Origin of the sequence: Vibrio sp. 10N.222.52.C12 (assembly GCF_041474215.1) — a bacterium.
GTDB lineage: Bacteria > Pseudomonadota > Gammaproteobacteria > Enterobacterales > Vibrionaceae > Vibrio > Vibrio crassostreae_C.
The window spans coordinates 1-57,671 of sequence record NZ_JBFRTR010000080.1 but is presented as its reverse complement, the minus strand read 5'-3'; the positions used below and the strand labels follow the sequence as shown (position 1 = coordinate 57,671).

Here is a 57,671-nt window from a genome sequence, read left to right as displayed (position 1 = left end):
ATAACCATCATATCCAGCTTCTGCATCGCTTTTTTCATCTCTGGACCACGAGTCTGAGAGTTCACCGCGTGACCCCAGTAGAACATGGCACGGATGTTTTCGCGTTGGCGAATCTTGTCTTTGTCTTCAAGTACGCCATCAACCCAACGAGATACAGGAATACCTGCACTGTTCATTGGTTTTTGACCGCCGTATGCGTTGTCGTCGAAACGGCCTTTCACCCAGTCAAAGTCGATATCCCAAACTTTTGACCAGTGACGCCAAGAACCTTCAGACAAGCCGTAGTAGCCTGGAAGTGTGTCTGACAGTACGCCAAGGTCAGTTGCGCCCTGTACGTTATCGTGACCACGGAAGATGTTTGCACCGCCGCCTGATTTACCGATGTTACCTAGCGCAAGCTCAAGTACACAGTAAGCGCGTGTGTTGTTGTTACCAGTCGTGTGCTGAGTACCACCCATACACCAAACGATACAACCCGGACGGTTTTCAGAAAGTAGTTTCGCGGTGTGGTATACGTCTTTTTCACTAACACCAGTTACGCGTTCAACTTCTGCTGGGTTCCACTTCGCGACTTCTTCACGGATCTCGTCCATGCCGAATACACGTTGTTTAATGAACTCTTTGTCTTCCCATTGGTTTGCAAAGACGTGCCATAACACACCCCAGATAAACGCAACGTCAGAACCTGGACGAAGAGAAACGTAGTGATCTGATTTCGCAGCAGTACGCGTACGACGAGGATCCGCAACAACGATCTTACAGTTGTTCTTCTCTTTCGCGATCAAGATGTGTTGCATCGCTACTGGGTGAGCTTCCGCTGGGTTTGAACCAATGAACAGCATCGATTTACAGTTGTGCATGTCATTGAACGAGTTTGTCATTGCACCGTAACCCCAAGTGTTCGCAACACCGGCTACTGTGGTTGAGTGACAAATACGTGCTTGGTGGTCAACGTTGTTGGTGCCCCAAAGCGAAGCCATCTTACGGAATGCGTAAGCTTGCTCGTTACTGTGTTTCGCACTACCTAGGAAGTAAACCGAATCAGGGCCTGACTCTTTACGAAGTTCTAGCGCTTTGTTGCCGATCTCTTCAATCGCTTGTTCCCAAGAAAGCTTCTTCCACTTACCGCCTTCCAATTTCATTGGGTACTTAAGACGACGTTCACCGTGGCCGTGTTCACGAAGTGCTGCACCTTTCGCACAGTGTCCACCAGCGTTGAATGGGTGATCGAATGCAGGCTCTTGACCTGTCCATACGCCATTTTGAACTTCAGCGTAGATACCACAACCCACAGAACAGTGAGAACAGATAGTACGTTTCACTTCTGTTTTCGCTTCTGGATCGACTGATTTAGCCTGTGCTTTCTTCATCATACCTGGTGCAAATAGACTTGCGCCTACCACTGCGCCACCAGCAGCTAATGAAGTGTTTTTCATGAAGGCACGTCGAGACACACCTAGCTGATTGGTTTCTTTGCTCACACTATCGGAGCGTTTGACAAGTTTCATCCGTTATCTCCTAAAGTGTGTCGTAGTAATCGCGAATGTGTTGCGTCTCACGATACCCTGTCTTCTTCACGTCTTCTTTCGAAATTTCAACAGTTTCTGAAGCGGTTGCCACTTTAGTTGTACCAGCGACAACGGCACCAGCAACGGCTGCAGTCGTCAAGCCTTTGAGTAGATCCCTACGGCTTGTATTTATATCTTTATTATCTTTCATCATTGCTTCCTTACCTTACGGTAGATCTTTTTTTGGAGGCTTAATGCCCCTCTATCGATATAATCGCGTACTGCTCGATTACTCGTAATCAGTGACGTTTTTCACATCAATCTTTAATTTGTGCTTACTGCTTTTTGTATTCACGCTAAAACGCACTTGTTCTAACGTTAAGAATGCTTCACACAGTTGAGCGGCCGATTTGTAGAAGTTCGCGCTTTCTGCCCCTTCAAGCTGACGCGTGAAAGAGTTAAACCAAGGGCCAAGGTGCTTATTGAATACCGCCTGTTGCAGTGCTTCTTCTTCAGCCGTTAGCATCGCCATCACTTCACACAGTGCTGCGATATGATCTTCCGGCTCTTTCACTTGATCGTCACGCTCAATGCCTAAAAGCTCTAAGTCATGACGAATCTCTGCCAATGGTTTTTCCATCATGGCGCCAGTGCGATGCCAAGAACCAAATGGAACGACTTCTCCACGCCCAATACCGATGAACAAATCTTGATATTCGTCTTCAAGAGCTTCACGGTTTGATTCTGTTGCCGCTTGTTGAATGGCAATCCAAGCCTTTTGCATTGCGCTTTCAGACGCTTCAATATCGAGTGTTTTTAGAAAGTCGATCACCTCTTCAGAAGGTGCGCTGCGAAACAGTGCGGATAGAACCAAATAGATCTCAGTTCTTAGTGTCTGTTCTTGTGCCTGATCCAAATTCGTTTCCAAGGCTAACTCCTAGTATTTCAATTGTTTCAATGGGTCTTGAGCCATTGAATCGAACATATCCACCACACGGCAGTCTTCACACATAGCAATACGATTAATCGCTGCTTCATCTGAAAAGTGAGAGTGACCGCGTAACTTGTTCTGTAACATGTCAATCATAGACTGAGGTGCGAATGGTTTATGGCAACGTACACATTCCGCAGCTTTCTCTTCATGAATCACAACTGCTTTTTGACGTTCTTCTTTTACCCAGTTCATACGAGGCGTAAGAGTCAGAACATTTTCAGGACATGCCTTTTCACACAAGCCACATTGAATACAGTCTTGTTCTACAAATTTAAGTGATGGAGAAGCCCCGTCGGTATGAAGTGCACGTGTCGGACACACAGCCACACAGCTCATACATAACGTACAATCTTTGCTATCACACGAAACGTTGCCGTAAGGTGCGTTTGACGGAAGCTCAACAATATTTTCAACAGGAATACGAGCTGAAGACATCGCATCAAGTGCTGTAAATAGACGTTGGCGCTTGTTGCCTTGAAGATCGCCAAGTGCAAGGTCGAATGAATCCACACAAAGTGTTGGAGGACATTCACGTAGAGATTCTAAGTACAGAATATCGATGGTTTCTTTTGGAATACCGATTTGATCTAGTAGTTCTTGAGCAATCCCTACTTCGTTATTCAGAACACGAATGATCGTTTCTGGCATAAAGCGAGATGCGGCAAACAGAACCTGAGTTGCGCCATTAACTAAAGCTGTAAACCAAGTATCGATACCAATAGATGGCAGTTCTTCTACGACAATTGGAATCACGTTATCTGGTAGCGCTTTAAGAGCCATCACGTTGTAAGTCTCATGACGTGAGCTACAGATAAGTACGATTGGATCCAGACCACCCGCTTGCTCGTAGTTAGCTAGCGTACGTTCAATGAATTTTTGAGTATCGTCAGGGTTAGGTAATGCGTAAGAGATAGCTTCTGTCGGACAGCTCGTTGCACACGTACCCACGCCTTGACATAGGTAAGGGTTAATCTCGATCTTATGACCCGTCTTATCTGAGCCTTCACTTGAAAGTGCACCAGCAGGACAAGCATCAACACAACGCTCACAACCTTTAACACCACGAGAACTGTGTGCACATAGGTCTGTGTCCAAACGGAAGAACTTAGGCTTATCAAACGTGCCCATTAACGTAGGAATTTCTTCTAACGCTTCAGCCAGTTTTGGATAACCACGACCTACTGGGTAATAACCAGGAACAGGTACTTCTTCAGTCATGCAGCTATTCAGACATAAGTCCAAAACCACATCAAAACAGTCATGATTGATTGCTACTTTTGCAAGGTTATTGGTTAGGCCTTTGTTTTCGATTAGAACTTCGAACGTACCAAGGAACCCTGAAACCTGAACAGCATTTGCGTAGTAAAGCTCTGACTCAGTATTCGTTGCCTTCACACCATCTGTCGAAAGCAGTGTTAGGCTTGTTAACTGAGGTAATTGAGCCGCAGCACTTTCAATGATCGCAGTTGGACCAATAACAAGTGTATTACCGCCGCTTTCGTAGCTAACAGTAGGTGGAATCAGATTTGTTAACTCAACTGTATTTTCAAATGCATACAGTCTTGCTTTAGCGTTATTTGAATTTGCTTGTTCTAATAATTGTTTAAGCATTGCTCAGTTCCATCTTTGGACATGGATAATCTGTTCAACCTTTATTGTAGTAAGCGAGAGAGAACTTGCTGAGTAATCCGTTAACAACTAACCCTTTAGCCAGTGTGTCGTTCGTCAGACCGTGAACTCGTCTATCTACAAAAAAGTTGATAATGAACGTTATTTTGCAAATGCCATGCCAATTTAATATGCCTTATATTTCAGTGATTTAATCCTATATAACGTTTATTGTGCGTATAAAAAAACCGCTTGGGACATTTTGTCGCAAGCGGTTCATTGAGTGTTTAGTCAAAATGTACCTATTCTTTGTGTGGTATATTTTGTCCCACCTCTTTCAGGTCTGCTTCGTCTGACATTGTAGCGTTATTATCCGATACTGTATTTTTATACAGTTCTTTTTCTTGTTCGGTTATTTCGGCACTTTCTGACGTTTCAAGTTTATTATCAGATACCTCAAGATCGCTTTCAGAATTTTCTAAAACTTCACCTTCGTCTTTATTATCAATGATTTGCTCTTCTTCTGGCGCAGTTTCTTCTTCCGTTTTGTCTTTAACCCAATCACGCAAGGTTTCCGCAACCCCTTCAGAAAGAGACTTCAAATTACTGTAATCGTCATCGTAATCGTCTAAGCCATCACGTACGTTAAACTCTTCTGAGAGAAATAACTTACGTAATGCGGCTTTTTTTACACTTTCTGAAGCTTCTGACACCAATAATTGAGCAACACACAAGTCTTCAGTCGTTTCTGATGCTATCTCCTGAGAGTCAATAGTTTGAGAATCGACAGCGTGTTCTGGAGACTCTTTTTCCAAAGTTCCACGTTCTAGTGACTCCGATGTTTCTGCGTCTATAGATGAAGCAGCAGACGAAGCCTCAGTGGAAGTAAGCTCAGTTTCCTCAAGCGTTTGTTGCGCTTCTAAAGGTTGCTCGGTTGATTCATCAAGCTTTCGTTGAGACCAACGGCTAAAAAAGTTAGTTGCCATTTGATCGACCCGCGCCTTTACGTTTCTTACGTCTTGCTTCTAATAACTCGCCATGACGACCGATGAATGCTTCCATCCAAGCTTGTACAGGCAATGGCATGTCGTAAGACAATACTTGGTTATCTCCGTCCATGTATTGGCCTGCGACTGTTTGTGATGCTGTCAGTAATTGAATAATAGGTTTACCGGAGTCAACATTATCCATAACTAAGAATAGCTTAGGTTGCTGAGAGCTTAGGTTGAAACGATAGTCTGTACGCTCGTCTTTGTGCAACTGAAGCGAACATACGTCTGGGGTTTCATGTTCAGGTGATAATTCAAAACCGATGAGTTCCCATTGAGTTGTTACCCAAATGCCAGTTTTGATCTCTTTCTCTATTCTTTGGACACCTATTGGCCAAGCTGATTCTGTTTTTTCGTAGTGTTCTTGGAATTCTTTTATCTCAGACATACTGCACCCAATTGATTTTCTTTATTCTGATCGTACGTAGGACATTTTGTACTTCGCATAATCATATACCCTCTACAAAGCAATAAACACGCCAATACATTTTAAGTCCTGCTCCGTCTTTAGTGCGTTTGTCGTAAAGTTACCCCTATAACGTTAGTCGATCGCGCTGGTTTGAGATAGTTAGTCTCGGTGAACTCTCATATTTTGCGCTATTTTAATCGAATGCTTCATGTTTTCTCGAATAGCCGCTATTTTGGAATGAGAATTGCTAAATGCTTGAGTTAAAGCTAAGACTGACTAAGTGACAGAGAACGCATGTATTCTAAAGAGTCGTATGATGACTCTTGCCTAACTTCTTATCCCTTATAATCGCTATCTCATTAAGTAGGACGTGACTGTGGTAAAACCAAACATAATAAAAACCAGTGAAAACCCACTTCAGACCATCGAAGTTGAAGTGTTTGATGAATATGGCGAAAAGCTAACGAAACAAATTGCGTGCGAGCGCCCTCTTACCGTTATGTTGAACTGGAAAGAGATCGTAACTCTAATGACATTGGGTTCACGCCCGGAAGCATTAGTCTTGGGTTATTTGAAAAACCAAAGCTTCCTTTCTGATCCAGAAGCCGTTGAATCAATCATCATCGACTGGGAAACCAGCTCAGCAGCGGTTATCACCAAAGAAGATACGAGCCAACTTGAGCAAGCGCTTAAGAAGAAGACAGTTACCTCTGGCTGTGGCCAAGGTACCATGTATGGCAACGTGATGAAGCAATTGGAAGATTACCAAGTGCCTCAAACCAAGATTAAGCAATCTGAAATCTATACGGCTCTAGAAGCGCTGACTCATTATAACGACACCTACAAGAAAGCGGGTGCGGTTCATGGCTGTGCTGTTTGCAAAGACGACAAGGTTCTATCGTTTGTTGAAGATGTTGGCCGACACAATGCCGTTGATACATTGGCTGGTGAGATGTGGCTTAACAAAGAGACAGGTGAAGATAAGATCTTCTACACCACAGGCCGTTTAACGTCTGAGATGGTGATTAAGGTTGCGCAGATGGGAATCCCTGTTCTACTGTCACGCTCTGGCGTTACACAAATGGGCTTAGATTTAGCGCAGAAGTTCGGCATCACTACGATTGCTCGCGCTAAAGGTTTACGCTTCCAAGTGTTCACGGGTGCAGACAAGATTGACTTTGATGTGAAAGGTGAATAATCAGCAGTCGGAAAAAAGCGTAGGTTTGATTGGTGATTCACTAACCGCTTCTAATTGTAAAGTTCTGATGTAAATAGTTAGTGACCCATCAAGGATAAATACATAGAAACTTAACTAGATACAAAAACGCCGTCATGCTTTTTAGTATGACGGCGTTTTTAATTTTCAATTTATAGCTTAATTTCCAACGCATAGAGTTGAAAACTAAGGCTAACTTAAAGCTTAGCCGCGTGCTTTCAAGAACTCAGCGTAAGTACCGCGGAAATCGTTGATCTTGCCATCTTTGATTTCAAGGATACGAGTTGCAAGCGAGTCTACGAATACACGGTCGTGAGATACGAAGAACAATGTGCCTTTGTAGTTCTCAAGAGCCAAGTTAAGCGCTTCGATAGATTCCATATCCATGTGGTTTGTTGGCTCATCCATTAGCAGGATGTTTGGTTTATGCATCATGATCTTACCAAGAAGCATACGACCTTGCTCACCACCAGAGATAACCTTTACAGATTTCTTAATGTCGTCTTGACCAAATAGCATACGACCTAGGAAGCCACGAACAACTTGCTCGTCTTCGCCTTCTTGGCGCCATTGGCTCATCCAATCAAACAAGTTCATGTCTGTCTCGAAATCGTGTGCGTGATCTTGAGCGTAGTAACCGATGTTTGAGTTTTCAGACCACTTGTACTCACCTGTGCGAGGCTCAAGAGCGCCAGCTAGTGTGTTAAGTAGTGTTGTTTTACCCACACCGTTCTCACCGATGATAGCAACACGCTCACCTACTTCGAAAATACCGTCGAACTTGTTGTATAGGTCTTCTTCAAAACCTTGAGATAGGTTTTCAACCACAAGTGCGTTACGGAATAGCTCTTTAGACTGTTCGAAACGGATGAATGGGTTTTGACGGCTAGACGCTTTAACTTCGTCTAGTTGGATCTTATCGATCTGCTTAGCACGTGACGTTGCTTGCTTCGCTTTAGATGCGTTAGCAGAGAAACGAGATACGAACGTTTGAAGTTCAGCAATTTGTGCTTTCTTCTTAGCGTTGTCAGACAGTAGACGCTCACGAGCTTGAGTCGCAGCCGTCATGTACTCATCGTAGTTACCTGGGAATAGACGAAGTTCGCCGTAATCAAGGTCAGCCATGTGTGTACAAACAGAGTTTAGGAAGTGACGGTCGTGCGAAATGATGATCATTGTGCAGTTACGTTGGTTTAGCGTATCTTCCAACCACTTGATGGTGTCCATGTCCAGGTTGTTCGTTGGTTCGTCAAGAAGCATGATATGCGGGTCTGCAAACAGTACTTGAGACAATAGAACACGAAGTTTCCAACCCGGTGCTACTTCGCTCATCAGACCGAAGTGCATTGATTCTTCAATACCTACCGCTAGAAGAAGCTCACCAGCTTTAGCTTCTGCCATGTAGCCGTCCATTTCAGCGAACTGAACTTCAAGGTCAGCCACTTTCATGCCGTCTTCTTCGCTCATTTCTGGCAAAGAGTAAATGCGGTCACGCTCTTGCTTAATAGCCCAAAGCTCTTTGTGACCCATGATAACCGTGTCGATTACCGTGAATTCTTCGTAAGCAAACTGGTCTTGGTTTAGCTTAGCAACGCGCTCGTTTGGATCGTAGCTTACGTTACCAGCACTTGGCTCAAGTTCACCAGATAGGATCTTCATGAACGTCGATTTACCACAGCCATTCGCGCCGATTAAACCGTAGCGGTTGCCTTCGCCGAACTTAACTGAAATATTTTCGAAAAGTGGCTTAGCGCCGAATTGTTGGGTGATATTTGCTGTGGAGATCAATGCCATTACCTTTTTAATGTGAAAAACGCCGCAACGTTACTTGTTCAGGGCTTTAACTGCAAGTATTGATTGCAATTACTGGCCATTAAGTGAGTGATAACCTAGCCAAATCATAGTTTGAACTGACTCACATTTTTGGTTTTCTATTTATCGCCGTAAAACCGTCGATTTTAAGGAAAAACAAAATATCGAACAGCGCACCATAATGGGCGGTATATAACGTCCCAAATCATGCCAACCATTGAATATATCGTATGCTGATTGGTCACAGTAAAAGCCAACCCGATCAACGCAACAGAAGACATAATAAAGATGCTCAAATACTAGCCTAATCCCTGACAATTTCATGACAAAATCGCTCGAAACAGGAATAAAGTACTCGCCCCCGACACGGGGTTGGATTTCACAAAGTCAGATTATCTAACTATAGTAATCCTAACCTCATAATTCTAAGAGACTTTTATGCGTTCACTATCGCGCTTCTTAATCCTCACTTTGGCCATTCTCTCTTGGCCTAGTCATGCCAACTTGGAATATGACTTACAATCTCAGCCGCAGGTATCCGATTCTGCTGTTGATCTCGATGATCGAATTGATTCGTTACCCGACCCCCTCTTTATGGAACCGTCGGACAGACGCCAAGTCAATATATTGCTCGCTGAAGTGCTACAAGTTCAAAAGCAGGAAATCAAAACCTTCGAGCAACAGATAAAAGCCTACAGAGCGAACAACGACGCCGATCAATGGTTTGCCGTTCAAACCAGTTACGTCACTTTGAATAGCTTGAATGTGAGCAAGCAACACCTGTTAGAGCAGACGAATTCCGCTAATAAAGAGCGCCTAACGGGTTTTGGCCCCTACGGCGTAACTCAATTTAAGCAAGAGTGGGAATTAACCAAGCTCAACATTGAGTATCTTGTTTATTTCCAAATTCGTAGCTTTAAAGCGCTTGTTAAAGACATCTTTATTTCGCCAGTGCCAGTGATTGGTGCCTCACTAAAAGTGTTATTCATCTACTTCGGTTTAGTGTGGTGGCTTGCCAACAGCACCCGCTTGATTGAACTGTTTCGAATTAACTTTCTTGAAGCGAAAACGAACCCTCCATTTTTAGTACGTGTGATCTGGTACATCAGCCGCGCTGATCGTGCGATTGCTTGGCTAATTGCCATCACATTGTCATTGAGAGTGCTTTCTAGTATCCCTAGTCTTCAACATTTGATTTTCCTGGAGATCTTCACTTGGTGGATTCTAGGTGGTTCGATTGCCATCAGCTTTATTTTGGAATTTGCCTACCGTTTAGGTCGTACATCAAATCAAGAAGTGATAGCACTACGCCTATCGACTATTCGTCGTTACGTGTGGAGCTTCATCGTTGCGGGTGTGATTCTCCAGATATCAAGTATTACGCTAGGCAAAGGTACGATTTACAGCTGGATTTACAGCGCTCTGTTTTTCTGGTTTGTGCTGGTCACGATCTCAGTTCTCAGACTATGGAGAGCGAAGGTCTTCGATACGTTGCAACACATCTCTGATCGCCCGGTTTGGGTGAATTGGGCAGTAAACCGCAAGGATACCTTCTTACTTAATATATTGGCGACGGCCATTGGCATCGTGTGGTTGAGTGTTTACAACTTTCAACATCGAATTATGGCCCTGCTATCCAATTACACTTTGTTTAGCCAGGCCTTAGCTTATCTATTTAGAATTGAAGTTGCTAAACAGTCTGACCTTGATAAGAATCAGCAAAACTTGGTTCGAATCAAAGGCGATCAAACCTATGAATACATTCTTCCGGGTAATATCGACAGTACGTTGATAGATTACGCGGGAGATGAAATTAAGCAGTTATCACGCTACTTAATGTCAGACAGCCCGGCTATCTGTATTGTGTCTGGCGAACGTGGTGTCGGCGCGACAACGCTGCTATATACCTTACTGCACAAAGTCTCTAACGCTGAGCCTGTATACGTGAGTTGCCCTTATGCGGGTTACCAAGAGCTTTTAGCGCATTTAGCCGTGAGCATTGGCTTGGACGAAGAAGCGACTGAAATTCAAATATTAGCGCATCTTCGTAAGAGCAATACCACTTACCTTATCGCGATTGATAACGCACAACGACTGGTGCAACCAATGGTCGGTGGCCTGTCTGATTTGATTCGTTTGACCAACCTTCTGCGTCGTTCTAAAAAGAACCACCGTGTCGTGATATCGATCGCCAAATCAAGCTGGCGATTTGTGGATAGAGCGCGTGGCGAACGTTTGCTGTTTGACTTGGTGTGTTTCCTTCCGCGTTGGACAGAGAAACAAGTGGGTGAACTTCTAAATAGCCGTATCAATACGGAGCTTGAGAAGCCGTTGTCTTTTGATGGTTTAGTAGTCCCTAAGCAATGGGACCAAGATGATATGAGTGAAGAAGAACGTGCACGCCAAGGTTTCTATCGAATTTTGTGGCACTATTCTGATGGCAACCCTACCGTTGCGCTGCGTTTCTTCCGACTCTCTTTGAACCGAAACAAAGAGACAGATCAAGCAGTGGTGCGTCTGTTCCATGTTCCTGAAGCCCAGGAGCTGGAAAATATGCCGAAACCTATGCTGGCTGTACTTCGTTCTATCGTACAACTGGAAATCGCTTCTCCGGAAGTATTGTCTGAATGTACACAGCTGAGCACGGCAGAGATAACGGGGATTCTGCGTTACTTTGAAAGCCGTGGTTATATTGGTTGGCATGAAGAAAAGGCTCGGATTTCTGAGCACTGGTTCCGCCATATTACGAACGTTCTCGACCGTCAACATCTACTGGTGAAGTAAAATGAAGAAGTTATTTATCCTACTATTTGTTGGCTTGGCAAGTGCTGTCAGTTTCCCGACCTTTGCGACGGAAGAGTTAGCTAACGTAGAAAACATCTCTAAAATAGCGAGCCTTGTGCGATGGAGCGGCGTGTTCTTCTCCATGATCGTTATTGCTGCGATGTGGTTATTGCTTAAGTTCATCAACTCGTTAGTGACCAGCTTTGGTAGTCAGTTCGTGCAATATCGAATGCTACTACAAAAACTGCAGTCGTTTACTCAGTTCTTCATCTATGTGAGCACCGGTCTTATCGTGTTCATGATGAGCTTTAGAATCAACGACCAAATACTGGCTTTGCTTGGTGGTACCCTCGCCGTGTCAGTCGGCTTTGCGCTTAAAGATTTGGCAGCTTCATTCATCGCGGGCATCACGGTAATGATTGATAGACCCTTTCAAGTTGGTGACCGCGTCACGTTCGAAGGCAACTACGGAGATATCATTACCATCGGTTTGCGTTCAGTGCGAATGAGAACGCTGAACGATGACATCATTACCATTCCTAACAACAAGTTCTTAAATGAAGTGACCACCAGTGGTAACTACGGTGCGTTGGACATGCAGGTGGTGATTCCGTTTTACGTCGGTATGGATGAAGACATCACCCTAGCCCGTGACTTAATTCAAGAAGCTGCGTCTTCGAGTCGTTACATCCACTTACCGAAGCCTGTCACGGTTTTGGTTAAACAGACGATTACCGATAACTACCTAGCGATACAGCTAACCTGTAAGGCTTATGTTGTGGATACTGCGTATGAGAAGCTGTTTGAAACCGACATTACCCTGCGTGTGATGAAAGAGTTTAAGAAGCACAACATCAACCCACCGAAGATTTCAGTGGCAGCGCATTAGGCTTGATGCTTTTGACGTTAGTTTCTTATAGCAAATGACTAACCATAAATAAAAACACCTCCGAACTTATCTCAAGTGCGGAGGTGTTTTTTATGGGCTTTTTATCTTCAGCTCAGTTGTATTTAGGCTAAACCTTAAAGTATTTCAATTGCTCAGTAAGGTGCTCTGTGGTGTTCGCCATTTTCTGACTGTCTTCTGCGAGCGATTGTGAGGCCTGCAGCACTTCATTTGCAGCGAGTTGAGATTTGGTTTGCGATAGATTAGTAGTGCGGAATTTTCGTGCTTGGGCTAAAACGTTCGTGTAATAGCCCAAGCGCGTTAGAAATATTATCAGATGATAATATCAGTGAATGAGTTCTTAGAACTTATAGGTTTGATACAAGCAATTGAGGTGTCGCTTTCTGTTGAAGATAGATACTAAAGCAACTTCCCTTACCTACCTCAGATTCAACTCGGATCTCGCCGCCAGTTTGGCTCAAGATACTCTGAGATACTGACAACCCTAAGCCCGTGCCATCTCGTTTGGTGGTATAGAAAGGCGAGAAGATACGTTTCAGTTGTTCTTCCTTAATACCGCAGCCTTCATCTTGAACATGAACGATAGCGCCATGAGACACACCATTTTCAACCCAGTCTTCACTCGAAATGGTTAACGTGCCCTGACCGTCCATTGCATGAATCGCGTTCATTTGTAGGTTAACCAGAATCTGTAGCAATTGGTTTCGATTGACCTCGACTGAGGTTTTAGCGTTCAGCTGCGATACGTACACAATGCCTTTCTTCTTCGCACCTGTTTTTACGAGCGTAATACTTTCATCCACTATTGGGTTGATATGTTGCCACGTAATTTCGTCTTGTACGCCGCCGTGACGGCTGTATTGAAGCAGGCTTCGTGTGATATTTCGAATTCGGTCAATCTGCTCCATGATCGCGTGGACTTCCTCATCTACACGGCTCACTTCATCGCCCAGTTCAAACTTCATCAGTTCAACGTTGCCAAGAATCACGGCGGTTGGGTTATTGATCTCATGAGCAATACCTGCCGTTAATTCACCTAACGCGGCCAGTTTTTCATTGACCACCAGCTTATCTCTGGCTTGATTGAGAAGCTTGATGTGCAGTTCGAGTTCTTCAGTTTTCTCTTTCAAACTCGCGGTACGAGAATGCACTTTGCACTCAAGTTCAGACGCCGCTTGTTGAATCTCTTGATTGCGCTCGTGCAGTAGATCCAACATCTTGTCGAATTGTTTAGCGAGCAGTGTCAGTTCGTGTTGATCATCCAAACCTAGCGTACCAATTCGCTTGTCTTGCCCCATCTGGACTAGCTTGACGACCTTATGAATGCGTTCGATTGGGTTGAAAAGATCACGTGCGCCACGGTGAACGATCAAACCGGATGCCAACAACAGCAACACAATGGTAATGCTAATTTCGCCAAGGTTGGTCAAGTAGGTTTCTATCAACGGCCAAATCAAATAACCGGTGTAAAGCATGCCGATCACATTATTAAACTGGTCATGGATTGGTTGGTAAGCTGTGATGTACCAAGCATCGTAAACATACGCTCGATCTAGCCACTCTTTACCTTCATTCAAGACTTTCGAGTGAACCTCGTGAGAAACACGTGTACCAATGGCGCGCCCTACACTGTCTTCACTGCTCAAAGGCACGTTGGTGCTGACACGAAGATCATCAAGGAAGACCGTGACCGTACCAATATGACGATTAAAACCTTCTCGTTGTGGATAGATAAGGTTACTGATTTGGTCAACAAGTTGAGTACTGTTATTCAGTAAGATCCCACCATCCAGAAAACCAATCACATGATCATGTTCATCTTTGATGGATACAACGGTTCGGCTTACCAATCCGCGAGTCTCGACCTCTTGCCCGTTGAGCATCGGAACTTCCGCTTTTTTAGCGAGGTCACGATCGAGATAATTGAGTTCATTACGGCTTAAGACACTGAAAAATGAAGGCTTGTGAGTTAAGTTTAGATATTCGAGTTTCTTTTCCATGCTCTCGACACTGCGCCAGCGCAGAAAATCGAGCTCATAGCGAGATTTGTTCTCAGACACCCAGCGAGTTAGCTCTTCGTGTGAAAGATCACTCGCGAGTTTGGTTCGAAAGTTATAAGACTCGGCGAACGCACGAACGTTGTATGCTTGCTGATTTTGGATCAGGTGAATACTGTTATCGGCAACATCCAAGCGTTCATCAACATCAATCAGAGCGCCCTGCCACGTGTAACGTATTGACCAATACAGTGTGATAGCCACAAGCGCGCACAAGGTCAGAATGATCGGAGCTGATGTTAGGAATAATAATCGGTAGCGAACCATGGTTTTGAATCGGAACGCCCACTTTGACCACCAACGACGTCTAATCGGCATATTCAGAGCCTTCTGTGTTCCAATCTTTGTACTTACGCTCTAGCGTTTTACGTGCGACGCCAAGATCTCTTGCAGCTGCCGATTTATTGCCATCATGAAAACTAACCAGCTGTTCTATATGAGATTTTTCTACTTCTTTGAGTGTCCAAGTGTTTGGATAACCCTCGGCAGCGTCTGCATTATTCAAGTTTGGCATTTCCGCACCATGTGACACCGTCACTGAAATGCTAGCGGGAACAGGATCACCATTAATCTCGCGCCAATAGTGTGCTGGTGGCTTGTCTAAAAGAATGCATCGTTCGACTAAGTTTTTAAGTTCACGAATATTTCCCGGCCATTCGTATTCGTTCAACGCCAAGATATCTTCATGTGCCCAATTTGGAACTGGCATGCCAAGCTCGCTCGATAAAAGACGAGTAAAGTATGGAACAAGTTCAATCAGGTCTGACGGGCGCTCTCTCAATGGCACCACATCAATCTTAAGTACATTGAGTCGGTAGAACAGATCGCGGCGGAAGTGCCCTTTATCGACCTCTTCTTGAAGATTTCGGTTGGTCGCCGCCACCACTCGTACGTCAACGGAAATTTCCTTTTCGTTACCGACTGGACGAATGGTTCTTTGCTCTAACACGCGTAGCAATGCAGCTTGCATTGGCAGTGGCATTTCACCAATTTCATCAAGGAACAAGGTGCCACCACTTGCGACTCGGAAAAGACCTTCACGGTTTTTCTTCGCACCAGTAAATGCGCCTGATGTATGTCCAAACAGTTCACTTTCTAGAAGCTCTGGAGCAATCGCACCACAGTTGATTGGCACAAATGGACCTGTGCGTTTACTGGCTTCATGTACACCACGAGCAACCAGCTCTTTGCCGGTACCCGACTCACCTTCTATCAAGACGGACGCTCGAGACGGTGCAAATTGACTGATCAGCAATTTAAGTTGTTTGGTCTTGTCTGAATTGCCAATCAGTTCAGTCTTGATATGACGACTCACATCACGCTTCAACGCGTACTGCATTCTTTGGTCGAGTCGCTTATCCATACAACGCAGAACCGCTTGTATCATCTGTTCGAGGTTGAACGGCTTAAGAATAAAATCTGAAGCACCAAGCTTAAGCGCGGATATGGTCATCTCTAGATCGGCATAACCCGTCATGAAAATCACATCGGCGCGTTTGTCGTTGTCGTTAAACGCCTCTTCCCACTCAATGCCAGAGCGGCCTGGTAGGTTGATATCAAGGACAATCAGATCAAAATGTTCGCTCGAACGCAGCGTTTCAGCCTCTTCAACCGATCCTGCGCTCGACACCTTGCCAAAGAACTTACCTAGTGCTTTCTTTAAGATAGCCTGCATACCCAATTCATCATCGACGACCAAAACGGAAAAGGCCTGATACTGAGTCAATGTGTTCGGGTTGAGATTGGATGCAGATGAACTAGGTAAAGACATAATGATTAGCCGGTGAGAAAAGTTGGGACAGAGTGTACCAATTAACCTTTTCTCCAACAGGGACAATGTGCGACATTTTGTCCTAGCTCATGTTTTGATTCATTTTAACGGGGTAAAAGACTCAGTTTTGTCCGAAATAACAGCAATTTAAAGAAATCTGATGCATTATTTGTTGGCATTAAGATTGCTTATAAGGTGTAGATTTCTAATTACAACAATTAGCGTCTTATTCACATGCCCTCTTTGAGCCCTTTAAAATTGAAGGCATGTCATTCATTTATAACAGAATGGACATAATAATAATGAAAGCAATTCCCCTAACTATTGCAGCTCTATCTATCGTCAGTTACACGGCTAGCAGCGCGGAAGACACCACTCATATTAAGTTGGCGACAACCACAAGTACTTATCACTCTGGTCTACTGGACTACTTATTGCCTGAGTTCGAAAAAGATTCTGGTATCAAGGTTGATGTTCTAGCTGCGGGTACCGGTAAATCACTTCGCATGGGCGAAAATGGCGATGTTGATTTGGTAATGACTCACGCACCAAAAGCTGAAGCGAATTTCGTAGAAAAAGGCTACGGCGTTTTACCTCGTAAGCTGATGTACAACGACTTTGTGATTGTGGGCCCTCAAAGTGACCCAGCAAAAATTGAATCTCAAAAAGCTGTAGCTGATGTATTCAAAGCAATCGCAACCAACAACGCGACGTTTGTGTCTCGTGGTGACGATTCAGGCACGCACAAGAAAGAGATGGGCATTTGGGCACAGACCAAAATGGAACCAAACTTTGGTGGCTACCGCAGTGTTGGTCAAGGCATGGGCCCTACTCTGAACATGGCGTCTGAAATGCAAGGCTACACCATGACAGACCGTGGCACATGGTTGGCTTACCAAAACAAACTGGATCTTAAAATCCTTTTCCAAGGTGACAAGAACCTATTCAACCCTTACCAAGTAATCCTTGTTAACCCAGAGCGCTACCCAAGCATTAACTACCAAGCAGCGAAAGTATTCAGTGATTGGTTGGTGAACCCTAAAGGTCAGAAACTGATTAACGACTTTAAACTGCATGGCAAACAGCTGTTTGTAGCGAGCGCAGAGTAGTTTGTTGTAAGTGAACCGTCGTTTTCTGTAAGTAAAAGTAGCGCTAAGGGTTCAACCCGAATCAATTAGCGCTACGCTTAACTAAACAGTTAACGAAGCACCTAAGCAATATCGCTTTAATAACTATCTTGTTTAACAGCAGGTCGCTATAAAGCTGTCTCGCTTTAATAGCGTTCACGCTTAACAACACATTCATGCTTAGAAACACAATCATGCTTAAGAGCAATCGCTGACCAATACACACTCAAATAGTTTGGGTCAGCTATGATTAACATCAGTCATTACCGATAAAGACCTATTATCGATTCACACGAGATACTTCATGACCCTATGGCAAACAACGATTGATGCAATGAACCTACTAGTGAGTTTTGACCACGAATTGTGGAAAATCGTCGCGGTATCTTTCAGCGTATCTTTGTCCGCCATCTCATTAGTGATTGTTCCTGCAATCCTTATGGCTTTCTTATTGGCTTATACCGAGTTCCCCGGGAAGTGGGCATTGTTATCGGTGATCAACACCCTGCAAGCTATCCCAACCGTGGTTATCGGTTTGTTGATGTACATGATGCTCTCTCGCTCTGGCCCGTTAGGTGATTGGGAATTACTGTTCACCCAAAAGGCGATGATTCTAGGTCAGATGCTGATCTGTTTCCCAATCCTAGTTGCGATGATGCATGGCGCTCTGCAGGCCAGTGACCGCCGAGCGGTAGAAACCGCGCGCACGCTTGGCGTATCAACGACTCGTGTGGCGTGTACGTTAATTTGGGAAACGCGCTTCCCTCTTTTAGCTGCAACTATCGCTGCCTTCTCTCGTATCGTCACTGAGGTTGGTTGTTCAATGATGGTCGGTGGCAACATTATGGGGATGACAAGAAACATCCCAACAGCTATCGCTATGGAAAGCCACAAAGGCGCATTCGCTCAAGGCGTCGCCCTCGGTATGGTGTTATTAGCATTGGCATTAGCCCTTAACTTTTTCCTTTCCAGTGTGAGAGGAAAAGGCTATTTAAGAACTTAGGAACGCTGTCATGAGTATAAAAATAACAACGCAGCAAATTTCAATGCGCTACAAAGAGCGTGTTTTGTTCCATATTCCCGAATTGTCGATCGGCCCCAACGATGCCATTTATCTCAAAGGAGATAATGGTGTGGGTAAAACGACCCTACTTAAAATATTGTCTGGATTGATTCAGCCCAGCTCTGGCCGCATTCAGTCTCCGACACAAAGCTGGCAGCAGATCTTATTCCCTAGGCTCAAGTTCAAAGACATTATCTACCTGCATCAAACCCCCTATCTTTTTGATGGTTCGGTGTACCAAAATGTCGCTTATGGCATTCGCTTTAACAAAGAGAGCCAAAAAGATAAGCGAGCTCAAATAATTAATGCATTGAGAATGGTAGGTTTAGAAACCTTGGCAGATGAACACATTTCTGTGTTGTCTGGTGGTGAGCGTCAACGCGTTGCAATGGCACGAGCCTGGATTCTTAAGCCGTCAATCTTGCTTATGGATGAACCAAGTGCCTCTTTAGACAAAGAATCTATTGAAAGATTGGTGATAATGGCCGAAGATCTTCTTCAAAGAGGCGCGAGTTTAGTCATCACTAGTCACCAAACTAACGCGTTAACCGACTTATGTAAGAAGCAATGGTGGATCAAAGACAATACTTTGACCGAATCCCCGCTTTTTCAAGTTATTAAGAAAGATAAAGCACAAGAGAATATTTATGCTGCTTCCAACGCAAACTAGTTGGGTTATTTTGGCTGGCGGGCAGGCCAGCCGTATGGGCGGAAAAGATAAAGGACTCGTTGAGCTCAACGGTTCTCCGCTTATTCAATACGTTATAAACAAGCTGTCACAACAAGATGTCAGCATCACTATCAATGCCAATCGTAACTTAGACAGCTACCAAGCATTTGCTCCGGTTGTTTCCGATTCTTTCCCTGACTACCCAGGTCCGTTGGGTGGCATTCATGCTGGCCTTAAAAACGCGAGCACAGACTGGGTTGGTTTTGTCCCTTGCGACAGCCCACAAATCAGTGACGACCTTGTTGAGCGTTTTTGTTCTGCAGTAAAAGAAGACAGTGACATTCTTGTCGCGCATGATGGCGAATTTAAGCAACCTGTATTCACCCTATTCCACAAACGTGTTCTACCAAAGTTAGAAGCGTTTTTGGAACGTGGTGACCGTAAAATCATCTTGCTATACAAAGAGTGTGTTACCGAATACGTTGATTTCAGCGATTCTCCTAACTGCTTTGTTAATCTCAACACGCCAGAAGAACTCACCCAATTCGGAACGCTTCAATAATGAAAGATTCTAAACAACGCCCTAACCTTCCTTTATTGGGCTTTGCTGCTTATAGCGGTACAGGCAAAACGACCGTACTTGAAGCCCTGCTTCCTCTGTTGACTGATGCGGGTTTAAAAGTTGGCGTGTTAAAACATGCTCACCACGATTTTGATGTCGATAAGCCGGGTAAAGACAGTTACCGCTTGCGTAAAGCGGGCGCAAACCAAATGTTGATCGCTTCTCGTAATCGTCACGTGATGATGACAGAAACACCAGAAGCCGAAGCCGATTTTGATTACCTGCTGACTCGATTTGATACCAACACGCTTGATCTGATTTTGGTTGAAGGCTGTAAGAACATCGCCTTCCCTAAAATTGAACTGCACCGAGATGAAGTGGGCAAACCTTGGTTATATCCAAACGATAACAACATTATTGCTATCGCGGCAGACAGCCAAGTTGAATCAGAACTGCCACAAATGGCGATCAGCGATTTAGAAGCGATTCGTGATTTCATCATCAATTACGCGCAGTCCTTTGACCTTGCCTCTACAACAGGCAAAGCAGTGTCATGCTCATCTTCAAAAGACGCTGCGCCAGCTGTTTGTTGTGATTCGTTCTCTCCTGCAGGTTTAACCGTTACTCAAGGTCAGCAAAAGATTGTTGATAGCATTGACGCACTCGATCTCACAGAGAGTGTTGAATTACTGCAAGGCTACGGCCGTGTGCTGGCTGAAGATGTGATTTCGCCAATCAACGTTCCTCAGAATACCAACTCTGCAATGGACGGTTATGCAATTCGTAGTGAAGATCTAGAATTGGACAGCTACAACATCGTTGCTGAAGTCATGGCGGGTCACAGCTACGAGCAAATCGTTCAACAAGGTGAAGCGGTTAAGATCATGACGGGCGCACCAATGCCAGAAGGCGTTGATGTTGTCGTGATGCGTGAACAAGCCGTCCGAGATGGCGATAAAGTTAGCTTCCCTGATGCTAAAATCTCGGTCGGACAAAATGTCCGTATGGCAGGTGAAGATTTAGAAATCGGCCAACCTGTCTTTACACGTGGCACACGCATTGAAGCGCCAGAAATGGGCATGATGGCGTCGTTAGGTTTTGGTACCTGCCCTGTTCTGCGTAAAGTGAAAGTGGGTGTGTTCTCTACGGGTGATGAAGTTCAAGCGCCGGGGCACGAGCAAAAACCAAACTCTATCTATGACTCAAATCGTTTTACTATTATCGGCATGCTTCAAAAGCTCGGCTGTGACATCGTCGATTACGGCATCATTGAAGATGATGAGCAGAAGATGATGGATGTGCTGCATTCTGCGTCGCTTGAAACCGATATGGTTTTGACTTCTGGTGGTGTGTCTGTTGGTGATGCGGATTACATCAAGCTTGCGTTAGATAAACTGGGTGAAATCAACTTCTGGCGTATCAACATGCGTCCAGGTCGCCCATTGGCTTACGGTAAGATTGAGAACAAGCCGTTCTTTGGTTTACCGGGTAACCCTGTTGCTGTGATGGTGTCGTTCATTAACTTTGTTGAGCCTGCGATCCGTAAGCTTCAAGGTCAAACGAACTGGACACCAGTAAAAGCAAATGCTGTAGCAACTGAACAACTGCGCTCACGCCAAGGCCGTACTGAATTTAGCCGTGGTGTGTTCTCGATGAATGAATCTGGCGTGCTTGAAGTGAAAACAACGGGCAAGCAAGGTTCAGGTATTCTGCGTTCAATGAGTGAAGCGAACTGCTTAATCGAAATCTCTCCAGCAGTTGATACTGTGAAAGTTGGCGAGACAGTGACGATCATTCCTCTGCAAGGTCGTGTTTGATTCAAAGCTCAAACACCTAAATTGACTTAGCTGCTTTTTAATTGACTTAGAAGCTCATTGCTAAGACATAGACGAAGCCCCTTCTATCGAGCTTTCGATGTTAAGGGGCTTTTTGTTCTTTTCGTTTCGTGAAAGACAACCTGTTCGTTGCCTAAAAGACAAATAGCTTAAATTACGCTAAACGTTAGAACGATAATCTTAAGATTTCTTATCATAACCTTGAGCCACGTACTGTTTTTATGTAGAGTGCGCGCAAAGTAATAATTCTATTGGAGAGCATCATGGCTCGTACCATTCTGTACACTTACAAAGACGAAGACAAAGAGTTACTGTTTTCGAAACAAGAACACCGCACGATCCAAGAAGCTGTAGCTGCAGCCGAAGGTATCGACATCACTGAGTACCTAAAAACTGAGCAACAGCTTGAGTTTATTTCTGATACTAAAGCGGTTCGTAACTACCAAGACAACTATTTCCGCAAGCTTGGCTTTACTAAGCTTACGTTGAAGCAAAAAGACAACCTTGGTGTTGGTAAAAAGAAGAAGTAAGCCCTCTGGCTTCTTTTTCTCGTTCTGTAGTTTCTTGCTTTTCGTTTGCACTTGAGAGCTAAGAAGTTAAGAGCTAAAGAAACGGAAACACCGAACAATAAAAAATGCCGCAACCTCTTTTGAGATTGCGGCATTTTTATTTATGCTTTTAACTATCTAACCTTAATTAGCTTAACGGTAAGTAATGATTACTTAATGTTAAGGAATGCTGCGCCACGAACGCCACCTGAATCACCGTGCTTCGCTTTGATGATCTTTGGACATTTCGCTACAGACAATAGGTATTTAGGAACACGCTTTGGCATCTCTTCGTAGATAAGTTCGAAGTTTGAAAGTCCACCACCTAGTGCTACAACATGCGGGTCAAGTGCAGTAAATAGGTTTGCGAAACAGATAGCCAATAGTTCCATGAAACGGTCAACGTGCTCAGCTGCTTTTGCTTCGCCTTCGTTGTACGCTTGGATGATTTCAATCGCTTTCTTTTTCTCACCGAAGTAGTGCTCATAAATCAGTTCAAAGCCGCGACCAGATAGGTAGCTGTCTAAACAACCTTTCTTGCCACAACCACAGCCTAGTAACGGTGCGTTGTCGCCAAGGTGGAACCATGCATCAATAGGAAGACGCATATGGCCGAGCTCGCCAGCAACGTGGTTACGTCCTGAAAATACTTTGCCATCAAAAACCAAACCACCACCAAAACCAGTACCTAGAATTAGGCCAGCTACTGATGGTTCATCTTTCAATTCATCATCCCACGCTTCAGACAGCGCAAAACAGTTCGCATCGTTCTCGATTTTAACACTACGACCAATCAGCGCTTCTAAGTCTTTGCGTAATGGCTTACCTGTTGAAGCCGGTACGTTAACAACAAGCATAGTGCCGTCGTCCGCATCTTCCATGCCTGGAAGACCAAGGCCAATTTTGCCTTCGCAAGAGAATTCGCTATCGTATTTTTTTACCAAACCGGCAATCGTATCAAGTAGCAGTTGATAATCTTCAGTAGGCGTTGGTACGCGTTCGGTTGCTACTCGCTCAAGTTTTTCATTGAACGCACCAAACTCAATTTTTGTGCCGCCAACATCAAAGCCGTAATACATGAAATCTCTCCAATTTTTCCCTAAATTCGGGCAAATAAAATTTTTAAATTAAACAACTAGGAAGCATTATCCATAACACTCCCCCTACAAACCGTGATAGATAACAAACTTATCTCGTGTTCGAATCTGTTTGAACAACAAGTCAGCACAAAGCGGTTAAAGGTTAGAGTGACGTCTCACTTTTAGTATGCTCTATGAAAGCATTCAGGCTTGGTTTGGTTGGATCGGACTTATAACGCGTCTTACTCAACATGTAGCTTTCACGAAATGCTTCAAACCATAGCTGTAAAGTCTTAGCGCCCTGTTCTTCACCGGCTTGTTTCAAAACTAAGCTCGCTACTTCGGCCGTTGATAGATGTTGTTCGTTGTCTGACTTACGCATCATGTATTGAGAAACCGATTCCGGCTCAATCGACAACACCGGTAAATCTTGCAGATACTCTGAGCGACGGAAGATACGTCGTGCTTCGCGCCAACTGCCATCAATGAAAATCAGCAATAGTGTTTTGTTTGGGTCACGCATTTGTGGCAGATCTTGAACTACGCGCGTTTTGTCGTCGGTATAGTCTTCAGGGAATACGATCACAGGTTGGTATTTGTCATCTTTGAGGACATCCAACATCTCTTGATTTGGCTCAGTACGATGCCAAAGGTAGGCGTAACTGTCTTTAACCGTATCAACAATCAAACGGCCGGTATTACTTGGCTTTAAGATTTCGTTGTCTGACAAGATCAACATAGTCGCGACGTTCGTATCAACGTTAGGTTGATGCTCACAGATACAGCTGTCTTGTTTGATTTTGCAGAATTCACATCGCACGACTTTACACCCGCGCGCATTAAACGGTTTGGTAGCAATGGATAAACGATGTTGATATAAACGGTGAAAAGCGTGGATTCTCATGGACAATAACGATAACTCTAGAAAAGTGGCACGATTGTACTTACAGTGTCCTTAGAATGATAGAAGGAATTCCCATGCAAGACCCATCACTGCTTCGCCTTGTTTGTTTTATTGTCGTTTTTGGATTGTGTGCGCTTTGGGAATACCGTTTTCCGCGTAAAACACTGACTCAAAACAAGTGGTTTCGTTGGGGAAACAACTTTGCGCTGGTCGCTTTGAACAGCTTTCTATTAGCCACTCTGATTCCTATTGCAGCATTCCAAGCGGCGGTCATTGCGCAAGAAAACCAATGGGGTCTGTTCAATACCCTGTCACTTCCGAAAGAACTCACCATTCTGGTCTGCGTATTACTGTTAGATTGCGCCATTTACCTGCAGCACTTGGTGTTTCACCGTGTTCCTTGGTTGTGGAAGCTACATCGAGTTCACCATGCGGACCTAGATATTGATGTCACAACCGGAACGCGCTTTCACCCTATTGAGATGATTCTTTCAATGCTCATCAAAGTGAGTTTGGTGATCGCACTTGGTGTGCCTGTCATTGCGGTCGTGATATTTGAAATTGTTCTTAATGCGAGTGCGATGTTTAACCACAGTAATGCACGTCTTCCGCTATGGTTCGATAAACGATTGAGAAAAGTGATTGTGACACCAGACATGCACCGCGTTCATCACTCAGTCATTGTTAAGGAAACGCACTCAAACTTTGGCTTCTTTTTATCAGTGTGGGACATCTGGTTTAAGACTTACCGCGCCCAACCCAAGCTTGGTCATGACAAGGTGCATATTGGTGTTCCCGAGATTCAAGATGGTAAAGAGCAACGGCTAGATTTAATGTTACGTCAGCCATTTGCACGATTCCCGACAACGAAAGATTAAGTTCGAATTCAGTTGAGTCTCAAGCTTATATTGAGACCAACCTTAGCTTAATACCAAAGTTATCTTAATCCGAAAACAAAACGCCCTTAGATTCTTGTGAGAACTTAAGGGCGCTTCTGTATCGATAGTCGTTATAAGCGTAGTTAATGATTAAGTACTGCTAGTGCTTAAACTCTTTCGCACACTAGCTTAACTATCACGCTCGTCTATTTCAGCACGTACTTATGAAGCATGGCTTGTTGGTGCCCTGCTATCTCTCCGACTTGCTCTGAACTCTCGATCATAGATTCAAGTTGCAGCTTAGTATTCTCGCCCTGCTCAGATACTCGAGTGATTGAATGGGTAACATCGACAGTTGCACGAGCTTGTTCTTCGGTAGCCACCATGATTTGCTCAACACGCCCTTTGATCTGGCTAACCGCAAATTCGATTTTCTCGAAGGCTTGTCTTACATCGCCACTGGTTTCCAGTGCATTGGCCATCTCACTTCTCGATTCCGTTACAGAAGCACGTGAGCGATCTGCTGCCGCTACTAGTTCGTTCATCATGCTACGAATATTGGTGGTTTGCTGGGATGTGCCGCTCGCCAATTTACGCACTTCGTCTGCAACTACCGCAAAACCTCGACCTTGTTCACCTGCTCGCGCCGCTTCTATCGCAGCGTTCAGTGCCAATAAGTTGGTGTTTTCAGCGATACCACTGATCATGTCGACCATTTCACGAATCTGTTTCACTCGACCATCCAAGTCAGCCATCGACTCTTCACTCATGCTAAGAGAGTGCTCAAGCGCTTGTAATCGTTGTTGGTTAAGGCCAACCACTTGGCTGCCATTCACTGACTCATCTTCTGCTATTTGAGCATCGTCGTTCGATGCGTTAGAGATACGAGCAATCTCACCAATCGATGCTTCCAGCTCCGTAATGGTGGTGATCATATTCTGAAGTGATTCGTTCTGCTCGTTCAAGCTCGAATTGGTTTGCTCTGCAGCGTCGTGGCTTACTTCTGCCGTTTGATAAAGCGTCTCACAGTTGCGCGTTACTAAACGAACCGAATCTGCGGTTGAATCAACGACCGTATTGAGTTTTGAAGTAATAACTTGCAGCTCTAGCGGCCCCAGTAATTCACTCTGTTTAGAGAAGTCATGATCTGCCAGTGAACTCAACTGTTGAGTTATGTTTTTAAGCCCTTTATTCATCCAACGGCGTAACACGAACCATGAAATCACAATGATTACGGCAATCACTAGCCCGCTGATAAACAACACACCATCAATATTGGTAATGGTTTGATTTACAACCAGTTCACTTTCATCAATCAGGTGGGAAGCGGTGGAAGACAGCTGATTCAATGTGCTAATGACGGTGTTCGCTAAGTTAATGACTTGCGTTAAGTTTTGCTCTTGCTGCTGAACCAGTTCGAGTTTCAAGAGGATTTGTTTGATTACGCCTTCTTCGGTAAAGCCTTCTTTCACCATCTCGTAAGGCGCCGTCAAGCTCGCGAACTCAGCGATATCTGGGTGCCAATCGGCAAAGTCGCTGTAAGCCAAGTTCAGACCTGCGATTCGGTTTCTCAATTGACGGTATTCGTCTTGTGCTTTATCAATGTCAGATTGCATCATCAGCATCAAGAAGGTGTTCGCCATAGCAGACGCGCTGGATGTAAATCGGTTCGCTGCATCGCTCGCTTCTGGGTTGTCTTCAACCAAGAATGAGCTGATTCGATTCATTTCTGGTCCGATAGATCCAACGCCATAACGGAACTCGCCCATTTTACTGTCGATCAGATTTTGCTTACTTTGAATCTCAATCTGCGCCAGCAGTACCGTGTTGGTCATAGCTTGCAGTTGCGCCATGTCATCGACAAGGATTTGTTGTTGCTCTAAAGAGATCGCATCAGGAAAAGATTGGGAAATAAAAAGAAGTTCCTCTAGCGTGGTATTGCTCTCTGTCGCGAGTTGGTCAATTGAGCCCCTTGTGGCATTCAGTGTATCTAAGTCGGTTGATTGGGTGCTGTAAGTGAGAAGTTTTACTTGTTCTAATACGCTTTGCGTTAATTCGGCGTTATGTAGAGCAAGGGGTAATGCTTGTTCCGAGAGTGCATCAAAATGTCCCCCGACCCGTTCAACGCCCCGAATGCTAACCATTGATAAAAAAGTAACAAGTAAAAGAATGGAAATAAATACAGCAGTGACGGTTTGAATGAGCGAGAATGTATAACGTGAGGGTTTTATTGATAAATTTGTGTCGGGCATGTGAAATCCAGTTTGACTACGAAAAGAGATATCCTTAAGTTAGGTCGTATACTAGAAGTCCTTGATGACGTTTTTATTTCAGTTTTTTGTCAGAAGAGTTACATATGAAAATCAGAAAAATGGCTGTAGTTACAATAACTTTAGCAACATTGGCTGCTTGTAGCTCGTCACCTTCGCCTTCTCAGCTTAGTCAAACCGCACAGAAACCCCTATCAAAGTCAGAACAATTGACTACAAACGCTTATATGAGCGTGTACGAACAGTGGAAAGGCGTGCCATACCATTTCGGTGGGACCTCATTTCGAGGTATAGATTGCTCTGCTTTTGTTCAAATCGCCGTGCAAAATGCGACTCAACAAGCTCTACCAAGAACCACAAAAGACCAGAGTAAAAAGGGAAAAGAAATTGCGTATGGGCAGGCAACAAGCGGTGACTTGGTGTTTTTCAAGACTTCGATGACGGTGCGACATGTAGGCGTTTATTTAGGAAACAACCAATTTCTACATGCCTCGACATCGAAAGGTGTCATTATTTCTAGGTTAGATAACCCTTACTGGGCATCCAAGTTTTGGCACTTTAGGCGTTTATAGCGGTTCGAAAGATAAACCGCTGAGCGAGGTAACTCTAGAAAGATACGACTTAAACGCCCGTTGTTATTATGCTGATTAATTACGACGATAAATGAGCAAACAAACCGTTAATCGTATTTAGCAACAGCAGTATCAAACAGGTTCTTCACTAACGCGATGTACTCATCGAGGAATACAATTTGTTCGTTAGTCGCTTTCTTAGCCCACACACCCGCTAATACTTCACCAAGATCCGCTACTACGGCATCTGCTTCTTTCAAAAGTTGAAAACGAACGCTCGAATGCAACTCTGGGTTTTGCTCGAAAATAGCCATGATGTTTGTTGAAATCATGTCGGTAACAATGTCTTCGACACTTTCGTTTCCAGTATCACCATTACTATTGGTAAACACATCAAGGTTGAATGATAGGTGCTCGATTAAAGCCAAATAGCCATCGGTTTCTACAACCACAATAATTCTCCGTTTTAAGCTCTAGAGCAGATTAATACGTACTTGCCTAATACTATGTAAATGAAGCTATTTGTCATCACTTTATTGCCCAAAACCACATTTAAATGATCCTAGTTAGTATTTCAGCTTAAAATTAAATCGATATAGCTTTATGTGGTATACCTGCCTACTTACGACATAAGTAAATTCACGCTAAAGAAGTGTAAGACAAACTTTGAAGCAAAGTATTGCGCCAGTTAACAATAGCCCTTTCAACTTACTCTAAAAGCTCATTTGATTTAGTCGCTAGACAATAACAAGCTCAAACCTCTTTTCCAGTTTGTGGCGTTCAAAACCGTTTCGATTGTGAGACCAGTTCCAAACTATTTCATCACGTCAGGTTTTCAATTTATGTTTGTATTTCAAAGAGCTTGAATCAGTTCGAGTTCACAATTCGGCCAATTGATTCTACGTAAGATGAAGAAGAGCTAAGAACATTGACGAGTGCGTCTATAAATTGTTCAGATTTATCCTAAACTATTGCTATTAAACAAACAGTATTTCTAACCTTCAATCTTTTTAACTTTCAGTCTTTGAGGATTTCCTATGTGGCAGGCCATTTCTCAACAACTTTCAGATACTCTTCTATTTAACTTTCAGATTACTGAACGTACCAAGGTTTCTGGTGGCGACATTAACGATTGCTATATGATCAGCGATGGTAATGAGCGTTACTTTGTGAAAGTGAATCAGCGAGAATTTTTACCTAAGTTTGAAATTGAAGCTGAGAACTTACGCTTGTTAAGAGAAACCTCCACTGTTTACGTTCCTGAGTTGGTGCTTATTGGCAAAACCAAAGAGTGCTCGTTCATTATTCTGAATTACTTGCCGACCAAACCGCTCGAGACGGGCAACAATAGCTTCGATTTCGGCGTTCAGCTTGCGCGGCTTCATCAATGGGGCGAGCAAAAAGAGTTTGGTTGCGACCAAGACAACTATATCGGCAGCACACTTCAACCCAACCCTTGGCATAAGAAATGGGGTCGCTTTTTCTCTGAGCAACGCATTGGTTTCCAACTGCAACTGCTCAAAGAGAAAGGCATCGAGTTTGGTGATATCGATGACATCGTTGATGTGGTGAATATGCGTCTTGCTGGCCACAACCCTCGCCCTTCTTTGCTTCATGGGGATCTTTGGAATGGCAATGTTGCTAACTCTGCGTTTGGCCCAATTTGCTACGACCCTGCTTGTTACTGGGGGGACCATGAGTGTGATTTGGCGTTAACTGAATTGTTTGAAGGTTTCCCTAAAGAGTTTTATGAAGGTTACCAGAGCGTCAATCCACTCGACGTTGGCTATACTGATCGGAAAGACATTTACAACTTGTACCATCTTCTTAACCACTGCAATCAATTTGGCGGCGAATATTTAGCACACACTGAAGCATGCATTCAGAAGATACAGGCCGTTTAATACCAATTACAGCTGTTTATAACCGAATACGATTGGTATCAGTTACAGTGAGGAGAATTTGCCATGCATAAATACACAGAGAAACATGTCTCCTGTCCGCATTGTGGGCACGGTATTAACATCACGCTTGATGCATCTAATGGTAGCCAAGACTTCTATGATGATTGTCCAGCGTGTTGCAATGCCATTCATTTGGATATGCAGGTTGACGAAGTAAGAGACAGAATCAACCTTTCGATTGATGCCGATGATGAACAAGTATTCTGACAATCAGTTTCTCGTTTAAACCATGATCAAAAAAGAGCACCTCACGTGCTCTTTTTTAATTTGGTCATCGGTGTGATTTTATTGCCACCGATTCAATGCGCTTAGTGGCTATTTCTGGTTCGCTAATACACGCTCGACAGTATCAACAATTGCCTGCGTTTGTGGATCGAACTCAATGTTCACTTGGTCGCCTACTTCACGGCCGCCAAACAGAGTACGATTCAGAGTTTCTGGGATCAGGTGAACAGAGAAACGGTTCTCTTCCACTTCACCAATCGTCAATGAACAACCATCAACACCAATGTAACCCTTACTCAATACGTACTTCATCGATTCTTCTGGTAGTTCGAACCAAAGTGTACGGTTGTTTTCTGTTTTAATCACATCGACTAGGTTAGCCATCAGAGTAATGTGGCCAGACATGCTATGCCCGCCAATTTCGTCACCAAACTTTGCTGCACGCTCAACATTCACTTTGTCACCAACATTCAGTTGGCCTAAGTTCGTCAATCGCAATGTCGCTTGCATTAAATCAAAAGCAATCTGGTTACCTGAAATTTCCGTTACCGTTAAGCAACAACCGTTATGAGCTACTGAAGCACCAATGGCTAATCCTTCAACCATTTCATCGCTTAGCTCAATGGTATGAGTTTGAAACGACTCTTTTTTGTTGATAGCAACCAGTGTTGCCATGCCTTGAACGATACCTGTAAACATAAGATTCCTATTTAGTATTCTAGGGCGTGTTGACCTTTCGCGGTTAAATTTTGTTCGGATGGGGACGCCTAGTCAAAAACGTTTTAATCGCGGCGAGGGGGAAGTAGCCTAGCATCCTAAGCAAATCTCCCTCAACAAAGAGTAAAACGCTTTTTGCGGGGGCGCCCAGCTCGAACCCTTCGGGCAGCGTTTGCTGGTCATTTTTACTACGTTATCGGCTTCTCATGTAGGCTAGCTACACATCAAAGCCTCTGCCTTGTAAAAAGGCCCAGCAACTCGCTGCAAAAATCAGCTCGAAAGATCAACACGCCCTAATAACAGTTTTTCATAGCAGTTATTGTGACATTTCTTTATGATTCGTCCAGTGGAAGCTTAAGATCATTGTCTCTGATTCCTTCAGAATGTCCTTTCCTACACTATTATTCTAATTTTCCCTCTTATTTGGAGTTGTTTGTGCATCGTTACAAAGAAGAATCCTCGAATCTAATCAAACTTGCGACCCCAGTATTGATCGCATCTGTTGCACAAACTGGAATGGGGTTTGTTGATACCGTAATGGCCGGTGGCGTAAGTGCTATCGATATGGCGGCGGTTTCTATTGCAGCAAGTATCTGGCTACCATCAATCTTATTTGGTGTCGGTCTATTGATGGCGTTGGTTCCTGTCGTTGCACAACTGAATGGTTCTGGTCGACAAGTCAAAATTCCATTTGAGATTCAACAAGGTGCTTTTTTAGCACTCGTCATTTCCCTTCCAATCATTGGCGTCCTGTTCCAGACGCAATTGATATTGGAGTGGATGGACATTGAACAACTCATGGCGGAAAAGACCATCGGCTATATGAATGCGGTGATGTTTGCTGTACCTGCATTTTTGTTGTTCCAAACATTGCGAAGCTTTACCGATGGTATGTCTTTAACCAAGCCTGCGATGGTGATTGGTTTTATTGGCTTGCTATTAAACATCCCGCTGAACTGGATGTTCGTATACGGAAAACTTGGTGCTCCTGCTCTGGGTGGTGTTGGCTGTGGCGTTGCAACGGCTATCGTATATTGGGTGATGTTTGCTCTGCTGTTCGCTTACGTTTTAACATCAAAGCGTTTGGCGAAAATTAACATCTTCGGTACGTTCCATAAGCCGCAACTTAAAGCTCAAATTCGTCTGTTTAGACTTGGTTTCCCAGTGGCGGCCGCTATCTTCTTCGAGGTAACTCTGTTTGCGGTGGTTTCTCTGTTAGTTGCACCATTAGGTTCATTGATTGTTGCCGCGCACCAAGTCGCGATCAACTTCTCTTCGCTGGTCTTCATGATTCCAATGAGTATCGGTGCAGCCGTGAGTATTCGTGTTGGGCATAAGTTGGGCGAAAACAACACCGAAGGCGCTAAGATCGCGACACACGTAGGTATCATTGTTGGTTTAGTGACAGCCTTAATGACAGCGGCGTTAACTGTCCTGTTCAGAGAACAGGTTGCATTACTTTACACAGAGAACACTGCGGTAATTACCGTTGCAATGCAGTTGCTGTTGTTCGCGGCGGTTTATCAATGTACTGATGCCATCCAAGTTATCGCTGCAGGTGCTCTGCGTGGCTACAAAGACATGCGTTCAATCTTCAACATTACCTTCGTTGCTTACTGGTTGCTTGGCCTTCCTATCGGCTACATCTTAGGAATGAAAGATTGGATTGTTGAACCTATGGGCGCGCACGGCTTCTGGATTGGTTTCATTGTCGGTCTAACATCAGCAGCGATTATGCTAGGTATGCGCTTACACTGGATGCACAAGCAGGATGATGACGTACAGTTAGAATTTAGTTCTCGTTAGATTCGCACTCGCTTAGTCGGTCTATCTGATTTCGAACACAAAAAAGAGCTCTGATTTTCAGGGCTCTTTTTCGTTTAATGGTTAGGTAGATCGTATCTGCCTTAATATTCACTCTTCTCTCGTACAAAGCGGGCAAACTTGGGTTTTCCGTTTTGAGTAAAACCATTGTAGCGAAAGGTAATACGGCTGCCGATCTCTGGCGGTACAAGTCTCATTTGGTCAGTGAACCCGCTACCTATATAAAATTCCACACCCTCTTCTGTGTGAACCAGAATTGACCCCATCATCCCTTTGTACTTCCCTGTCCCACCCCTATAGCCAATAACCGTGGCTTCGGCATCGTGATGCCTTTTAAGCTTTACCAAATCATTACTTCGGCCTGCTTGATAACGACTGGTGATTTTTCTAAGCATCAAACCTTCGCCATTACGCTCATCGACATTATCAAGTTGATGAAACAAAGCCTCTTCACTGTGAATTGGTACATGTTCTATGTAGCTGACATGAGATTCTCCAATCACGCTTACCCAATGCAAAATGTTGTAATAGCGCTTTTGATAATCTCCCGCAGCGCCGGGCATATCAAACAGCATGAAATCGATTTGGCGCCATGCTGTGTCACTCGGCGTATGGTCGAGAACGGTAGATTGAACAAGGTGGAACTTGCCCCTTCCTGCCCACAACTCTCCTTCGAGATGGACCTTAGGCAAGTTTTCAGTAAACCACTTGGGTGAGTAAATGCGATTACCATTGCGTGTATAAAGATGTTGTCCGTCCCAAAGAGCCCGAATCCCATCAAGCTTTTCACTCTTCCAGTATTCAGAAACATCAATGCCTTGTTGGTATGTATTGGCCAGTACCAAATGGTCGGGAGGTAAATAGGATGAATGAGAAGAGAGCGAACACGCCCATAGAGTTGCTATCGCCAATTTAGTTAATCTCATCATCTGCTCCGTATTGATATCTGTAGTGGTCAACAAACGCCTTTAATCCTAAGCGTTCTGACACGTAGGTAGACAACCTTTGCTAGAAGATGCGATCCACTCATCAACCTTATCTAACCTTTTCATTTATTCATTAAATTAATGACCTATAACTCTCATATATTCCGCCGTTTTTAGTTCTCATATTGAGAAACGTCTTTTCTCAATTTGAGATAGGAATTCGTACTAAACATAACTTATTGAAAAATAACAACATAAAAGTTGGCACATTCAGTGCAGTTGTCCATACATACTTAAAAGGAGATATCGCTATGGAACTACGTAAGATTGATTTAAACACAACGACACTGATACTTTCTATTTTCGGTGATCTGGATGCAGCAGGCAGTCGTGATGCACAAACCGACATCGATGATGTGATTTCTAACGATGGCCACCCTGAAATCGAAGTTGATTTTAGCCAAGTTGAGTTTTTAGATTCATCTGGGGTTGGCGCAATTGTTTATATGTTCAAACGTCTGACTGAACGCGAGCGCAATATGCGACTTGAAAATGTGACGGGGCAACCGCTTGAAATTATGAGCTTGCTGCGTATTGGCCACGCTATCCCAGTAAATTCAAAAAATCCTGCAAATTCATGAAGACCCACTAAGCTAGAAGTAACAAAAAATAATAAGAAAAATTAGAAACATAGGACGTTGGCATGAAAACACTGAAAAACTACATAGCCCTTTCTCTGTCCGCTCTCGTTCTGGGTGGCTGTACTAGCTATCCTGAACAAGGCACAGGGGGTTTGGCTGAAAGTTACGATTCTATTAACTATCAAAACTCAGACTTCTCTCCTGTCATGCCAGACGAGCCTCTTGGTCCAGAACATGGATTACGCTTTGATTGGCAGCTCGCTAAATTGCACCTTGATGCTTTGATCCAAGAAGGTGCTCGTTGGTGTTTCCCAGCTGCTGTTGTTCAAGCAATCGAAAAGCAAAATCGTATTGCTCGTGAACTTCAAGGCGGTCTACTACTGGATGCAGCCAACGACTTAGTGATCCAAAGAAAACGCCTAAATGAACTTGAGGTCCAACTGGATTACGTAACTTCACAAGCCCGCTGTGAGCCACCAAAAAATGAAAATCAATTTAGAATGCAACTGTCGGTTATTGAACAGTTGTATGACCTGCTTAATGTTGACAACCAATTTGCGGAAAACTCGACTGAAGTAAATCCTAAATATATGGGAAGACTGGCCGAGGCGACCACTTTACTTAAAGAACACAAATCCCTAGACCTTGTTGTTACCGGCCATGCTGATGCAACGGGTGCCGAAGAATACAACGACAAGTTAGCACTTGGACGAGCGAAACAAGTCGAACGCTACCTGACTATTTTTGGACTAGGCGCTCAACGAATCAAAGCCGTCTCTGTTGGCGAAACCGTCCCTCTTTTTGAAGGTGAATCCGACGGCACGCGTTTAACGAACCGCCGAGTAAGTATTGAAATTGTCTCGCCTAAGAATGCCGAGAAAATGGGAGGTGGATTATGAAATCCTTGATCGCTTTTATCATCACCCTATCGTTATGCTTTGCGAATGTTGTCAATGCTAACGACGAGTTTTCAGATGCAGTTCAAGTCGGTGACCTTATCCAAGTTAACGTACCCGGTGAAAGTACCTTAAACACAGGTTTCCAAGTGGATAAGCGTGGCCGTATTACCCTTCCTGAAGTAGGCGCTGTGTTTGTTGCGGGTTACGACAGCGAACAGCTTAACAAAGTCGTTCTAGAGTCGCTGGCAACCGCTTACAAAGATCTTTCGAACGCTTCAGTGTATGTAAAAGAGCAGCAAATCATCATCTACGTGCAAGGTTATGTAGAACAGCCTGGCGAATACACGCTCTCATTAGGTTCTAGCATCCAAATGGCACTTTACGCTGCGGGTGGTTTACGCCCGGGCGCGCAACTGGATAAGCTGATTCTTAAGCGAGGCGCAGATAAGAAAGAGTTTAACTACAAACGATTCCTTGATTCAGGAGACGAGTCAGCATTACCTACTCTTCAATCACTGGATTCACTATTCGTTCCAGCTTCTCCATTAGTCGGTAACATCGAGCAAGAGTTTGACGCAGCAAAGCTTGCTAACTCAGGTGACAGTGCTGATTCTCGTAACTCCATCAAAGTGTTTGGTGAGGTGAACGCGCCGGGTTCGTTCACTTACAAAGAGAACACCGACCTTGTCGACGTACTTATGCGTTCGGGCGGCGTAACTCGTTATGCCAGTGTTGAGCAAATCCGAGTGATTTCGAACAACACCCCAACGCTATTCAACCTAAAACGTTACTTAGATTCTGGTGACGAAAGTCTGCTTCCAATTTTACGCCCGGGTGCGACCATTTTCGTTCCCAAGCAAGAAGAAGAGATCAAATCCGGCGCCAACATGGTTTACGTAATGGGCGAAGTCGCAGCCCCTGGTGCTTTTGAAGGCAAAAGAGACGCGACCTTTATGGATATCTTGGCGAATGCGGGCGGCCCAACTCGATTTGCAGAGTCACGACAAATCCGTGTTATCAAAGCAGATGGCAGAGTGCTTAAATTCGATTTAGCGGCTTACACTGAAGGCTTACCTAACTCTAACCCTCCTAGCATCAAAGCTGGTGACGCGATTTTCGTTCCCGAGAAAACCGACATGAACGAGAAGTCTTGGTTGAAAATCACGCCAGACAGAGCAGTTAACGTGATTGGTGAGGTGAATCGACCTGGTCGTATTGAATGGTCAGATGAAATGAATTTCATGGGATTATTGGCACACGTCGGTGGCCCTACGCTACGCGCTGACACATCGAAAATCGAAGTTGTTACTGGTAGAAAGCTAGTTGTGTTTAACCTTGATGATTTTATTCGAAATGGTGCGCCACGTGACCAAATGCCACAAATTCGAGCGGGCTCTATCGTGCGTGTTCACGACTTGCCACAAGATCCTTCAGACAATAAATCACAATGGGTTCGTCAAAGCTCTGATGCTTCGATCTACATCTTTGGACAAGTGAATGCACCCGGTCGTTACCGCTTCACCAAAGACATGCACTTCCTTGATATCTTGTCTGCGGCTGACGGTCCAACAAAGGATGCCGACATCCACAACGTTCGAGTAACGCATCGTGACAAAACCTATTCGCAAGTAAGCAAACTTAACTTATCACTGTACTTTGAAACCGGTGACGAATCGTTACTGCCAAACGTAACCACTGGCGACACGATTTACATCCCAGAGAAAGGCAAAAACTGGTTAGATACACCGAAAGAAGAAACCGTTCGTGTGCTTGGTGCGATTAACAATCCGGGGCGTTATGTGTTCAACGACAACATGACCATTCTAGATATTCTGGCAGAAGCAGCAGGACCTACCGACAATGCTTATGTAGAAAAAATTACCATCGTCAATATGTCTTGCTGCCAAGGTCAGGCTCGTACTTTTGACCTTGTTGAATTCAGCAAAACGGCGAACATTTACAACTTGCCGGTGCTACGCGCTGGTGACACGATTTACATCCCAGACCGTCGCGAAAGCTTTATTGAAAAAGCACGCGTCGGACTTGATGACATACTGCGTATCACCACCACCATCGTATTAATAGGAGCTTTATAATGACAATTTCAGCGACCCATGCCGAAGTCGAGCAACTGTATTTAGCTTCTGAACTTAACGGCCAAAAATCAATATGCGTCACCGCCTGCCATTCAGGTGACGGCGTAACATCTATTGCAACCGCATTAGCCGAGCGTTTTCTTCTTGCGGGTCATTCAACGCTTTATGTTGATCTCAACTTATTCAACCCTGCTTTCAAAGATTTGAATATGCTAGAAGATAATCAGCAAGGTCAACTGATAGAACATGTTGAATCTCAGCGTACGTTTATCGGTGTCCCTGCTCCACAAGTTGCTTCAACGCAATTGGCTTATAAAGATCCGACAACGTTACAAAACGTGGTCAACAAATGGTTAGAGAAATACGACAGAGTCATCATTGATACCTCACCGCTTCTCAACATAAACAAAGGCAACATTCCGGCTCAGTCTGTGGCGAGTGCTTGTGACAGCACATTGATGGTTGTCGCCTATGGTGAAACGTCGAGTCACCACCTAGAACAAGCGAAAAAGCTGCTTGATGCACAAAGTATCAACCTAATGGGCTGCGTGATGAACATGAAACAAAAGCCTAGCTTTGCACAAGAGATGGTCAGACAAATCAATCGAATGAAATTCATCCCCGCTAAGCTTCGCGATAGCTTGGCAAACAAGCTGTATCAAAATGAGTTTTTGAACCTTCCGATGTAACTTTCTTTTGCTACTTTCTGGCTGTCATTAAACCATGACAGCTACCTATCCTATTAGACTTCAAGCTCCAAAAGCTCTGAATAACTCAAAACCAAATTGGGTATTTTTGGCGAAGTTATTATTAAAAATAAGATTTTAAAAACCATTCAACGCATTTCACACACATCAATCATGGTCTTACCCCCTTTAAATCCCTTCAAAAATCAACAGCCCCATACCTAACTTTAGCGGTAATGTGACACAGACGATTAAAGTGCCATGTAAATCGCATCAAAGATGGAATTCGTACGATTATTCCCTAAGATTATAAATAGAGGTGGTTTTTGACGAATTTGTAATAGTTTGACAAAGTTATCCGATGGCTGTTGAAACACAGTGGATGAATTGGCAAATCACACTTCACTGACTTTGCACGTTTATCTATTCAAACTTCACCCATCCCTCCTTCTGCTCAAATGGTTCAAATACACGGAAAGGATCACCATCGAGCAATTTAGATAATCAATTTACCTTGGTTACCTTAGTTGTATTATTAAAGAGAAAGGAAACTCAATATGAAATACAAGTTAAGCTCCGTATTTTTGTTAGTAGCAGCAGCCAGCGGTAATGCTAACGCTGGAGAATGTGGCAGCGTAACAATCGCAGATATGAACTGGAACTCTGCAACACTGATCGCCAATATCGACCAATTCATCCTTGAACATGGTTATGGGTGTGATGCTGAACTTATCCCTGGCGACACTATGCCAACAGGCACGTCTATGATCGAAAAAGGCCAGCCTGATGTTGCACCTGAACTTTGGAGCAACAGCTTAAAAGACGCATTAGATAAAGGTGTTGAAGAAAAACGTCTTCGCTACGCAGGTAAAGCACTTGTGAACGGCGGCGAAGAAGGCTTTTGGGTTCCAGCTTACCTAGTAAAACAGTACCCTGAAATGGCAACCATCGAAGGCGTACGCAAAAACGCAAGCTTATTTAAACACCCTGAAGACCCAGATACATCTGCATTCTACAGCTGCCCTGCAGGCTGGAACTGTCAGATCAGCGCCGGAAACTTGTTTAATGCTCTTGAGCTAGAAAACAGCGGTTTCACGATTGTTGATCCAGGCTCGAGTGCCGGCTTATCTGGCTCTATCGCAAAAGCTTATGAACGTGAAGAAGCTTGGTTTGGTTACTACTGGGCACCGACCGCTGTTCTAGGTAAATACGACATGGTTAAAGTCGACTTTGGCAGTGGCGTTAATGAGGAAGAGTTCCTTAACTGTACCACCAAAGAAGATTGTGAATCGCCAAAAGCAACCATGTACCCGCCTTCACCTGTCCACACGATTACCACTGAAAGTTTTGCGTCACGTGCTCCTGAAGCGTACGACTACTTTACTAAACGTGGTTTCACAAACGACAAAATGAACTCGCTACTTGCTTGGATGGAAGACAACCAAGCTGATGGCGAAGAAGCGAGTCTGCATTTCTTAAGTGAATTCCCAGAAGTATGGCACCCATGGGTTTCTGAAGAAGTGGCTAAGAAAGTTGAAGCTCAGCTGTAAGAGCTTGATTTAATAACAAGTAATTACGCTTCAACAATAAAACAGAAATAACGTCGCTATACTTGATGTTATTCATGATTCGGAGCCCTTTTCATTAGCGATTTTCTTATCGCATGGACAAGTGGCTCCGAACTATAAGGATATAAAATGGCTGACAGCAATTGGTTATCAAGCTTTCCAGAGATGGAACGCGGTGATTTACGAACCATAAAAAAGACGCTAGATGGCGCATACCGTGAATTTTCCCGTGAATACGGCGAAATGATTGAATCTCTCTTTGACCCTCTTCTTTCATTCCTCGTTTGGTTTGAAAAACTCCTTATCTCAACACCTTGGATTATAGTCCTGGCTGTGTGTACCAGCCTTGTCTACGCAGCAAGCCGTTCTTGGAAACTGGCTCTAGGCTGTGTTGCTTCTCTACTTCTCATTGGTTACTTTGGAATGTGGGAAGACACCATGCGGACGCTCAGTATCATCACTGTATGTACCTTGGTTTCAATATTCTTGGGCATTCCGATTGGTATTGCGATGGCTCGTTCAAATCGAGCTCAGTCAATTGTTACGCCGATGCTCGATATCATGCAAACCATGCCTGCGTTCGTTTATTTGATTCCAGTGGTAATGCTACTGGGCATCGGTAAGATTCCAGGGCTAATCGCCGTGGTTATCTACGCGATTCCACCTGTAATTCGTCTAACTAACCTAGGCATACGCTTAGTTGATAAAGAAGTCCTTGAAGCCGCTACCGCTTTCGGTGCGAGCAAAAAGCAACGCTTATGGGGTGTTCAACTTCCTCTAGCAATGCCAACGATCATGGCGGGTATTAACCAAACCATCATGATGGCACTGTCTATGGTTGTTATCGCATCCATGATTGGTGTGAAAGGCCTAGGACAACCGGTTCTCAAATCGATTACTAACCAGTACTTCATATTAGGCTTGATGAATGGTTTCGCCATCGTTGCCCTCGCAATCCTTTTTGACCGCGCTTCTCAGGCGTACGCAAGAAGAACTAATGCGCATTTAGGAGGATTCAAGCATGACTAAACCATTGATTGAAATTAGTGGTCTGTACAAGGTGTTTGGACCGAAACCAATGTCTGTTATGAACCGAGTTCAAAACGGCGAACACAAAGATCAGATTCTTGCGGATACGGGTCATACCGTTGGTTTAAAAGAGATCAACCTTGAGATTAACCGTGGTGAAATCTTCGTTATCATGGGGCTTTCTGGCTCGGGTAAATCGACGCTGATTCGCCACTTCAACCGTTTGATTGACCCGACTCAAGGTAAAATCATGGTTGAAGGCATTGATGTGATGAGCCTCAACACTAAACAGCTAGAAGAGTTCCGTCGTCATAAAATGTCGATGGTATTCCAACGCTTTGGCTTAATGCCTCATCGCACTGTGGTTGAAAACGTTGCGTACGGGTTGGAAGTACAAGGCATCAAAAAAGAAGACCGTTTAGCAAAAGCCAACGAATGGTTAGAAACCGTGGGCTTGAAAGGTTACGGCAAGCAATACCCTGCGCAACTTTCAGGTGGTCAGCAACAACGTGTTGGCCTTTCTCGCGCTCTGTGTACTAACGCTGAAATCTTGTTAATGGATGAAGCCTTTTCGGCACTCGACCCTTTGATTCGAAGTGAAATGCAAGATCAGCTTATCGAACTTCAAGAGAAGCTTCATAAGACGATTGTTTTCATCACTCATGATCTGGACGAAGCACTCCGCCTAGGCGATAGAATCGCAATTTTGAAAGACGGCGAGTTAGTACAACAAGGCACACCACATGAGATTCTGCTAAATCCAGCCGATGATTACGTGGAAGCGTTCGTGAAAGACGTAAACCGTGCTCGTGCACTGACCGTTGAAACCGTTATGCAGCCTCCTCTGTATCGAATCACATCAGAAACAATTGAAGGTGCTTTGGCACAAATGAAGATGCTTAAAAACGATTACGCTTATCACGTAACAGATGACGGCTATCAAGGCCTAGTCACACAAGAAAGTCTACAAGACGCCGTTGAAGATTCATCGGTACATGATTTTAGTGATGAGATATACGAAGAAGTCCCTGCCATCTTACCAGATGCGGTGATTGAAGAAGTGCTACCGGACACTATGTCTTGTGACTACTCTCTTCCAGTTGTTGATGAAGACGGTAATCTAAAAGGTGAACTCGAGAGAAGCGCTGTTGCTGATATCTTCTCAGAAAGTAGCGAGGAAGAAGTAGAAGCCGACCCAAAGCCAAAGATTGATAAAGCTTCGTAGTTCTACTTTTCGTAATTTAAAGTACGGCTGTTTAGATTATCATCGTTTGAGTTATCGTTATTTGAGTTATTGCTATTTAGATTAGCCTAAACTTCATAAACCGCTCCAAGACCACTGCTGTTAATTCACTGCAGTGGTCTTTTTTTATTTGTATTGGCCTCGTTTTATCCTGAGATCTACCCGCACCTTAGGCTTGATAGGCACCTAAGTTTATATTTCATAAGAGAAAACAAAATTAAATCAGTCCGTTAGGTTTGTCACAAAGCCAGTAGCAAGATGAACGAGATGCCAAATAAATGCGCTATTTGTACGGCAACCAGTTGAAATTATTCTAGAAAATGACTAAAACTTAATAGTATTAACAGATATTAAGCTCAATAAAAGGACTTAGTTTGATGAATTCTACTTTAGCGTCAGACGCAGCTACAAATCTAAACTCACAACAAGTGAGCAAGCTTGTCGATGAAAGCGTTCTGGAGCAAATGATTCGCGATACAAGTGCGGACATTATCCCTATCTTGATCGACCATTATGTCGAAGAATCACAAACACGCTTGGTCGCTATAAAAGAGGCAGTCACGCAGAAAGACGCTCAAACACTTGAGTTCGAGGTCCACACTCTCGGCAGCACAGCGCTTTCGTTAGGTAATCGCCCTTTGGGTGAATTAGCTCGAGCTTTAGAAAAGCTATGTTTAGAACAGAGTCATGATGCGGCATTTCGACAAGTTGATGAATTACTAGAGCTCGCAGAGCGTTCAATAAAAGCCTTGCTTGAAAGGAAAGAGGCAGGCTTCAGCTAGCTTTGCATGTTCATTATCGGTATCAGATTAAAAACTCAAAACAGTCGTTATTAATATAGTCGCCATAAGATGGGCTCCATCATGAACAGCAATGCGAGAAGTTATACAGGCCGCTTCTTAAAAGATTGCATGTGGTAGATAACAAATACACAAGACTCGTATTGATGGTTGCATATCACTATGTTATTGATTGGTTAGGATAAAGTTTCAAAAGGAATACACAATGCGCCCTAAGGTATTGTTAGTTGAAGACTCCACCTCACTCGCCGTACTCTACAAGCAGTACGTAAAAGACGAGCCCTATGATATTTTCCACGTCGAAACCGGCGCGGAAGCTAAGACCTTCATTGAAAGGCACTCTCCACAGCTTGTGATTCTCGACCTTAAGCTTCCTGACATGCCAGGCGAAGAAGTCTTAGATTGGATTACTGCTAACGAAATACCGACCGCTGTCATCATCGCGACAGCGCATGGTTCAGTAAACATCGCGGTAGACCTTATCCAACGCGGTGCAGAAGACTTCTTAGAGAAACCCATTCAAGCCGATCGACTCAAGACCTCTGTTAGCTTGCATCTAAAAAGAGCGAAACTCGAAAACCTCGTCGATAACATGCAAAGCAAATTCGATCGTGATCGTTTTCATAATTTCATTGGCTCTTGCCTACCCATGCAGGCGGTTTACAAGATCATTGATTCGGTAGCACCAACCACTGCCAGCGTGTTTATTAACGGCGAAAGTGGTACAGGTAAAGAAGTGTGTGCGGAAGCGATTCACCAAGAGAGTCAGCGTAATGGTAAACCCTTCGTGGCCATTAACTGCGGCGCTATCCCTCGAGACCTAATGGAGAGTGAAATCTTCGGTCACGTTAAAGGTGCGTTTACCGGTGCGACAACCGACCGTAAAGGTGCAGCAATGCAAGCGCATGGCGGTACCCTATTTCTCGATGAGCTTTGTGAAATGGAACTGGAGATGCAGAAGAAGCTCCTCAGATTTTTGCAAACTGGTACGTTTACTCCACTCGGTGGCAACCGCGAGATTAAAGTGGATGTCAGAATTATCTGTGCGACCAACCGCGATCCACTGGTTGAAGTAGAAGAAGGACGTTTTAGAGAAGACCTTTACTATCGTGTTCACGTTGTGCCTATCGAAATGCCACCGCTTCGTGAACGAGGAAGTGACATTGTCACTCTTTGCAATCATTTCTTGAAGCTGTACGCGAAGCAAGATAAGAAGAAGTTTAAATCAATAGACAAAGAAACGCAGAATCTACTTAAACGTTATGCGTGGCCAGGCAATGTGCGTCAGTTGCAAAACATCATCCGTAACATCGTGGTGTTGAACAATGAAACGAGCGTGACTAAAGACATGTTACCGCCTCCGATTAATAAAGTAGATGCCGCTCCATCATCTAAATCAGTGACACCAATTCGAGTAACTGCGCCTCAACCTGCAGTTGTTGAAGCACCAGAAGCTAAGTTGCCACCGATTACTCCGGAAGAGTTGGAACAATCGTCAGTTGCTCAAGCTCACAATGAGCCGATGACGCCTGCATTTACCACAAGCGAAGGTGCTATTCGTCCAATGTGGCAAATAGAACGTGAAGCCATTCAACATGCCATCAATCATTGCGATGGGAATGTGTTAAACGCTGCTGTGCTGCTAGAACTTAGCCCTTCTACTGTTTATCGTAAGAAACAGGCTTGGGAATCGGAAGATGAGTACAATCAAGCCTAACCAAGGTGTACTCGACATAAACCTTCATGAGATTTGGCTGTTGATCGACAGCCAAACTTTTGGAGGCATAGAAACGCATGTTTTAGAATTAGCACAAGGCCTGATATCGGAAAGCGCTCAGTATTCAGAGGCTGTTCGTATCGTTCTTTTGACTAAGTTTAATCCTGAAGCGATCATCGTTGAAAAGTTGAATGCGCTGAACATCCCTTTTAGTTACCTCTCCGATTTAGCCTCATGTTCTGTAGATTCAAATGGCAATAGCGCGACACAGCTGAAACGTGCAATTCAACATTATCAACCAAGGCTTATCCATGCTCATGGTTACAAAGCCAGTTTGGTCAGCAAGTTAATCAAGCTTCCGCCTCGTTTCAACAACACAAAGCAAATCACCACTTATCACGCAGGTGAAACCCCAACAGGCAAAGTATGGCTTTATGATTGGCTCGACCGTTACAGCAGTTTTCTTTCTGATCAGTCGCTCGTGGTCAGTGAAAAGATTAAAGCGAAAGTGCCGAGTCAAACCCATCAATTGAATAACTTTGTTAAAATGCCAACCGGGTTAACAAGCTCCCCTTCATCAAGCCCATTCCATGTTGGTTTTGTGGGGCGATTGAGCCATGAAAAAGCGCCTGATCGATTTGTTGCATTAGCCAAACAGTTTCCTGATGTTCGGTTTGAGCTTTTTGGTGACGGGCCAGAAATGGACATCTTAGTTAAATCGCAGCCTGATAATGTGACCTTTCATGGGCATCAGACCAATATGGACGACGTCTGGAGCCAAATCGATCTGTTAATCATCCCTTCTCGCTTTGAAGGCTTACCTATGGCGGCATTAGAAGCCATGATTCGTGGCATTCCCGTTCTCGCCACCTCAGTTGGTAACTTGCCTCAACTCATCGAGCATCAAGTTAACGGCTACCTTGCAAATTCAGAAGCTGAGCTAGAACAGTTTTTATCTTTGTGGATGTCATTGACGAACGAGCAACGTGACTCTCTCAAGAGTCACGCGATAGAAACCGTGAAAAACCAATACTCTCCACAAGCCGTTGTCCCGCAGTTGTTGGAAATCTATCAACTCGACCGTTAATTCTAGCCTTAGTCGATAACTGGTTATTTGGGCTTGATGATTTAAGTACTTTAGTCAGTTTTATACTGATTCTCAAAATGACAAAACTCACCTCAAGGCTACGCCCTCACTTAATAATCCAGCATTAAATCAGTAAGTTAAACAAAATGCATAACTGGCACTCACTTTGCAATCTTTAACATCAGGCGTAACTACGTCTTAAAAAGATTACGAGCCGAGTCCTAAAGAGTTTATTTGCCAATAGAGGTCACAATGGTCAACCCTGAAGCCAATAGATTGCCAGTCATCATCACGATCAGCACCTTGTGTGTTGGGCTTGGTGTTGTTTGGTACTTTGTGCCTCACCCTGCTGTCATTGTGGCGCTCGCTCTTGTGCCATTGGCCGGGTTATTCGTGTTAAACAAAACATTCTGGTTAGTTTTACTGTTCGTTGTCTTTTCATTTTTCCGAATTCACGAAGCTATACCTCAGCTCTATTCGCTAAAAATACCGCTGATGCTTTCATTAGGCGCTCTGTCGGCTCTTCTATGGCATGCATTAATCAGTAAAGAACTTAAAATCTTCTGGCACCCTTGTTTAAATTGGCTCGCCATATTTTGGGTATTGGTTTTCATTGGTATTATCTTCGCGTCCAACAGGCCAATAGCACTAGCAGAATTCAAGGGCGTTTATTGGAAAATTATAGTGATGACGCTTGCGATTACTTGGCTAGTAAACACCACGGAAAATCTCGCAAAAACCGCGATGACGATTATCTACGCTGGCGCTTTAGTCAGCTCTATTGCCGTGTACAACTCAGTAAATGGTATTGGGCTTGTCGAGGGCTCACGCGTGACTATTGGCCGCGATTTTGGCTCTATGTTAGGTGACCCGAACGACCTAGCACTGGTACTGATGTTCCCACTCGCCTTTACAATAAGCCAAGCCACCACGACTGGCATCTCACGATCCAAACGTTTAATCAGTGCCTTAGTTTGTCTGTTACTGCTCGCCGCCATTATTGCCACTCAAAGCCGTGGCGGATTACTGGGTTGTATTGCGGTGATTGGTATTTTTGCGTGGAAGCTAGTGCGCTCTAAAGTTCTCTTAATCTCAGTGGGAACTGTCGCGGCCGTGGTGCTCTATTTAGTTGCTGGTATCTCAGACAGATCTTCTGGTGGTGCCGCTGAACAAGGTATCGATGAATCTGCAATGGGTCGAATCTATGCTTGGGAAGCAGCAATAAAGATGGCAGTTGAGAATCCACTGACCGGCGTAGGGTTGAACAACTTCTTCTCGAACTACTTCTTTTACAGTTCGCATTGGGACGGACTGAATCACGCCGTTCACAGTACCTGGTTTGGTGTGTTGGCAGAAACAGGCTTTATTGGTCTGATCATTTTTGTCTGCCTTATCGTTGCTTTGATCAAAACCTCTCGCTCTACGCTAACGAGGTTAAAAAACTCGGCCACAGAAATCGCCCCCGAACTCAATGCGGTCGCCTATGCGATCTATGCAGGTCTGATTGGAACAATCGTGTCGGGTACATTTTTGACTCAAGGCTTCAACTGGCCGATTTATATCCTCGCAGCACTCACAGTTTGCGTCTCAAAAGTATCTCAAACTGCCTGTCAAAATGAGAAAACCTAAAAGACACATTTTAACCTATTGAAAATATTATATTTATTAGATGGCACAATATATGAAAGTACTTCTATATAACAAAACAGAGGATTTTCATTATGACGTCAGTATCTATACATCAATTCAAACATTGGCTTAAGTTTCATCCTAATTCTCGAATTAGAAATGTGTTTTTCATTTTGAAAGACATCAGAAGCGCAGAGCTACCTACCCCTCAAGTACTTAATCGCTGCCTATATCAAGCGCACAAGCTAGTGGTGAGTTTGGTTTCTGGCTTTACGCGATTCTTTTACTGGACTCCGGCTTTCAAAGGTCGTGTGGCTCAATGTGGCAAACGCCTGTATTTGTATGGTGGACTGCCTTTCGTCAGCGGTCCGGTGCAAATTACGATTGGCGACAACTGCCGTATCTCTGGCCACACGACATTCTCTGGTTGTACTCAACAACTTGAAGGCTTGGAACACCCACTATTGTCGATTGGCAATAACGTCGACATTGGTTGGCAGTCGACTATCGCTGTTGGAGGTAAAGTGGTTATCTCTGACAACGTACGAATCGCAGGCGGCGCTTTTCTATTTGGATACTCTGGACACCCGCTTGATGCAAAACGCCGAGCGCTAGGTGAAGGTGACGACCCTCAGCAAATCGGTGACATCATTCTTGAACCCGATGTTTGGTTAGGCACGAATGTGACGGTTAAAGGTGGCGTAACCATCGGCGAAGGTGCCGTAATAGCCGCAGGCAGCGTAGTAACAAAGAACATCCCGGCTTTTGCAATCGCAGGCGGTAACCCAGCTCGAGTTGTCGGTCACATTAAACCCGTTGAAGTGACAGAATCCGATATGTTCGATTCGTTAGAGACTCATGGAGGTGACCATGCGTGATTTAATCGTATTTGGTGAAGACTTTGGTGGCCTACCTTCATCGACTCAACATTTAGTTCGTCACCTTGCTAAGCAACACAAAGTCTTATGGGTCAACTCTATTGGCTTAAGACAACCGAAGCTGTCCGCTAAAGATGCCAGCCGAGCGTTCAACAAGTTGTTTGGTAAAACCAAAGCCGTTACTCAAAACATGCTCGACTCTGAGGGACACGACAACATTACTATCGTTAACTTAAAGACAATCCCTGCGCCTGCTTCTAAATTTTCTAGAAAGTTGGCTCAGCAAATGATGTTGCACCAACTAAAACCGATTATTGCGGAGCTTAATCTGAACGCGCCTATCCTATGGACTTCTCTTCCGACCGCTGTTGATTTGTGCGGACACTTAGGCGAGTCATCTGTGGTCTATTACTGCGGTGATGATTTTAGCGCGCTGGCTGGTGTTGATCATGACACCGTTGCACAGCACGAATCAGAGCTAATCGAAAAATCAACGCTTATATTCGCGGCTAGCAAAAAATTGATGGGTAAATTTCCAAAGCATAAAGCGCATTTGCTACCACATGGTGTCGACGTAGACCTATTTTCAACACCCGCACCAAGAGCAAAAGATTTACCAAGCAACCACCGCCCTATTGCTGGTTTTTATGGCAGCCTTTCTAAGTGGCTTGATTATGAAATGATTGATCATGTTGCGAATGCGATGCCGGAATGGGACTTTGTTTTCATAGGTCCAAACGAGCTTGATACGCTCATGCTGCCTAAGTTGAGTAACGTACATTACCTTGGCCCTCGTCCACACCACACGCTACCAAGCTATTCTCAACACTGGGATGTGAGCTTGTTGCCGTTTGTTGATAACGAGCAGATCCGAGCGTGTAGCCCACTCAAACTAATGGAATACCTTGCGGCGGGCACACCCATTATCACAACACCGTTCCCTGCTTTGGTTCCATATCAAGGGCACGTAACCACGGTTGGCAGTGCCAACCAAATGATTTGGGCGCTTGATCATGCACGCGAGCTAAGCAACTCACCTATCTCTGTCGTCGAACAAGAGAGCTGGCAGAACCGTGGTAACTTCGTACATTGGATGTTGGAGCTATTATGAATAATCTGAAATTGCGGTTATTAGTCATCATCAATGCGATGTGGCGCCAACGCTACGTTATCGTTCTGCCAATGCTTATTTTGCCCTTTGTAGGCTTTGGTGTGAGCAAGTTGGCTCCAACTAAATATGACGCGCATACCAGTATGTTGATTCAAGAAACGGCCAAGATGAATCCATTCTTGGAAGACATTGCCGTTTCGACGATGCTCAAAGATCGACTTAACGCATTGAGAACACTGCTTCACAGTCGACATGTGCTTTACTCGGTCGCTGATGAACTGCAATTAACCACGCCAGATATGCCTGAAATTGAGAAACAAGAGATCATTACTGACCTGTCTCAACGTCTAACGGTGACTCAGCTTGGAAAAGATTTTCTAAAGATAAGTCTAACGTCGAACACACCAAATGGAATGGAAGCGACGCTGCGCTCGGTAAGTGAACATTTCATTGAACAGTTACTTGCACCGGAACGTTCATCGATTGAAGATTCAAGTAACTTCTTGAAAATCCATATCGACAAACGTAGCGCAGAGCTTGCAGAAGCAGAAGAAGCGCTAGCTGCATACATGAATGAGAATGTTCATTCGACGCCTGAGGTACAGAGCCAAAGTTTGAATCGCTTAGCTTCACTCAAACAAACATTGGCAGAAAAAGAGGCCGAGTTATCGGGTGTCGAAAAAAGTTTAGGGTCAATCGACCAACAACTTTCAAGAACCAACCCTGTGATCGGTAAATTAGAAGACCAGATCATCGACATTCGTAGCGACCTTACCTTGTTACAAGCTAAATACACGGACAAGCACAGTGCTGTGCAAGCTAAAGTGCGTGAGCTAGACAGACTAGAGAATGAACGTAAGAGTTTGCTCGAGGTAACCCAGCCAACGATGAACAGCGACCAGCTTTGGGACATCGCAAGTAGTACGACACTGAACAAACTTTCTGATACCCAACCTCTTCTGGTCACTCAATTACACAGCCTACAGCTGGTTCGTGCTCGCTTTGAGTCTTTAACTGAAGAGACCAAAAGCCTTCGAACTATGATTTTCGAATTAGAACACAAGGCCAATAACTTCGGCGAAAATGCAAAAGAGATGTACCGCCTTAAACGTCAAGTTGAAATCAAACGTCAACTATATGATGAACTGACAGAGCGTTATGAAATGGCTCAACTAACGGGTTCGCTTGGTGTATTCGAGCAAAACAAACGTGTGAAGATTATCGATTTGCCTTTCACACCGAGTGTCAAATCTAACATGCCGACTTTTGTTTTTATTCTGGCTGGATTCGTTGCAGGTATCGGTTTGGGTATTGGTTTAGCGGTATTGTTTGAACTGTTTGATTCTTCAATCAAACGCAAAGACGAAATCGAAGATATCTTGGGTGTCCCTGTGATAACGGTGATCCCTAAAATGAGCTAGTCAGCCTCAAAGCCATTTTTGACTTGCTAGATTCACAGCTTTCTAGCTTCCAAGCTTCGTGCATCCTAGAGCAAAACGCCAACACTCGGTTGGCGTTTTGTTTATTTAGAGCCCCAAGTTCTAATGCTACTTTCGATTTACCCAAGCCCTATGATTCAAACTGCCATTCAATTGTATTTTGTTTTGATTCCCATTTTGAGAAATGAAAACTGCCCTAGAATTAAATAATCTAAACAACTGAAAAATAACGGTTATTTAATTGGCACAACTCCTGCAATCTCCTTGTGTAGTTAAACGTTTTAAAGAAGTTACTTCAAGAGAAACGTCAGAAAGGCGAAACAACAATTATAAAGGCAGGGTCCAAACTATGAATACGCATTTAACGAAGCATGGCAAAAAGATCATACACGTTGTTCAGCACCTTGCACCGGGTGGATTAGAAACCCTAACTCTGGATTTGCTGCGCCTTGCTAAACCAACAGACCAAGTGTTGATTGTCAGTTTAGAGGGTACTAAACAAGAGTCTATAAACAACTGGCCGAAGCTAGAGCCATACAAAAAGCAAATCGTCTTTTTGGATAAAGCACCAGGCGTACAATTCAATATCATTATTAAGCTAATTAAAGCCTTCAATGCGATTCACCCTGATGTGGTTCATACCCATCATATTGGCCCACTGTTATACGCTGGTTATGCCGCTCGCGTAACCGGGGTTCCAACTCGAATCCATACCGAACATGACGCTTGGCATCTGAACAACAACAAACGTCGTCGATTACAAGCGCTTGCTTTAAAAGCTGCTCAACCAACGTTAGTTGCCGACGCGACACGTGTTTATAACCAACTACGCACTGCTTTTTCTTATGAGAACATCATTACCATCAAAAATGGCGTTGATTGTGAGAAGTTTAAGCCGATGTCGAAAGAACACGCGAGAGCAAAACTAAACCTGCCGACAGACAAACACATCATCGGTTGTGCAGGTCGACTAGAACATGTCAAAGGCCAAGACCAACTTATTAAAGCACTGACTCTTTTACCTGCAAACATGGTTGTCGCATTGGCTGGCGGCGGTACTAAACGCAATCAACTAGAGCAACTGACTAGCCGCTTGAATCTGAGTGACCGAGTCATCTTTCTTGGCTTAGTTGAAGACATGACCACGTTTTACGGAGCGTTGGATACGTTCTGCCTACCTTCACGCCACGAAGGACTGCCGCTTTCTACACTAGAAGCTCAGGCGTGCAACATCCCTACCGTCGCAATGAATGTAGGAGCTGTCGATGAAACCTTATGTCCAGTCAGCGGCGCCCTAGTCAAAAGCGGCAGCATTGTGGGGTTAGCTAGTGCGCTATTAGAAAAGCAAAATGAACGCTTTTTGTCACCTCGTCGTTACGTGCTCGACAACTTCGACATCATCAAAATGGTTTCGTCTTACAACGATATATCAGAAGGAGCTTACGCATGATTGATTGGTTGCTTGCGGGACTTTGTTTGTTTTCAGGTGCGTTGATTGTCTATCATCACGCAGCCTACCCTTTGTTACTGCGTTGGTATGCGAAAAGCCACCCCGCACGCAAAGTTGAAGAGAGTCATCGTTGCTACAAAGAGGAACAGCAAGATTGCACGTTGCCGACCATCACCGTTCTTGTTCCTGCATTTAACGAAGAACAGTGGATCGCAGACAAGATTCGTAACCTTGCTTCACTCGATTACCCAAAAAAGAAGTTGGAAGTCATTATCGCTTGCGATGGTTGCACTGATAACACAGTCGCCATTGCACAAATGACCATACAAGAAGCGATGTGCAGTGATGTCTATTTTGAGATACATGACCATCAAGTAAACCGAGGTAAAGTCGCGGTTGTTAATGAAGAAGTGACACGTATAACCAGTGATATCACGGCGATGAGTGATGTTTCTGCCCTTATTTCATTGGATGCTTTGCTTATAGCTGCCGCTCATTTTGAAAGTGACAAGGTTGGAGTGGTAAACGCAACGTATCAACTTTGTCCAACAGGCAATGAAGGCGAAAACACGTATTGGCAGTACCAAACCGCGGTTAAAGAGTCTGAGGCTTCGTTAGGTTCTAGCTTGGGTTCTCATGGCGCTTTCTACTTGTTTAGAACACACCTGTTTGAACTGCTTCCACTCAACACTATTAATGATGATTTCATCTTACCGATGCAAATCGTTAAACAAGGTTACATCGCAGAATACGAAACCCAAATGGTTGCATTAGAGCTAGAGGAATCGAACCTAGAAACGGACTTCAAAAGAAGACTTCGTATTTCAGCGGGTAACATGCAACAAGCGATTCGATTATTTGGCTTGTTCAGCCCGAAGTTCAAAGGCATCGCGTTTGCGTTCTTTTCAGGAAAAGGACTTCGCCTGCTCACTCCCTATTTAATGATTGTGTGCTTAGTGTGCTCAATCTTACTTAGCAACTACTTGGTATTTGAAGCGCTGTTATGGGCTCAAGTTGCCGTTTATACCATTGGCGTCCTTGGCTGCATCTTGCCAAAGCGTCTAGTAAACAAACCTATTTCATTGATCTCTTATTTGATAGTTGGACACTACGCCAACTTCATTGGTGGCATTCGTTACCTAATCGGACTAGAAAACTCACCTTGGGCACGAGCAAATCATTAAGGACTTATTATGATGAACATCGAACAGCTATCTACCCGAAACCTATACCAATACAAAATCTCACGTGCTAAACGTACTTTCGATTTTGTAAGCTCACTGATTGCTTTGATTTTGCTAGCGCCCGTATTTCCGTTGATTGCGATGGCGATTGCACTCACTTCTCGTGGCCCTATTTTCTACCGTCAATTGCGCGTTGGTAAATCGACACCGGAGAAAATGGAAATCTTTGAGATCATGAAATTCCGTAGCATGTACGAGGATGCAGAAACTCGCTCTGGTGCAGTTTGGGCTACCGCGAATGACCCGCGAATCACGCCTGTTGGCCGCTTTTTGAGAAAGACACGTCTTGATGAACTGCCACAACTGATCAATGTACTGAAAGGTGAAATGTCTCTAATTGGCCCGCGCCCTGAACGCCCTACTTTTTACACCAAACTAGAGAACGAAATTCCTTACTTTGCCGACCGCACATACGGTGTAATGCCTGGTATTACAGGGCTTGCACAAGTAAATCAAGGTTACGACACCTGTATTGATGATGTACGTCGTAAAGTAGGTTTTGACCACAGTTATGCACTAAGCCTATGTTCGGTTAAGTCTTGGATTGCCGCTGATCTCAGCATCATCTCTAAAACAATCATCGTAATGGTAGATGGTCGAGGTCGCTAAACCAGTATGGTCTAATGTGGATACAAAGCCTGTTTTCTATAAAGCCTTAGGGGGCGATTGGAGAGTCGCTAATGAAACACAGAGTGCCGAATTAGCCCACGTTAACTAGACTCGCTGCTCTCGGTTCTCAGTTGAATGGTGTAATAAGGTTTCTTCCCTATCAATTGACGTAAACATTGGCAATGAATGTATAACGCAGATGTGGCTTGAGTTAGGGATTAGAAATTAAGAGCTGAGAGCTCAGAATTAAGAGTTAAGACGAGAAAGCTTATATTCATAGAAAACCACGGCACTTTCGTCAGAGGCTTGCTCAACAAAACCTAGCTTATTAAGTAAGTGTGTAGAGGCTATGTTTGAACGGTCGACACCGCCAATCAGTGTGGACCATGACTCGGTTTTTGCGACTTCTGTGATGAAACTCTGCAATAACTCACTCGCGAAACCCTTGCCCCAGCATTCTTCTGCAAGCAAGTAGCCAATATGAGCATCACTTTCGTCTTCTACATAAGCGAACAGAAAACCAATTAATTGATTATCGTTGGATTTCACTTGAAGTAAGCGGCTCTCCGACAACATTCGGTCGAGCCAAATTTCAGCCAGCTCACGGGACACAATACCGTGAAAGTATGGTGGAAGGTTTTCAACGACTGACGGGATTAGAATGCCAGGTACTCGCTCAAGCAGAGCCGAACGTTCAGGAACAGTAAGTTCACCTGCGACTTCTTCTACTTTTAGTCTTTGAGTTTCAAACGAGATCGCCATGTGTCCTGCCCAATTTGATAAAAATGTGGATTATACACCTGAGTTCTCGTGTTGGCTTCGTTTCCAGGCTAAAGCAAACTAAAGAACAGCCACGCCTTCAACTTCAATCACTGAGTTAACATTTGCTCGCTCGATTATCTTGAGTAACGTCGTTTGAACTAACTCATTATCTCGGATTTCGGTTTCACAAGAAAAACGCTCTTCTTGAACACCATCGCCCTCACCCAGCATAAATTGAACTGCGACTTCCGTTGCGAGATCTTTGGTCGCTCCGTAGTACGCTAACGTGATTTTTGGGTATCCGTGGTCGCCTTTTTTAACCTGCTTTGCGATACGTTTCTTGGCTTTATCTAAATTCATGCAACTTCCTTTTAAGTCTGAAATACAAGGTGACTAGAACACCTTTTTAAACGGTAAGCAATACAATCAGCGTTGGTTATAGAGATTCCCTAGCCTCTTGATACTAATCAAGATGGTACACTCTTAACGCTTTAAAGAGTGATAGCTAGAACACAGATAACCAGTTTAAGAAATATAATGACAGCGCGTAAGAATTACGCGCCAAGAAGCGGTAGATGTTTTCGTTGTTGATAAGTTAAGGCTAACTCTAAGCACTGCTTGATTGGTGCTTTGGGAAGTGGTTCAGTTAGGTTCAAGATGATTGCCCGATTACCTTGAAATGCCAATGTGTCATCGTGCAATTCTCTGAATGTGTCGATTAGCTTTGTTTGACAGTTAAAGAACAAGTAATAGTTATTTGGCGATTTTAATTTCCAATCGATTCGAATTGGACTGCCCGTCTTAACGCTGTAACTCGGCTCGCCCCATTTCAGAGACTCTTCGACTTCACCTAAATCCAAATCAGAGCAAAGCTCTAAGATTAATGAACGCAACTCTTCAAGCCGAGCTCGAACATCATCGGGATACTGATCGAAATGTGTTTTGATTGCTTGGTCCATTCAACCTCCGATTCATTTGTTGTGATATTAAAGTGCAGCTCACTTAAAGCATAGAACCTTAAACATTAGCCCAACTTAAAACGAAAAGTGCCAAGCCTCATAAATTACTTTTGAGTTATCTGTTCGTTAGCGGTTTTCAAGGCCAGCTTTAAACCATCCTTATCCTTACAACCAATGTAAACATGCTTTCCATTACTTAAGCTTAACTTCAGCGCTGAACCTATTGATGCATTATACAACCAGCCATCGCTCAGCATTCGGATGCCAATACCTTGATACCACTTACTTTGATAGAACGATGTCTCTATAATGTCTGACACGTCTACATTCTTACGCCAAAAACCAAAGCCGAAATACCAGCTTAGTACATTGTCTTTGACCTCAATTGTCATGGAGAAAAAGAGCAAAGCAATTAAACCATTGATGGCGTGAGCGATTAATGTCCCGGGGTTATTATCAGAGGTAACGACAATGAAAGCACTTATCGCAACGAGGATAAGCAGCAATCCCTTGTTGAATTCCTTACTATAAAACACAGCGACAACTCCTATAGACAACGAACAACCCATTAACTAGCCAACAGCTATCTTACTGCGGCCTTTCTAAATAATCGTAGCAAGTAATGCAGGCATACTCCCACAACCAAACCAAGTAGCATCGCCTTGATACTACCAACCCAAAGTATCAAGCCAGAATAACCTTGTCCCGGACCTAAGCCTTGTTTATTAATCACATCGACGAACATAAATCCGTTCCACAGCACATGCAGTGAGGCTGTAAATCCATGCACACAAATTGCGACGGTTCCAAGTAACTTGTACCTGTTAATGACTGGTGCGCCACAAAAAATGACAACAAGCGCAAAGGTAAAAATCAGAGGGCCAGACAGTACTAAAGTGAGTGTGATTACTTCAACGTGGCTCTCTATGCCATAACTGTATGTACAAAATACCATTGTCATTGAAAACAAAAGCGAAATGAGTGCGAACCATAGTGTTCTATTCATTGGGGTTCCCTGCCTTAATTGTGGGTTTAGGACAAATTCGATAATCGACAGGAAGAACTAATTACCAAAAATACGGCATGAGAAATGCCCTTGTTACACGACTATTCGATGGACAACTCAGACTTTCACAAACCCAATGTAACGTGAGACTTAGAACATAAGTTAGATAACAAAAACACCACTCACCTGCGCTCCTGACTGCATACCTTATTGAGCGCCCTGTTGAACCCAAACAACATTTTCATTTGAAGTGGGAACCTCAAACCAAGACCAAAACAGGTCTAACATTTCAGGTGTCATTTCATAAGACTTACCATTGAGTTCCGAGTTACGGTTAAATGCCCTCTCCTTACAAGTCTCAAACGGGACATCAAGGTAGTGAACTTCGCTGTCCACGCCTAGGTTTGATGCCCAGCTTATAAAAGAATCTCGGTCGGACTTACGCCAAAAACCAAAATCAAAAATCACCGGAACACCCAAGGAAAAGAGCTGTATTGCAGAGTCCTTGAATAACCCTTGTAGCGCAGCCAGCCGGCTATCAAAAACTTCACGCTCCATATGCTCGCCATACAAAGGAATCATCCACTCATCAATCGAGAAACGAAAGGCGCCATGCTTTTCTGCAAGCGCTTTCGAGTAAGTCGTCTTACCCGAACCGATAAAGCCACATACGAAATAGATTTTAGTCATGATGCCCCATTAGTCTCCTTGTTACGCATGATTCTTTCTTTTAGAAGTGTACCAATACTGCTAACGACAAACGTAAAAGCAAACGCCACAAGTGGCTGATAGAAATCAAACGCACCATCCGTCATAAAAAAGTACTGATGAATAGCAACACCAAAACCAACACCTAATGCCAGCTTCAGGTTCTTGAAAATTCCTTGTTTCATGTTCATTCCCTCGTAGCAAGCAAAACTATGTATAGGTTTGAGTGGCGTTATGACTAGAACTTAAACCATTGTGACATAGACGTTTAAACTGAAGTAAGCCGAAAATACCAAGCGTTGGACATCGCTTTTAAATTTCTTGCATGCTCGTTACAACACACATTGTCCTACTGATTTTTAGGTATTAATTTATTTTTTGATTATGCAGGCTTGGCAATTTATGATCTATGGATGCAATTCAGAGAAACCCAAAATGACATATAAGAACGTAATAAGAATCTCAGCTATAGGTACACGCGGTAAAGTTAAAGGCCTAGAGTTCGTCGCAAAACAGAACCTCGATGGTCAATATATACTAAATGGAATAGTTCATACGCCCACCGATTCTAATAGGACCAACAAAGCTAAGAATAAGGTATATGCGTCTACACTGACTGAGGCCGCCAACCTGCTTTCAACCAACGAATACTTAATCAACTTAACCTGTACAGATCCGATTGGAGGGCGAGCTCTACGTGAGTACAACAAAGTAAAGGTTACTGAAGGCTAAAACAATATCGACAAGGATGTCTCCACTAGATCGGGCCAACTACAGAATCCGTCTTAAATGCTTTGTATGGATAATAAGCACTCCAATCGGGTAATGTGA

The 57,671-nt window shown here is 44.0% G+C and carries 54 protein-coding genes (1 of these 54 running past the window's edge); 32 read left to right on the top strand and 22 right to left on the bottom strand.

Annotation, left to right across the window (positions count from 1 at the left end):
- The 6 genes from AB4623_RS15465 to AB4623_RS15440 all read right to left on the bottom strand — a co-directional run.
- Window positions 1–1,508, bottom strand: the 5' portion of a protein-coding gene (locus AB4623_RS15465) for a formate dehydrogenase subunit alpha (RefSeq protein WP_017063869.1). It extends 1,348 nt beyond the left edge of the window; the window shows 1,508 of its 2,856 coding nt (coding positions 1–1,508); its start codon is at window positions 1,506–1,508; its stop codon lies off the left edge, out of view.
- Window positions 1,509–1,518: 10 nt separating this feature from the next.
- On the bottom strand, window positions 1,519–1,719 hold the full coding sequence (locus AB4623_RS15460) for a twin-arginine translocation signal domain-containing protein (protein ID WP_008217926.1): 201 nt from the start codon (window positions 1,717–1,719) through the stop codon (window positions 1,519–1,521).
- 78 nt (window positions 1,720–1,797) lie between these two features.
- On the bottom strand, window positions 1,798–2,436 hold the full coding sequence (locus AB4623_RS15455) for a molecular chaperone (RefSeq protein WP_017059621.1): 639 nt from the start codon (window positions 2,434–2,436) through the stop codon (window positions 1,798–1,800).
- A gap of 9 nt (window positions 2,437–2,445) precedes the next feature.
- Window positions 2,446–4,113 carry a 4Fe-4S dicluster domain-containing protein gene (locus AB4623_RS15450; RefSeq protein WP_372146807.1) on the bottom strand — a complete coding sequence of 556 codons (1,668 nt, stop codon included), beginning with the start codon at window positions 4,111–4,113 and terminating at the stop codon, window positions 2,446–2,448.
- A 299-nt stretch (window positions 4,114–4,412) separates the two neighbouring features.
- Window positions 4,413–5,096 (bottom strand): DUF3306 domain-containing protein, encoded by a 684-nt coding sequence (locus tag AB4623_RS15445; RefSeq protein WP_372146806.1) that lies wholly within the window; start codon window positions 5,094–5,096, stop codon window positions 4,413–4,415.
- Window positions 5,086–5,547 carry a DUF3305 domain-containing protein gene (locus AB4623_RS15440; RefSeq protein WP_102428857.1) on the bottom strand — a complete coding sequence of 154 codons (462 nt, stop codon included), beginning with the start codon at window positions 5,545–5,547 and terminating at the stop codon, window positions 5,086–5,088. The genes AB4623_RS15445 and AB4623_RS15440 overlap by 11 nt, the downstream gene beginning before the upstream one ends.
- Before the next feature lie 397 nt (window positions 5,548–5,944).
- Here AB4623_RS15440 and AB4623_RS15435 point away from each other — a divergent pair, with 397 nt between their 5' ends.
- On the top strand, window positions 5,945–6,766 hold the full coding sequence (locus tag AB4623_RS15435) for a formate dehydrogenase accessory sulfurtransferase FdhD (RefSeq protein ID WP_017068189.1): 822 nt from the start codon (window positions 5,945–5,947) through the stop codon (window positions 6,764–6,766).
- Between the two features lie 222 nt (window positions 6,767–6,988).
- Here the strand turns inward: AB4623_RS15435 and AB4623_RS15430 are convergent, their stop codons facing one another.
- A complete protein-coding gene (locus AB4623_RS15430; RefSeq protein WP_009846736.1) occupies window positions 6,989–8,572 on the bottom strand; it encodes an ABC-F family ATPase in 1,584 nt (527 codons plus the stop codon).
- Between the two features lie 462 nt (window positions 8,573–9,034).
- Between AB4623_RS15430 and AB4623_RS15425 the strand changes: the two genes are divergently transcribed.
- Together AB4623_RS15425 and AB4623_RS15420 are read left to right on the top strand one after the other, a co-directional pair.
- Window positions 9,035–11,380: an ATP-binding protein gene (locus tag AB4623_RS15425; protein ID WP_102428858.1), complete on the top strand. Its 2,346-nt coding sequence runs from the start codon at window positions 9,035–9,037 to the stop codon at window positions 11,378–11,380.
- A 1-nt stretch (window position 11,381) separates the two neighbouring features.
- Window positions 11,382–12,269, top strand: coding sequence for a mechanosensitive ion channel family protein (locus AB4623_RS15420; RefSeq protein ID WP_372146805.1), 888 nt, complete (start codon window positions 11,382–11,384; stop codon window positions 12,267–12,269).
- A 365-nt stretch (window positions 12,270–12,634) separates the two neighbouring features.
- On the opposite strand, the gene AB4623_RS15415 is transcribed toward AB4623_RS15420, so the two are convergent.
- The gene (locus AB4623_RS15415; RefSeq protein ID WP_102333335.1) at window positions 12,635–14,662 is read right to left on the bottom strand and encodes a cache domain-containing protein; all 2,028 of its coding nucleotides are present in this window, start codon (window positions 14,660–14,662) and stop codon (window positions 12,635–12,637) included.
- Window positions 14,652–16,115: a sigma-54 dependent transcriptional regulator gene (locus AB4623_RS15410; RefSeq protein WP_065584417.1), complete on the bottom strand. Its 1,464-nt coding sequence runs from the start codon at window positions 16,113–16,115 to the stop codon at window positions 14,652–14,654. Before AB4623_RS15410 ends, AB4623_RS15415 begins: the two co-directional genes overlap by 11 nt.
- A 302-nt stretch (window positions 16,116–16,417) precedes the next feature.
- Between AB4623_RS15410 and AB4623_RS15405 the strand changes: the two genes are divergently transcribed.
- The 6 genes from AB4623_RS15405 to AB4623_RS15380 all read left to right on the top strand — a co-directional run bounded on the left by AB4623_RS15405 (window position 16,418) and on the right by AB4623_RS15380 (window position 21,902).
- Window positions 16,418–17,224, top strand: a complete 807-nt coding sequence (locus tag AB4623_RS15405; protein WP_017068185.1) for a substrate-binding domain-containing protein — start codon at window positions 16,418–16,420, stop codon at window positions 17,222–17,224.
- A 322-nt stretch (window positions 17,225–17,546) separates the two neighbouring features.
- A complete protein-coding gene (locus AB4623_RS15400) occupies window positions 17,547–18,245 on the top strand; it encodes an ABC transporter permease (protein WP_017068184.1) in 699 nt (232 codons plus the stop codon).
- A gap of 10 nt (window positions 18,246–18,255) precedes the next feature.
- Window positions 18,256–18,975, top strand: coding sequence for an energy-coupling factor ABC transporter ATP-binding protein (locus AB4623_RS15395; protein WP_371725352.1), 720 nt, complete (start codon window positions 18,256–18,258; stop codon window positions 18,973–18,975).
- Window positions 18,953–19,537: a molybdenum cofactor guanylyltransferase MobA gene (gene mobA / locus AB4623_RS15390; RefSeq protein ID WP_004733776.1), complete on the top strand. Its 585-nt coding sequence runs from the start codon at window positions 18,953–18,955 to the stop codon at window positions 19,535–19,537. The genes AB4623_RS15395 and mobA overlap by 23 nt, the downstream gene beginning before the upstream one ends.
- Window positions 19,537–21,354 carry a bifunctional molybdopterin-guanine dinucleotide biosynthesis adaptor protein MobB/molybdopterin molybdotransferase MoeA gene (locus tag AB4623_RS15385; protein WP_065584419.1) on the top strand — a complete coding sequence of 606 codons (1,818 nt, stop codon included), beginning with the start codon at window positions 19,537–19,539 and terminating at the stop codon, window positions 21,352–21,354. The genes mobA and AB4623_RS15385 overlap by 1 nt, the downstream gene beginning before the upstream one ends.
- A gap of 281 nt (window positions 21,355–21,635) precedes the next feature.
- On the top strand, window positions 21,636–21,902 hold the full coding sequence (locus AB4623_RS15380; protein WP_004733780.1) for a DUF2960 family protein: 267 nt from the start codon (window positions 21,636–21,638) through the stop codon (window positions 21,900–21,902).
- 188 nt (window positions 21,903–22,090) lie between these two features.
- Here the strand turns inward: AB4623_RS15380 and nagK are convergent, their stop codons facing one another.
- Both nagK and AB4623_RS15370 read right to left on the bottom strand, forming a co-directional pair.
- Window positions 22,091–22,999: an N-acetylglucosamine kinase gene (nagK, locus tag AB4623_RS15375; RefSeq protein WP_004733781.1), complete on the bottom strand. Its 909-nt coding sequence runs from the start codon at window positions 22,997–22,999 to the stop codon at window positions 22,091–22,093.
- A 163-nt stretch (window positions 23,000–23,162) separates the two neighbouring features.
- Window positions 23,163–23,909, bottom strand: coding sequence for a tRNA-uridine aminocarboxypropyltransferase (locus tag AB4623_RS15370; RefSeq protein ID WP_017080483.1), 747 nt, complete (start codon window positions 23,907–23,909; stop codon window positions 23,163–23,165).
- A 68-nt stretch (window positions 23,910–23,977) separates the two neighbouring features.
- Between AB4623_RS15370 and AB4623_RS15365 the strand changes: the two genes are divergently transcribed.
- On the top strand, window positions 23,978–24,781 hold the full coding sequence (locus tag AB4623_RS15365; RefSeq protein WP_065584420.1) for a sterol desaturase family protein: 804 nt from the start codon (window positions 23,978–23,980) through the stop codon (window positions 24,779–24,781).
- 206 nt (window positions 24,782–24,987) lie between these two features.
- Here the strand turns inward: AB4623_RS15365 and AB4623_RS15360 are convergent, their stop codons facing one another.
- Entirely contained in the window at window positions 24,988–27,033 is a 2,046-nt protein-coding gene (locus AB4623_RS15360; RefSeq protein WP_372146804.1) for a methyl-accepting chemotaxis protein, read from the bottom strand.
- Between the two features lie 104 nt (window positions 27,034–27,137).
- Between AB4623_RS15360 and AB4623_RS15355 the strand changes: the two genes are divergently transcribed.
- Window positions 27,138–27,623 (top strand): C40 family peptidase, encoded by a 486-nt coding sequence (locus AB4623_RS15355; RefSeq protein ID WP_017059602.1) that lies wholly within the window; start codon window positions 27,138–27,140, stop codon window positions 27,621–27,623.
- Between the two features lie 107 nt (window positions 27,624–27,730).
- On the opposite strand, the gene AB4623_RS15350 is transcribed toward AB4623_RS15355, so the two are convergent.
- Window positions 27,731–28,075, bottom strand: coding sequence for a DUF3802 family protein (locus AB4623_RS15350; protein ID WP_010440912.1), 345 nt, complete (start codon window positions 28,073–28,075; stop codon window positions 27,731–27,733).
- Between the two features lie 585 nt (window positions 28,076–28,660).
- On the opposite strand from AB4623_RS15350, the gene AB4623_RS15345 reads away from it, so the two are divergent.
- Window positions 28,661–29,527, top strand: coding sequence for a fructosamine kinase family protein (locus AB4623_RS15345; protein ID WP_017059601.1), 867 nt, complete (start codon window positions 28,661–28,663; stop codon window positions 29,525–29,527).
- 63 nt (window positions 29,528–29,590) lie between these two features.
- Complete coding sequence (locus tag AB4623_RS15340) at window positions 29,591–29,794, top strand: CPXCG motif-containing cysteine-rich protein (RefSeq protein WP_017059600.1); 204 nt, start codon at window positions 29,591–29,593, stop codon at window positions 29,792–29,794.
- A 108-nt stretch (window positions 29,795–29,902) separates the two neighbouring features.
- Here AB4623_RS15340 and AB4623_RS15335 read toward each other — a convergent pair whose 3' ends face one another.
- Window positions 29,903–30,511, bottom strand: coding sequence for a riboflavin synthase (locus AB4623_RS15335; RefSeq protein WP_017063887.1), 609 nt, complete (start codon window positions 30,509–30,511; stop codon window positions 29,903–29,905).
- Window positions 30,512–30,964: 453 nt separating this feature from the next.
- Between AB4623_RS15335 and AB4623_RS15330 the strand changes: the two genes are divergently transcribed.
- Window positions 30,965–32,335 (top strand): MATE family efflux transporter, encoded by a 1,371-nt coding sequence (locus AB4623_RS15330; protein WP_048611045.1) that lies wholly within the window; start codon window positions 30,965–30,967, stop codon window positions 32,333–32,335.
- 101 nt (window positions 32,336–32,436) lie between these two features.
- On the opposite strand, the gene AB4623_RS15325 is transcribed toward AB4623_RS15330, so the two are convergent.
- Window positions 32,437–33,279 (bottom strand): DNA ligase, encoded by an 843-nt coding sequence (locus tag AB4623_RS15325; RefSeq protein ID WP_102428866.1) that lies wholly within the window; start codon window positions 33,277–33,279, stop codon window positions 32,437–32,439.
- Between the two features lie 311 nt (window positions 33,280–33,590).
- Between AB4623_RS15325 and AB4623_RS15320 the strand changes: the two genes are divergently transcribed.
- The 17 genes from AB4623_RS15320 (at window position 33,591) to AB4623_RS15240 (ending at window position 53,405) form a co-directional block, all read left to right on the top strand.
- Entirely contained in the window at window positions 33,591–33,920 is a 330-nt protein-coding gene (locus AB4623_RS15320; protein WP_102333326.1) for an STAS domain-containing protein, read from the top strand.
- A gap of 62 nt (window positions 33,921–33,982) precedes the next feature.
- A complete protein-coding gene (locus AB4623_RS15315) occupies window positions 33,983–34,819 on the top strand; it encodes an OmpA family protein (protein WP_102428867.1) in 837 nt (278 codons plus the stop codon).
- Complete coding sequence (locus tag AB4623_RS15310; protein ID WP_017067079.1) at window positions 34,816–36,915, top strand: SLBB domain-containing protein; 2,100 nt, start codon at window positions 34,816–34,818, stop codon at window positions 36,913–36,915. Before AB4623_RS15315 ends, AB4623_RS15310 begins: the two co-directional genes overlap by 4 nt.
- The gene (locus AB4623_RS15305) at window positions 36,915–37,604 is read left to right on the top strand and encodes a tyrosine-protein kinase family protein (protein ID WP_017059593.1); all 690 of its coding nucleotides are present in this window, start codon (window positions 36,915–36,917) and stop codon (window positions 37,602–37,604) included. The genes AB4623_RS15310 and AB4623_RS15305 overlap by 1 nt, the downstream gene beginning before the upstream one ends.
- A gap of 554 nt (window positions 37,605–38,158) precedes the next feature.
- A complete protein-coding gene (locus tag AB4623_RS15300) occupies window positions 38,159–39,151 on the top strand; it encodes an ABC transporter substrate-binding protein (protein WP_017059592.1) in 993 nt (330 codons plus the stop codon).
- A gap of 147 nt (window positions 39,152–39,298) precedes the next feature.
- On the top strand, window positions 39,299–40,198 hold the full coding sequence (locus AB4623_RS15295; protein WP_372146802.1) for an ABC transporter permease: 900 nt from the start codon (window positions 39,299–39,301) through the stop codon (window positions 40,196–40,198).
- Window positions 40,191–41,423 (top strand): glycine betaine/L-proline ABC transporter ATP-binding protein, encoded by a 1,233-nt coding sequence (locus AB4623_RS15290; RefSeq protein ID WP_017059590.1) that lies wholly within the window; start codon window positions 40,191–40,193, stop codon window positions 41,421–41,423. Before AB4623_RS15295 ends, AB4623_RS15290 begins: the two co-directional genes overlap by 8 nt.
- A 395-nt stretch (window positions 41,424–41,818) precedes the next feature.
- Complete coding sequence (locus AB4623_RS15285; RefSeq protein ID WP_017066737.1) at window positions 41,819–42,223, top strand: Hpt domain-containing protein; 405 nt, start codon at window positions 41,819–41,821, stop codon at window positions 42,221–42,223.
- A 223-nt stretch (window positions 42,224–42,446) separates the two neighbouring features.
- On the top strand, window positions 42,447–43,958 hold the full coding sequence (locus AB4623_RS15280) for a sigma-54 dependent transcriptional regulator (protein ID WP_136978470.1): 1,512 nt from the start codon (window positions 42,447–42,449) through the stop codon (window positions 43,956–43,958).
- Window positions 43,939–45,045: a glycosyltransferase family 4 protein gene (locus tag AB4623_RS15275; RefSeq protein WP_372146800.1), complete on the top strand. Its 1,107-nt coding sequence runs from the start codon at window positions 43,939–43,941 to the stop codon at window positions 45,043–45,045. The genes AB4623_RS15280 and AB4623_RS15275 overlap by 20 nt, the downstream gene beginning before the upstream one ends.
- A 252-nt stretch (window positions 45,046–45,297) precedes the next feature.
- The gene (locus AB4623_RS15270; protein ID WP_372103337.1) at window positions 45,298–46,674 is read left to right on the top strand and encodes an O-antigen ligase family protein; all 1,377 of its coding nucleotides are present in this window, start codon (window positions 45,298–45,300) and stop codon (window positions 46,672–46,674) included.
- A gap of 92 nt (window positions 46,675–46,766) precedes the next feature.
- Window positions 46,767–47,552 (top strand): DapH/DapD/GlmU-related protein, encoded by a 786-nt coding sequence (locus AB4623_RS15265; protein WP_372135014.1) that lies wholly within the window; start codon window positions 46,767–46,769, stop codon window positions 47,550–47,552.
- Window positions 47,545–48,663: a glycosyltransferase gene (locus AB4623_RS15260; protein WP_136978473.1), complete on the top strand. Its 1,119-nt coding sequence runs from the start codon at window positions 47,545–47,547 to the stop codon at window positions 48,661–48,663. The genes AB4623_RS15265 and AB4623_RS15260 overlap by 8 nt, the downstream gene beginning before the upstream one ends.
- Window positions 48,660–50,084, top strand: a complete 1,425-nt coding sequence (locus tag AB4623_RS15255) for a Wzz/FepE/Etk N-terminal domain-containing protein (RefSeq protein WP_017063900.1) — start codon at window positions 48,660–48,662, stop codon at window positions 50,082–50,084. The genes AB4623_RS15260 and AB4623_RS15255 overlap by 4 nt, the downstream gene beginning before the upstream one ends.
- 367 nt (window positions 50,085–50,451) lie before the next feature.
- Window positions 50,452–51,552: a glycosyltransferase gene (locus tag AB4623_RS15250; protein WP_372146798.1), complete on the top strand. Its 1,101-nt coding sequence runs from the start codon at window positions 50,452–50,454 to the stop codon at window positions 51,550–51,552.
- Window positions 51,549–52,736 carry a glycosyltransferase family 2 protein gene (locus AB4623_RS15245; protein ID WP_372146796.1) on the top strand — a complete coding sequence of 396 codons (1,188 nt, stop codon included), beginning with the start codon at window positions 51,549–51,551 and terminating at the stop codon, window positions 52,734–52,736. The genes AB4623_RS15250 and AB4623_RS15245 overlap by 4 nt, the downstream gene beginning before the upstream one ends.
- Before the next feature lie 9 nt (window positions 52,737–52,745).
- Entirely contained in the window at window positions 52,746–53,405 is a 660-nt protein-coding gene (locus AB4623_RS15240) for a sugar transferase (protein ID WP_372146794.1), read from the top strand.
- Window positions 53,406–53,651: 246 nt separating this feature from the next.
- On the opposite strand, the gene AB4623_RS15235 is transcribed toward AB4623_RS15240, so the two are convergent.
- The 7 genes from AB4623_RS15235 to AB4623_RS15205 all read right to left on the bottom strand — a co-directional run bounded on the left by AB4623_RS15235 (window position 53,652) and on the right by AB4623_RS15205 (window position 57,025).
- Window positions 53,652–54,167 carry a GNAT family N-acetyltransferase gene (locus tag AB4623_RS15235; protein ID WP_372146792.1) on the bottom strand — a complete coding sequence of 172 codons (516 nt, stop codon included), beginning with the start codon at window positions 54,165–54,167 and terminating at the stop codon, window positions 53,652–53,654.
- 78 nt (window positions 54,168–54,245) lie between these two features.
- Window positions 54,246–54,527 carry a hypothetical protein gene (locus AB4623_RS15230; RefSeq protein ID WP_017063905.1) on the bottom strand — a complete coding sequence of 94 codons (282 nt, stop codon included), beginning with the start codon at window positions 54,525–54,527 and terminating at the stop codon, window positions 54,246–54,248.
- Window positions 54,528–54,721: 194 nt separating this feature from the next.
- A complete protein-coding gene (locus tag AB4623_RS15225; protein WP_372146791.1) occupies window positions 54,722–55,126 on the bottom strand; it encodes a DUF1801 domain-containing protein in 405 nt (134 codons plus the stop codon).
- Between the two features lie 104 nt (window positions 55,127–55,230).
- Window positions 55,231–55,695: a hypothetical protein gene (locus AB4623_RS15220; protein ID WP_102548087.1), complete on the bottom strand. Its 465-nt coding sequence runs from the start codon at window positions 55,693–55,695 to the stop codon at window positions 55,231–55,233.
- A 14-nt stretch (window positions 55,696–55,709) separates the two neighbouring features.
- Entirely contained in the window at window positions 55,710–56,132 is a 423-nt protein-coding gene (locus AB4623_RS15215) for a hypothetical protein (protein WP_102450162.1), read from the bottom strand.
- Window positions 56,133–56,339: 207 nt separating this feature from the next.
- Window positions 56,340–56,822 carry an AAA family ATPase gene (locus tag AB4623_RS15210; RefSeq protein ID WP_372146790.1) on the bottom strand — a complete coding sequence of 161 codons (483 nt, stop codon included), beginning with the start codon at window positions 56,820–56,822 and terminating at the stop codon, window positions 56,340–56,342.
- Window positions 56,819–57,025, bottom strand: a complete 207-nt coding sequence (locus tag AB4623_RS15205) for a hypothetical protein (protein ID WP_060982001.1) — start codon at window positions 57,023–57,025, stop codon at window positions 56,819–56,821. The genes AB4623_RS15210 and AB4623_RS15205 overlap by 4 nt, the downstream gene beginning before the upstream one ends.
- 250 nt (window positions 57,026–57,275) lie before the next feature.
- Between AB4623_RS15205 and AB4623_RS15200 the strand changes: the two genes are divergently transcribed.
- On the top strand, window positions 57,276–57,572 hold the full coding sequence (locus tag AB4623_RS15200; protein ID WP_372146788.1) for a hypothetical protein: 297 nt from the start codon (window positions 57,276–57,278) through the stop codon (window positions 57,570–57,572).
- The last annotated feature ends 99 nt before the right edge of the window (window positions 57,573–57,671 follow it).

Coding starts and splice junctions, on each gene's coding strand:
- AB4623_RS15460 (WP_008217926.1), bottom strand. CDS start 1,719: ATGAAAGATAATAAAGATATAAATACAAGCCGTAGGGATCTACTCAAA.
- AB4623_RS15450 (WP_372146807.1), bottom strand. CDS start 4,113: ATGCTTAAACAATTATTAGAACAAGCAAATTCAAATAACGCTAAAGCA.
- AB4623_RS15445 (WP_372146806.1), bottom strand. CDS start 5,096: ATGGCAACTAACTTTTTTAGCCGTTGGTCTCAACGAAAGCTTGATGAA.
- AB4623_RS15440 (WP_102428857.1), bottom strand. CDS start 5,547: ATGTCTGAGATAAAAGAATTCCAAGAACACTACGAAAAAACAGAATCA.
- AB4623_RS15425 (WP_102428858.1), top strand. CDS start 9,035: ATGCGTTCACTATCGCGCTTCTTAATCCTCACTTTGGCCATTCTCTCT.
- AB4623_RS15420 (WP_372146805.1), top strand. CDS start 11,382: ATGAAGAAGTTATTTATCCTACTATTTGTTGGCTTGGCAAGTGCTGTC.
- AB4623_RS15415 (WP_102333335.1), bottom strand. CDS start 14,662: ATGCCGATTAGACGTCGTTGGTGGTCAAAGTGGGCGTTCCGATTCAAA.
- AB4623_RS15410 (WP_065584417.1), bottom strand. CDS start 16,115: ATGTCTTTACCTAGTTCATCTGCATCCAATCTCAACCCGAACACATTG.
- AB4623_RS15405 (WP_017068185.1), top strand. CDS start 16,418: ATGAAAGCAATTCCCCTAACTATTGCAGCTCTATCTATCGTCAGTTAC.
- AB4623_RS15400 (WP_017068184.1), top strand. CDS start 17,547: ATGACCCTATGGCAAACAACGATTGATGCAATGAACCTACTAGTGAGT.
- AB4623_RS15395 (WP_371725352.1), top strand. CDS start 18,256: ATGAGTATAAAAATAACAACGCAGCAAATTTCAATGCGCTACAAAGAG.
- mobA (WP_004733776.1), top strand. CDS start 18,953: ATGCTGCTTCCAACGCAAACTAGTTGGGTTATTTTGGCTGGCGGGCAG.
- AB4623_RS15385 (WP_065584419.1), top strand. CDS start 19,537: ATGAAAGATTCTAAACAACGCCCTAACCTTCCTTTATTGGGCTTTGCT.
- AB4623_RS15380 (WP_004733780.1), top strand. CDS start 21,636: ATGGCTCGTACCATTCTGTACACTTACAAAGACGAAGACAAAGAGTTA.
- nagK (WP_004733781.1), bottom strand. CDS start 22,999: ATGTATTACGGCTTTGATGTTGGCGGCACAAAAATTGAGTTTGGTGCG.
- AB4623_RS15365 (WP_065584420.1), top strand. CDS start 23,978: ATGCAAGACCCATCACTGCTTCGCCTTGTTTGTTTTATTGTCGTTTTT.
- AB4623_RS15360 (WP_372146804.1), bottom strand. CDS start 27,033: ATGCCCGACACAAATTTATCAATAAAACCCTCACGTTATACATTCTCG.
- AB4623_RS15355 (WP_017059602.1), top strand. CDS start 27,138: ATGAAAATCAGAAAAATGGCTGTAGTTACAATAACTTTAGCAACATTG.
- AB4623_RS15345 (WP_017059601.1), top strand. CDS start 28,661: ATGTGGCAGGCCATTTCTCAACAACTTTCAGATACTCTTCTATTTAAC.
- AB4623_RS15340 (WP_017059600.1), top strand. CDS start 29,591: ATGCATAAATACACAGAGAAACATGTCTCCTGTCCGCATTGTGGGCAC.
- AB4623_RS15335 (WP_017063887.1), bottom strand. CDS start 30,511: ATGTTTACAGGTATCGTTCAAGGCATGGCAACACTGGTTGCTATCAAC.
- AB4623_RS15325 (WP_102428866.1), bottom strand. CDS start 33,279: ATGAGATTAACTAAATTGGCGATAGCAACTCTATGGGCGTGTTCGCTC.
- AB4623_RS15320 (WP_102333326.1), top strand. CDS start 33,591: ATGGAACTACGTAAGATTGATTTAAACACAACGACACTGATACTTTCT.
- AB4623_RS15315 (WP_102428867.1), top strand. CDS start 33,983: ATGAAAACACTGAAAAACTACATAGCCCTTTCTCTGTCCGCTCTCGTT.
- AB4623_RS15310 (WP_017067079.1), top strand. CDS start 34,816: ATGAAATCCTTGATCGCTTTTATCATCACCCTATCGTTATGCTTTGCG.
- AB4623_RS15305 (WP_017059593.1), top strand. CDS start 36,915: ATGACAATTTCAGCGACCCATGCCGAAGTCGAGCAACTGTATTTAGCT.
- AB4623_RS15300 (WP_017059592.1), top strand. CDS start 38,159: ATGAAATACAAGTTAAGCTCCGTATTTTTGTTAGTAGCAGCAGCCAGC.
- AB4623_RS15295 (WP_372146802.1), top strand. CDS start 39,299: ATGGCTGACAGCAATTGGTTATCAAGCTTTCCAGAGATGGAACGCGGT.
- AB4623_RS15290 (WP_017059590.1), top strand. CDS start 40,191: ATGACTAAACCATTGATTGAAATTAGTGGTCTGTACAAGGTGTTTGGA.
- AB4623_RS15285 (WP_017066737.1), top strand. CDS start 41,819: ATGAATTCTACTTTAGCGTCAGACGCAGCTACAAATCTAAACTCACAA.
- AB4623_RS15280 (WP_136978470.1), top strand. CDS start 42,447: ATGCGCCCTAAGGTATTGTTAGTTGAAGACTCCACCTCACTCGCCGTA.
- AB4623_RS15275 (WP_372146800.1), top strand. CDS start 43,939: ATGAGTACAATCAAGCCTAACCAAGGTGTACTCGACATAAACCTTCAT.
- AB4623_RS15270 (WP_372103337.1), top strand. CDS start 45,298: ATGGTCAACCCTGAAGCCAATAGATTGCCAGTCATCATCACGATCAGC.
- AB4623_RS15265 (WP_372135014.1), top strand. CDS start 46,767: ATGACGTCAGTATCTATACATCAATTCAAACATTGGCTTAAGTTTCAT.
- AB4623_RS15260 (WP_136978473.1), top strand. CDS start 47,545: ATGCGTGATTTAATCGTATTTGGTGAAGACTTTGGTGGCCTACCTTCA.
- AB4623_RS15255 (WP_017063900.1), top strand. CDS start 48,660: ATGAATAATCTGAAATTGCGGTTATTAGTCATCATCAATGCGATGTGG.
- AB4623_RS15250 (WP_372146798.1), top strand. CDS start 50,452: ATGAATACGCATTTAACGAAGCATGGCAAAAAGATCATACACGTTGTT.
- AB4623_RS15245 (WP_372146796.1), top strand. CDS start 51,549: ATGATTGATTGGTTGCTTGCGGGACTTTGTTTGTTTTCAGGTGCGTTG.
- AB4623_RS15240 (WP_372146794.1), top strand. CDS start 52,746: ATGATGAACATCGAACAGCTATCTACCCGAAACCTATACCAATACAAA.
- AB4623_RS15235 (WP_372146792.1), bottom strand. CDS start 54,167: ATGGCGATCTCGTTTGAAACTCAAAGACTAAAAGTAGAAGAAGTCGCA.
- AB4623_RS15230 (WP_017063905.1), bottom strand. CDS start 54,527: ATGAATTTAGATAAAGCCAAGAAACGTATCGCAAAGCAGGTTAAAAAA.
- AB4623_RS15225 (WP_372146791.1), bottom strand. CDS start 55,126: ATGGACCAAGCAATCAAAACACATTTCGATCAGTATCCCGATGATGTT.
- AB4623_RS15220 (WP_102548087.1), bottom strand. CDS start 55,695: ATGGGTTGTTCGTTGTCTATAGGAGTTGTCGCTGTGTTTTATAGTAAG.
- AB4623_RS15215 (WP_102450162.1), bottom strand. CDS start 56,132: ATGAATAGAACACTATGGTTCGCACTCATTTCGCTTTTGTTTTCAATG.
- AB4623_RS15210 (WP_372146790.1), bottom strand. CDS start 56,822: ATGACTAAAATCTATTTCGTATGTGGCTTTATCGGTTCGGGTAAGACG.
- AB4623_RS15205 (WP_060982001.1), bottom strand. CDS start 57,025: ATGAAACAAGGAATTTTCAAGAACCTGAAGCTGGCATTAGGTGTTGGT.
- AB4623_RS15200 (WP_372146788.1), top strand. CDS start 57,276: ATGACATATAAGAACGTAATAAGAATCTCAGCTATAGGTACACGCGGT.